This is a genomic window from Streptomyces sp. NPDC058678 (assembly GCF_042714835.1).
Classification (GTDB): domain Bacteria; phylum Actinomycetota; class Actinomycetes; order Streptomycetales; family Streptomycetaceae; genus Streptomyces.
This window is the reverse complement of record NZ_JBHXSG010000050.1, coordinates 1-41,189: the sequence shown is the minus strand read 5'-3', so window position 1 is coordinate 41,189 and position 41,189 is coordinate 1. Positions and strand designations below refer to the sequence as shown.

The 41,189-nt window shown below is 71.6% G+C and carries 33 protein-coding genes, 3 pseudogenes and 1 riboswitch; of the genes and pseudogenes, 21 read left to right on the top strand and 15 right to left on the bottom strand.

The window, feature by feature from the left end; translation table 11 throughout:
• The first annotated feature begins 164 nt into the window (after window positions 1-164).
• Both ACFWWR_RS34820 and ACFWWR_RS34815 read left to right on the top strand, forming a co-directional pair.
• Entirely contained in the window at window positions 165-1,109 is a 945-nt protein-coding gene (locus ACFWWR_RS34820; RefSeq protein WP_384307522.1) for a dioxygenase, read from the top strand.
• 149 nt (window positions 1,110-1,258) lie between these two features.
• On the top strand, window positions 1,259-2,611 hold the full coding sequence (locus tag ACFWWR_RS34815) for an MFS transporter (protein WP_383865586.1): 1,353 nt from the start codon (window positions 1,259-1,261) through the stop codon (window positions 2,609-2,611).
• A 60-nt stretch (window positions 2,612-2,671) separates the two neighbouring features.
• On the opposite strand, the gene ACFWWR_RS34810 is transcribed toward ACFWWR_RS34815, so the two are convergent.
• The 3 genes from ACFWWR_RS34810 to ACFWWR_RS34800 form a co-directional block, all read right to left on the bottom strand.
• Entirely contained in the window at window positions 2,672-5,881 is a 3,210-nt protein-coding gene (locus ACFWWR_RS34810; protein ID WP_383865588.1) for an FG-GAP repeat domain-containing protein, read from the bottom strand.
• Between the two features lie 115 nt (window positions 5,882-5,996).
• Window positions 5,997-6,266: a hypothetical protein gene (locus ACFWWR_RS34805; protein ID WP_383865590.1), complete on the bottom strand. Its 270-nt coding sequence runs from the start codon at window positions 6,264-6,266 to the stop codon at window positions 5,997-5,999.
• Between the two features lie 78 nt (window positions 6,267-6,344).
• A complete protein-coding gene (locus tag ACFWWR_RS34800) occupies window positions 6,345-7,166 on the bottom strand; it encodes a YsnF/AvaK domain-containing protein (RefSeq protein ID WP_384307520.1) in 822 nt (273 codons plus the stop codon).
• Window positions 7,167-7,397: 231 nt separating this feature from the next.
• Here ACFWWR_RS34800 and ACFWWR_RS34795 point away from each other — a divergent pair, with 231 nt between their 5' ends.
• The 4 genes and pseudogenes from ACFWWR_RS34795 (at window position 7,398) to ACFWWR_RS34780 (ending at window position 9,418) form a co-directional block, all read left to right on the top strand.
• Window positions 7,398-8,018 carry a DUF4956 domain-containing protein gene (locus ACFWWR_RS34795; protein ID WP_383865594.1) on the top strand — a complete coding sequence of 207 codons (621 nt, stop codon included), beginning with the start codon at window positions 7,398-7,400 and terminating at the stop codon, window positions 8,016-8,018.
• A pseudogene (locus ACFWWR_RS34790) lies at window positions 8,015-8,713 on the top strand (polyphosphate polymerase domain-containing protein); the annotation flags it as partial. The gene ACFWWR_RS34795 and the pseudogene ACFWWR_RS34790, both read left to right, overlap by 4 nt.
• A gap of 52 nt (window positions 8,714-8,765) precedes the next feature.
• Window positions 8,766-9,212 (top strand): annotated as a pseudogene (locus tag ACFWWR_RS34785) (DUF5753 domain-containing protein); the annotation flags it as partial.
• Window positions 9,209-9,418, top strand: coding sequence for a DUF397 domain-containing protein (locus ACFWWR_RS34780; RefSeq protein WP_383865596.1), 210 nt, complete (start codon window positions 9,209-9,211; stop codon window positions 9,416-9,418). The pseudogene ACFWWR_RS34785 and the gene ACFWWR_RS34780, both read left to right, overlap by 4 nt.
• A 51-nt stretch (window positions 9,419-9,469) precedes the next feature.
• Here ACFWWR_RS34780 and ACFWWR_RS34775 read toward each other — a convergent pair whose 3' ends face one another.
• Complete coding sequence (locus tag ACFWWR_RS34775) at window positions 9,470-9,835, bottom strand: PH domain-containing protein (protein ID WP_384307518.1); 366 nt, start codon at window positions 9,833-9,835, stop codon at window positions 9,470-9,472.
• A gap of 203 nt (window positions 9,836-10,038) precedes the next feature.
• Between ACFWWR_RS34775 and ACFWWR_RS34770 the strand changes: the two genes are divergently transcribed.
• Window positions 10,039-11,382, top strand: coding sequence for a polysaccharide lyase family 1 protein (locus ACFWWR_RS34770; protein WP_384307515.1), 1,344 nt, complete (start codon window positions 10,039-10,041; stop codon window positions 11,380-11,382).
• Between the two features lie 101 nt (window positions 11,383-11,483).
• Here ACFWWR_RS34770 and ACFWWR_RS34765 read toward each other — a convergent pair whose 3' ends face one another.
• From ACFWWR_RS34765 to ACFWWR_RS34755, 3 genes are all read right to left on the bottom strand, one after another.
• Entirely contained in the window at window positions 11,484-11,960 is a 477-nt protein-coding gene (locus tag ACFWWR_RS34765) for a hypothetical protein (RefSeq protein ID WP_383865742.1), read from the bottom strand.
• 114 nt (window positions 11,961-12,074) lie between these two features.
• On the bottom strand, window positions 12,075-13,691 hold the full coding sequence (gene metG / locus ACFWWR_RS34760) for a methionine--tRNA ligase (RefSeq protein ID WP_383865602.1): 1,617 nt from the start codon (window positions 13,689-13,691) through the stop codon (window positions 12,075-12,077).
• 106 nt (window positions 13,692-13,797) lie between these two features.
• On the bottom strand, window positions 13,798-15,480 hold the full coding sequence (locus ACFWWR_RS34755; protein ID WP_384307513.1) for a VWA domain-containing protein: 1,683 nt from the start codon (window positions 15,478-15,480) through the stop codon (window positions 13,798-13,800).
• A gap of 282 nt (window positions 15,481-15,762) precedes the next feature.
• Here ACFWWR_RS34755 and ACFWWR_RS34750 point away from each other — a divergent pair, with 282 nt between their 5' ends.
• Window positions 15,763-17,832 carry a PhoX family protein gene (locus ACFWWR_RS34750; RefSeq protein WP_384307511.1) on the top strand — a complete coding sequence of 690 codons (2,070 nt, stop codon included), beginning with the start codon at window positions 15,763-15,765 and terminating at the stop codon, window positions 17,830-17,832.
• A gap of 41 nt (window positions 17,833-17,873) precedes the next feature.
• On the opposite strand, the gene ACFWWR_RS34745 is transcribed toward ACFWWR_RS34750, so the two are convergent.
• On the bottom strand, window positions 17,874-18,839 hold the full coding sequence (locus tag ACFWWR_RS34745; protein ID WP_383865608.1) for an endonuclease/exonuclease/phosphatase family protein: 966 nt from the start codon (window positions 18,837-18,839) through the stop codon (window positions 17,874-17,876).
• 10 nt (window positions 18,840-18,849) lie between these two features.
• The gene (locus ACFWWR_RS34740) at window positions 18,850-19,644 is read right to left on the bottom strand and encodes an alpha/beta fold hydrolase (RefSeq protein ID WP_384307509.1); all 795 of its coding nucleotides are present in this window, start codon (window positions 19,642-19,644) and stop codon (window positions 18,850-18,852) included.
• Between the two features lie 76 nt (window positions 19,645-19,720).
• Between ACFWWR_RS34740 and ACFWWR_RS34735 the strand changes: the two genes are divergently transcribed.
• Complete coding sequence (locus ACFWWR_RS34735) at window positions 19,721-21,070, top strand: PLP-dependent aminotransferase family protein (RefSeq protein WP_384307535.1); 1,350 nt, start codon at window positions 19,721-19,723, stop codon at window positions 21,068-21,070.
• On the opposite strand, the gene ACFWWR_RS34730 is transcribed toward ACFWWR_RS34735, so the two are convergent.
• Entirely contained in the window at window positions 20,967-21,872 is a 906-nt protein-coding gene (locus ACFWWR_RS34730; RefSeq protein WP_383865612.1) for a hypothetical protein, read from the bottom strand. The genes ACFWWR_RS34735 and ACFWWR_RS34730 overlap by 104 nt on opposite strands.
• Before the next feature lie 190 nt (window positions 21,873-22,062).
• Complete coding sequence (locus ACFWWR_RS34725; protein ID WP_383865614.1) at window positions 22,063-22,545, bottom strand: hypothetical protein; 483 nt, start codon at window positions 22,543-22,545, stop codon at window positions 22,063-22,065.
• 449 nt (window positions 22,546-22,994) lie between these two features.
• Between ACFWWR_RS34725 and ACFWWR_RS34720 the strand changes: the two genes are divergently transcribed.
• From ACFWWR_RS34720 to ACFWWR_RS34705, 4 genes are all read left to right on the top strand, one after another.
• Window positions 22,995-24,356: a hypothetical protein gene (locus tag ACFWWR_RS34720; protein WP_384307506.1), complete on the top strand. Its 1,362-nt coding sequence runs from the start codon at window positions 22,995-22,997 to the stop codon at window positions 24,354-24,356.
• Window positions 24,357-24,414: 58 nt separating this feature from the next.
• Window positions 24,415-24,777 (top strand): hypothetical protein, encoded by a 363-nt coding sequence (locus tag ACFWWR_RS34715; protein ID WP_383865618.1) that lies wholly within the window; start codon window positions 24,415-24,417, stop codon window positions 24,775-24,777.
• A 4-nt stretch (window positions 24,778-24,781) separates the two neighbouring features.
• Complete coding sequence (locus ACFWWR_RS34710) at window positions 24,782-27,415, top strand: substrate-binding domain-containing protein (RefSeq protein ID WP_383865619.1); 2,634 nt, start codon at window positions 24,782-24,784, stop codon at window positions 27,413-27,415.
• Window positions 27,416-27,762: 347 nt separating this feature from the next.
• Window positions 27,763-29,163: an extracellular solute-binding protein gene (locus ACFWWR_RS34705; RefSeq protein WP_383865621.1), complete on the top strand. Its 1,401-nt coding sequence runs from the start codon at window positions 27,763-27,765 to the stop codon at window positions 29,161-29,163.
• A 210-nt stretch (window positions 29,164-29,373) separates the two neighbouring features.
• On the opposite strand, the gene ACFWWR_RS34700 is transcribed toward ACFWWR_RS34705, so the two are convergent.
• Window positions 29,374-29,556 carry a hypothetical protein gene (locus ACFWWR_RS34700; RefSeq protein WP_383865623.1) on the bottom strand — a complete coding sequence of 61 codons (183 nt, stop codon included), beginning with the start codon at window positions 29,554-29,556 and terminating at the stop codon, window positions 29,374-29,376.
• Window positions 29,557-29,747: 191 nt separating this feature from the next.
• Here ACFWWR_RS34700 and ACFWWR_RS34695 point away from each other — a divergent pair.
• The 4 genes and pseudogenes from ACFWWR_RS34695 to ACFWWR_RS34680 all read left to right on the top strand — a co-directional run.
• Window positions 29,748-29,974, top strand: a pseudogene (locus ACFWWR_RS34695) (transcriptional regulator); the annotation flags it as partial.
• 70 nt (window positions 29,975-30,044) lie between these two features.
• On the top strand, window positions 30,045-31,049 hold the full coding sequence (locus ACFWWR_RS34690) for a permease (protein ID WP_383865624.1): 1,005 nt from the start codon (window positions 30,045-30,047) through the stop codon (window positions 31,047-31,049).
• Window positions 31,046-31,861, top strand: a complete 816-nt coding sequence (locus ACFWWR_RS34685; RefSeq protein WP_383865626.1) for a TIGR03943 family putative permease subunit — start codon at window positions 31,046-31,048, stop codon at window positions 31,859-31,861. The genes ACFWWR_RS34690 and ACFWWR_RS34685 overlap by 4 nt, the downstream gene beginning before the upstream one ends.
• 94 nt (window positions 31,862-31,955) lie before the next feature.
• Window positions 31,956-32,783, top strand: a complete 828-nt coding sequence (locus ACFWWR_RS34680) for a GAF and ANTAR domain-containing protein (protein ID WP_383865628.1) — start codon at window positions 31,956-31,958, stop codon at window positions 32,781-32,783.
• A gap of 86 nt (window positions 32,784-32,869) precedes the next feature.
• On the opposite strand, the gene ACFWWR_RS34675 is transcribed toward ACFWWR_RS34680, so the two are convergent.
• Window positions 32,870-33,658 carry a hypothetical protein gene (locus ACFWWR_RS34675; RefSeq protein WP_384307504.1) on the bottom strand — a complete coding sequence of 263 codons (789 nt, stop codon included), beginning with the start codon at window positions 33,656-33,658 and terminating at the stop codon, window positions 32,870-32,872.
• Window positions 33,659-33,994: 336 nt separating this feature from the next.
• Between ACFWWR_RS34675 and thrS the strand changes: the two genes are divergently transcribed.
• Both thrS and ACFWWR_RS34665 read left to right on the top strand, forming a co-directional pair.
• Complete coding sequence (gene thrS / locus ACFWWR_RS34670) at window positions 33,995-35,224, top strand: threonine--tRNA ligase (protein WP_383865746.1); 1,230 nt, start codon at window positions 33,995-33,997, stop codon at window positions 35,222-35,224.
• Between the two features lie 45 nt (window positions 35,225-35,269).
• On the top strand, window positions 35,270-36,232 hold the full coding sequence (locus tag ACFWWR_RS34665) for a nucleoside hydrolase (RefSeq protein WP_383865632.1): 963 nt from the start codon (window positions 35,270-35,272) through the stop codon (window positions 36,230-36,232).
• On the opposite strand, the gene ACFWWR_RS34660 is transcribed toward ACFWWR_RS34665, so the two are convergent.
• Entirely contained in the window at window positions 36,229-37,326 is a 1,098-nt protein-coding gene (locus ACFWWR_RS34660) for a HoxN/HupN/NixA family nickel/cobalt transporter (protein WP_384307502.1), read from the bottom strand. The two genes, ACFWWR_RS34665 and ACFWWR_RS34660, sit on opposite strands and share 4 nt — an antisense overlap.
• A 27-nt stretch (window positions 37,327-37,353) precedes the next feature.
• Window positions 37,354-37,554, bottom strand: a riboswitch (cobalamin riboswitch).
• Between the two features lie 80 nt (window positions 37,555-37,634).
• Between ACFWWR_RS34660 and ACFWWR_RS34655 the strand changes: the two genes are divergently transcribed.
• On the top strand, window positions 37,635-38,021 hold the full coding sequence (locus tag ACFWWR_RS34655) for an ArsR/SmtB family transcription factor (protein WP_383865636.1): 387 nt from the start codon (window positions 37,635-37,637) through the stop codon (window positions 38,019-38,021).
• Between the two features lie 154 nt (window positions 38,022-38,175).
• Here the strand turns inward: ACFWWR_RS34655 and ACFWWR_RS34650 are convergent, their stop codons facing one another.
• Window positions 38,176-39,120, bottom strand: a complete 945-nt coding sequence (locus tag ACFWWR_RS34650; RefSeq protein ID WP_383865638.1) for an LAETG motif-containing sortase-dependent surface protein — start codon at window positions 39,118-39,120, stop codon at window positions 38,176-38,178.
• A 300-nt stretch (window positions 39,121-39,420) separates the two neighbouring features.
• Here ACFWWR_RS34650 and ACFWWR_RS34645 point away from each other — a divergent pair, with 300 nt between their 5' ends.
• On the top strand, window positions 39,421-41,100 hold the full coding sequence (locus tag ACFWWR_RS34645) for a glycoside hydrolase family 13 protein (RefSeq protein ID WP_383865639.1): 1,680 nt from the start codon (window positions 39,421-39,423) through the stop codon (window positions 41,098-41,100).
• The last annotated feature ends 89 nt before the right edge of the window (window positions 41,101-41,189 follow it).

Here is a 41,189-nt window from a genome sequence, read left to right as displayed (position 1 = left end):
GGTGCGCAAGCCGCTGCCGATGTCGTTAACTTCGTTGTTCGCTCCTTTGTTCTCTGCGCGCGGGGCGCTAAACCGACGTCGGTTTCGCGCCCCTTCGCATCGGCTGGGGAAATCACAGTCCCCTCCCACGCCTTTGACAGCCTTCTTACCTAGCTTCCCTGCTCATGACGGGAAACCAGACGGCCCAAGGGCCCAAACACAAGCAGGACCTGACGCGTCGCAAGGTCGTCGTGGCGGGCGGTGCGGCGGTGGCCGCGGTGGGCGTGGGCGGTGCCCTCGCCATGACGGCCTCCGCGGACGAGTCGACGGCGGGCGCGACCGCGACCTCGACCGTGTCGAGCACGTCGAGCACCGCGGAGGTCTGCTACAAGCTCACCTCGGAGACCACTGAGGGCCCCTACTACATCGACGCCGACAAGATCCGCCGGGACATCACCGAGGACAAGGAGGGCATCCCGCTCACCCTCACCCTCAAGGTGATCGACTCCGAGACCTGCAAGCCGATCGGCAACGCCGCCGTCGACATCTGGCACTGCGACGCGCTGGGCCTCTACTCCGGCTACGAGAGCCTGTCGACCGGCGGTGGCGGCACCGCCCCGACCGACGCCCCCTCGGGCGCACCCACCGGCACCCCGACCGGCGAGCCGCCGTCGGGCGCACCGTCCGGCGGCACCGGCGGCGGTGGCGGGGTTCACGAGGAGCCCACCGACGACGAGCGCTACCTGCGCGGCACCTGGAGGACGGACAAGCAGGGGCGGGTCACCTTCAAGACGATCTTCCCGGGCTGGTACCGCGGCCGCTGTGTCCACATCCACACCAAAGTGCATGTGGACGGTGAGTGGACGGACGCCGGTTACGAGGGCGGACACGCCTGCCACACCGGCCAGTTCTTCTTCGACGAGGAGTCGGTGCTCGCCTCCGCCGAGGTCGAGCCGTATTCCACCAGCACCACCGAGCGCACCACGCTCACCGAGGACACCATCTACGACCAGAGCGGCACCCAGGGTGGTCTCCTCAAGCTGAAGTACAACAAGAAGAACATCGCCAAGGGCGTCGTCGGCTCCATCACGATGGGCGTCGCGCCGGACGAGACGAACGACGGCACCTGACCGCTGCCGCGCCGGGTCGATGGGTTGCGGTGTTCGCGTACATGAACATTTGCTCAACCCATTGACCCGGAAGATCGGCCTCCGTAACGTCCCCCAGTGCCCGCGTACGTGATTGCAGTTCACGTATGTGTACCGCGAGGGAGACAACGATGTCAGAAGTCGTGTCAGAGGTCGTGACACCCGACGCCGAAAGCCGAGCAGTCGGCAAGTTCCTGCGTCGCATGCTGCCGATCCTGGTCCTGATGCTGCTGGTCAACCAGATGGACCGGACGAACGTCGGCTTCGTGCAGGACGAGTTGCGGGCCGATGTGGGGGTGAGTGCCACCGCGTACGGTCTCGGCGCCGGCCTGTTCTTCATCGGGTACGCGCTGTTCGAGGTGCCGAGCAACATGCTCCTGGAGCGGTTCGGCGCCCGGGTCTGGCTCACCCGCATCATGATCACCTGGGGCCTGGTGATCGTGGCGATGTGCTTCATCCACAACGTCGCGATGTTCTACGCCCTCCGATTCCTCCTCGGCGTCGCGGAGGCCGGCTTCTTCCCCGGCGTGCTCCTCTACTTCACCCAGTGGCTGCCCGACTCCAGCCGGGGCCGGGCCAGCGCGATCTTCCTCGGCGGATCCGCCACCGCGTACATCGTGACGGGACCGATCACCGGAGCCCTGCTGGAGCTGCACGGCGCGGGCGGATTCGCCGGCTGGCGCTGGATGTTCGCGCTGGAGGGCGTCTTCTCGATCCTCGTCGGAATCGTCGCCGGTTTCTTCCTCGTCTCCCGCATCGAGGACGCCCGCTGGCTCACACGCGAGGAGAAGGCGGCGCTGAGCGCTGCGGTCGACCGTGACAGGGAAGCCCGCAGCCGGGCCCCCAGGGTCTCGCGGCTCAAGCTCCTGTTCCACCCCCAGGTCGCCCTGCTGACCGGCGTCTTCTTCGCGATGGCACTCACCGGGTACGCGATCACCTTCTGGCTGCCCAGCCTGGTCGACGACATCGGCGGGCTGTCGTCCTTCCAGGTCGGGCTGCTCACCGCCGTACCGTGGATCTGCGCTGTGATCGCGATGTACACGGTGAGCCACTTCACCGACGGCGCCCCGGACCGCCGGCCCTACCTGGCGGTCGCCCTGGTCCTGTCGGCCGTGGGCACCTTCCTCGCCACCCTGGGCTCCCCCTGGTTCGGACTCGCCGCCCTCACGCTCGCCGCGGTCGGCGGGAAGTGCGCGGCCACCCTGTACTGGCCGATGGCCCAGTCCGGACTCGACCTCAAGGTCGCCGCGCCGGGCCTGGCCGTGGTCAACTCCATCGGCAACCTGGGCGGCTTCGTCTCCCCCACACTCTTCGGCTACCTCAAGGACACGACCGGCAGCACGAACGGAGGCCTGTACACGCTCTCCGCCGCGTCGCTGCTCGCGGTGATCGGGGTGGTCTTCATCAGGAACACCCGCGGGACGTCCGACGCCCTGCCGCGGACCGCGCCGGAGACGAGCGCGCACCGGCCTGTCGTGTCCTGAGAAGCGCGAAGGCGCCCGGGGTGACCGCACCCCGGGCGCCCTCGTTCACGAACTCACACTTCAGGAAAGCGACTTGTAGCCGCTCCAGCCGGTGGCGATGTTGGCCCGTGCTCCGAACGATCCCTTGCCGTCTCCGCTGTTGCGGTACAGGTTGCCGCTGGTGTCGCGGGAGACGATGTCGGCCTTGCCGTCGTCGGTGATGTCGCCGACGCCGACGATCACGTTGTACGAGCCGCCCCAGTTCGCGAACAGCTTGGTGCGGGCGCCGAAGGTGCCGTTGCCCTTGCCGTAGTAGCGGTACAGGGTGTTCGCCTTGTCCTGGGCGAGGAGGTCGCCGATGCCGTCGCCGTTGAGGTCGCCGACGCCCACGATCTTCTTGTACGTCTTCCAGTTGTCGTAGAGCTTCACGCGGGCGGACAGTTTGCCGGTGCTGGTGCCCTTGTAGAGGTAGACCGTGCCGGTGGACGTGTTGCGGGCGATCAGGTCCGGGCGGCCGTCGCCGCTGACGTCGCCGGGCGAGGTGAGGACGTCGTACTGGGTCCAGCCGCCGGTCGACAGCGTGGTGTACGACGTCGACGGCCTGACCGCGGCGTTGCAGCCCGGCTTGTACAGGCGCAGGGCGCCGCTGCTCAGGCGGACCAGGACGTCGTTGCAGCGGTCGCCGCTGAGGTCGCCGAAGGGCACGAACCTCGCGGTCGTCGGCCAGCCGGTGCCGGTGGTCTTCTCGCCGAATTTTCCGGTCCCGGTGCCGCTGTGGAAGGTCAGGCCGCCGGAGGCGTTGAGGGTGAGCAGGTCGCCCCTGCCGTCCGGGCCGTCGGGGCTGGTGAAGTCGCGGAGTGCGGGCGCGCCCCGGAGGACGAACTCCTCTCCGGACTTCACCGTGGCCGGGGTCGAGGTGCCCAGGCCGGTCGCCTTCAGCGTCCACGTGAACGCGCCGTTGGGGAAGTAACCCCCGCTCGCCGTCCTGCCGTTCCAGGTCGCCGACACCCAGGCCGAGGTCGCACCGCCGGTGATCGTGCGGGTCGCCCTGCCGCTCGCGCCGCTCTGCACCGAGGTGAGGGTGAGGGACCAGGAGGTGACGGGGCGGGAGAGCAGCCAGTGACCGCGCCACGGCTCCGCCGAGGGAGGCTCCATGATGCCCTCGGTCTCCGTGGAGAAGGCCGTCGGCGTGGACGGCGTGACGCCGGTGGTGGCCACGTGCGTCTGCTCGAACGAGTCGAACCAGGCGACCAGGCCCGTGTACTCGTCCACCGTCCAGCGGTAGCGGCGGTCCACCGCGAGGCCGCTGTCCGGCAGGCCGGAGGCGATCACGCGGGTGGTGCCGGTGGCCGCGTCGGTGAGGACCAGCCGGTCGGCGTCGTGGTCGTGGCGGACGGTGAAGCCGTCGCCGAGCAGCACGTCACCGGGCTGCACGGCGCGGGACGTACCGGCCTTGGTGTCGTAGACGCCCGCCGAGGCCGTCCCGCAGGACCAGTACACCCAGCGGCCCGCCGCCTGGAGCTCGCTCGGCGTACAGGCGAGCGAGGGGACCGTCACCGTGGCGAGGGTCTTGTCCTCGGTGAGGCTGTAGGAAGTGAGCTTGCCGGTGGCCGCGGCGCTCCAGAGCGTGGAGCCGTTCAGGGCGGCGGCGCGCACCGAGCGCTTCAGCTTCTGCGCGTAGCCGAACTCGCCGACGTACTGCGCCGGGGCCGAGCCGCCCGAGTTGTAGACGGCGTAGTCGTCGGAGACGTCGACGATCGAGCCGCCCGTGGTGCCGAAGAACGACAGGGGGTTGTAGCCGATGGAGACCAGCCGGTCCGCGTTCTCCAGGCCGCTGCCGCCCTCGTCGCCGTCGTAGAACGTGTCGAGGTAGACGTCCTCGGGATCGGTGCCGTCGAAGTTGCCCCACATCGCCGAGCAGGTGGTGTTCGGGTACGGGCACGTCGGGCTGACCGAACTGCTCTCCGTGGCGGCGGACGCGGTCAGCAGGGTGCTGCCGTTGGTGGTGAGCCTGCGGACGGACGTGGTGTCCGAGGTGCTGCTCGTGGTGTCCTCCGCGACGCGCAGGCTGCCACGGCTGAGCGCGAGCCCGGTCTTCTTGTTCTCGTACGGAGGGACCTTGGTCAGCTTCGCCACCTGCGGGGTGCCGTCGGCGCCGAGGCTCACGCGCTGCACCCACCAGTCGGTCGTGGTGGTGCCGCCGGTGACGAGGGCGCCGCCGTCCGGGGTGGCCAGCGGGGTGCCGTACGACCCGGGCAGCAGGGTCTTGGTGGTGCCGTCGGTCAGGGAGACGGCCTTGACGCCGGGGGCGCCGGTCAGGACCAGCCAGTCACCGACGAGGACGGGAACGGGGGAGACGGTGGTCTCCTCCCCGGCCACCGGGACCGTCTCCTCGGCGGCGAGGTCGGTGCGCGGCTTGAGGTGCAGACCGGCGGCCTGCGTGTACCAGCCGACGCGGTCGTCGGTCAGCACGACCTCCGGCACCGTCTCCTTGGACAGACCGGTGAAGACCGGGGTGAGCCGCGCGGTGGCGAAGTCGAGGTAGCCGACGGTGTACGACGTGAGGGCGCCGTTCTCGTCGCGGGCGGGGTGGGTCAGCAGGGCGCCGTTCTCGTCGCCGGTGCGCGCGAAGTTCCACTCCCAGAACACGTCGGCCGGATAGCCGGTGACCACGCGGTCGCGCTGCTTGCCGTCGACGAGGTCGACGAGGTGCAGCACGTGTCCGTCCAGTTGGGTGCCGTCGACGACGCCGTTGTACTCGACGGTGACGGTGGTCTCGCCGTACGTGCCCACGCGGTCGGCCGACTGGCTCAGGTCGAGGGTCCGCAGGGCGCCGCCGTCCGGGCTCCACAGCGACACCGGGTCGCCGCCGTCGGTCCTGTTCGGCAGCGCCACCGTGTCGGCCGCCTGCCCGAACACGCCCGAGGCACAGCGCTTCTCCGTGTCGTAGCAGCTGGTGGTGGTCGGCGAGTAGACCCCGGACGGTCCCTCGACGGTGACGGTGCTGCCGTCCTCGTAGTCCGTCCAGAACAGGCCGGCGGCCCCCGCCTGGCGGTGCAGGAAGCCGGTCTCGCCAGCCGCCAGCAGCCGCTCGGCGCGCCGCAGCTCGAGGCGCGGATCGTCCAGGACGATCTCGGCGCTGCCGGCCGCGGCGGCCGTCGTGGCGGCTTGAGCGGCGCCGCCGCCGTCCCCCGTACCGGAGAACAATGTGATGGTTCCGGCCGCCACGGCGACCGCGAGCGCGGAGACGAGAGCGGCACGACCGCCCCGTCTCGGGGCGTGTCTGCCCACGTGAAGTTCCCTCCCCCGCGAGGGCCCCCGCCCTCGCACAAGTGGCCGGATGCTATCAGGGGGCGGGGGCGTGTCCGCGCAGGTGGAGGGGTAGGACGGGTGCTGAACGCCTGGTCTAGGCGGCGACGCGGGTGACGCCGAAGATCAGGGTGCGGCGACCGACGTCGTAGTGGACGGTCCCGGTCGTCTTCAGCAGGTCGTCCAGGACATCGGCGTCGTCGACGTCGACGGTCAGCACTTCCTCCCAGGCGCCCTCGTCGAGAACGAGCTGCAGGGTGAACGTGCCGCGTGCGCCTGCGTCGCCGGCGACCCAGCTGAACTGGTAGTGACTGAGCTGGCGGACCTTGATGCTTTCGTCGGTGAGCGGCTGGCTGATGGTGCCCATGACGTCCTCCTCATGCGCTGATCAACGAGATCCCGCGGTGCGTGTCCGGGCGGGTCCGGCGGGCCCAGGAGGATCCCGTCATCGGTCACCCTGGCCGGTCTCGGTCTCGGTCTCGTCAGTGCGATCGGTCTCGATCCGCTCCTTGCGGACCTCGCCATGAACGGTTTCCTCCTCGGTACGCTCCTCGGTACTCAGCCGGACGCGTTCGACGGGGACGGCCTCCGTCTGCACGACGGGGCGCTCTTCGTGGAGGGTCACCTCGTGCTCGGCCTCGGAGATGTCGGCGCCGGACATGGCCGCGTCCCGGTTGGCGTCGGTGATCGGCTCGCGCTCGACGCGGACTTCTTCGTGGCGCACGGGAACGGTCCGCTGGACCTCCTCGGTGACCACGTACTTGCGCAGGCGTGCCCGGCCGGTCTCTCGGCGTTCGACACCGACGTGCATCTGCTCCTCGGAGCGCGTCATCGCGTCGTCGCCGCCAGGCCGCGTCCCGGTAGCGGTCCTGGCCTGCCCGGTGGTGTCGGTGCCGGTGCGTGCCCGGCCGCCTTCGTGGGGCTGCTGGGCCTGCTGCCAAGCGGTGTCCCAGTCGATGCCGTAGTGCTCGTAGAGGCGGTGCTCTTCCTGTTCGGAGAGATGCCCGCCGGCGTCGATGTCGACGTTCGGCGCGTCCTTGACCGTGTCCCTGGCGTAGGGCACCTCCAGGTGGTCCTCCACCACGGTCCCGTCGTGGATCGGCACGAACGACTCGCTGGTGCCGAAGAGGCCGGTCTTCACGCTCACCCATTCGGGCTCACCGGTCACATCGTCGAGGAAGACGTGCTTGGCTTCACCGATCTTGTTGCCCTCAACGTCGTGGACGGGATGATCCAGAACGGTGGATATCTGGTCGCGAGTGATCATTGGTGCTCTCCTTGTTCCTGTCGTCCCTTACGCGTAACCACTCGCTGCCATGGCAAAAGCGGAAAATCACGAAAAAGCGGAAATGTTCCAGCAAGCCGGGAGGCCACACACTCACCGCCGGTCGCCGGTCGCCGGTCGCCGGTCGCGATGAGCGTGTGCCGCTGGACATTAGGAACGCCCTTTTAAGGCAGCTCAAAGACGCTTCACAGAAGCCTCCCCGACTGTCGTCCCATGACCTCAACGGCCGTGAACCAACTGGTGTTGGTCGCCTGCGACCTCGTCGCAGTCTCCGTACTCACCTTCGGCGTCTTCTTCCCGCGTCACCACCGCCGGGACCTCGTCGCCGCGTTCCTCGGTGTCAACGTCGGCGTGCTCTCCGTGGCGATGACGCTCAGTTCCACGTCGGTCGGGATCGGCTTGGGGATGGGCCTGTTCGGGGTGCTGTCGATCATCCGGCTGCGGTCGTACGAGATCGCCCAGCACGAGATCGCGTACTACTTCTCCGCCCTGGCGATCGGACTGCTCGGCGGACTGCCGCAACACGCGACCGTGCTGACCACCGCGCTGACCCTGCTGATCGTCGGCACCATGTACGTCGGCGACCACCCCCGCCTGTTCTCCCGGCACCGCACGCGCAGCCTGCGTCTCGACTCCGCGTACACCGACGAGGACGCCCTGCGCCTACACCTCGGAATGCTGCTGGGCGGGCGGGTGGTGAACCTGTCGGTCAAGAGCATCGACCTCGTCAACGACACGACCCAGGTCGAGGTCCGGTACGTGGTGGGCGGTGGCGCGAGGGCACCGAAGGAATCGGACGCGGACGCGGTCCTCGAGCAGGGCGTACGGGCGTGACCGCCCTCGACTCCCTTGGTACGGCCGTCGGCGCGCTGCGGCCGATCGGGCTGGACGAACTCGTCGCCCGGGCCGGGCTGCTGACCCGGCTCGACCGCAAGTACATGCTGCCGGTCGTGGACCTGCCCTTCGTGTTCGGCGGGCTCGACGAGGACGTGCGGGTCCTGGAGATCGACGGTCGGCGGGAGTTCGGCTACCGGTCCGTGTACTTCGACACCCCCGGCCTGGACGGCTACCTCGGCGCCGCACGGCAGCGCCGGCGCCGCTTCAAGCTCCGGGTGCGGACGTATCTCGACTCCGGCGAGCACTTCTTCGAGGTCAAGACCCGCGGCCCGCGCGGCACCACGGTCAAGCACCGCATCCCCTACGCCGGGGACCCGCACCGCCTGGACGCGCAGGCGCGGGCGTACGCCGACGCCGTGCTCGCCGAGGCCCGCATCGACACCGCGGGCTGCCGGTGGCATCCGGCGCTGACCACCTCCTACCGGCGCACCACCCTCCTCCTCCCGGCCACCGAGAGCCGTCTCACCCTCGACACCGGCCTGACCTGGTCCCTCCCCGACGGCACCGCCACCCTGCGCACTCCGGAGCGGGCGATCGTCGAGACCAAGGCCGGGCGGGCCGGATCGGACGCCGACCGGCTGCTGTGGTCGCTGAAGCACCGCCCGTGCCCCGTGTCGAAGTACGGCACCGGCCTGGCCGCCCTGCGCCCCGACCTTCCTTCCCACCGCTGGCTGCCCGTACTGCGGCGCCACTTTCCCACCGCACTCGACGGGAGTCCGACAGCGCATGGTGAGCGCTCGTATGGCGCGGCAGACCATCTTCGAGCGCTCGCCTGCACCCGCGCTGAGCTTCGTCCAGGAAGAGGCGACACTCCGCCGTCCCGTCGGAGGCACAATGGTGTGGCGTCAGCAGCTCGAACATCTGCTGGAGGTGGGGCGGTTGCGTAACGTCACGCTTCAGGTGATGCCGACGAACGCGGAGGCTCACCCAGGGCTCGACGGGAAGATCGAAGTGCTGAAGTTCGCGGACGGCACAGCGGTGGGCCGCTCCGACGGTGCATACAGCGGCCGACCGACTTCCGATCCGAAGCAGTTGCGGATCCTGGAGCTGCGGTATGGCACCATCCGGGCTCAGGCTCTTACCCCACGGGAGTCGCTGGCCTTCATTGAGCAACTGCTGGGAGAGACATGATCCGCAAGGCTTCTGCCGGAGACAGCTCCGAGCTGGAGTGGTTCAAGAGCAGCTACAGCGACGGCCCTGACGGCAACTCCTGCGTCGAGATCGCCCTCGCCCCCAGCGCGGTGCACGTCCGCGACTCCAAGAACACGGGCGGGCCTCAGCTCGCGCTCGCGCCGGAAGCATGGGCGGGCTTTGTGGCGTACGCCTCGGTGAGCTGACCGCTCAACCAGCAGCGTCGACCTTCTGGTTCTCAGGCCCCCTCCGCAGCCCTACTTCGTCACGAACTGCGTGAGTATCGCCTGCACCTCGTAGATGTCGACGCCCTTGGTGAAGGTCTTCTGGATCGGGACGGAGTTGCCCGAGACCCAGATCTTCAGCTCGGCGTCGAGGTCGAAGGTGCCGGCGGTCTCCACCGCGAAGTGGGTGATGCTGCGGAAGGGGATGGAGTGGTACTCCACCTTTTTCCCGGTGATGCCCTGCTTGTCGACCAGGAGCAGGCGACGGTCGGTGAACAGGATGACGTCGCGCACCAGCTGGTACGCGGCCTGCACCTGCTCACCGGCGCCCAGCAGACGCGCGTAGTCCTGCTGTGCCTTGCTTGGGTCGACGGTGTGCGCGTTTCCGAACATGCCCATGGTGGATCCCCCCACTCGATCGGTTCATGTGCCCGGGTGCGTTCCGTTACGCCCCGGCTTCACGTGATCTTCGTATTGTGTACCGTCTGGTGGGTAACTGTGTACAGGGGTGTGTGAGATGTGATCGCGAGCGGCAACCCTTCCGGGGTCTGCGGCCACTGACGGGGTGACAGTAGTTCCACCACCCGTAAGGAACCCCCCTCGTGGCATCCCCCTCCCACCGCCGGTCCCTCCGCAAGCGGCGCACCCTCGTCGTCTCCGCCGCCGTCGCGGCCGCCGCCCTCGGCACCTCCTTATTCGTGATGAACGCGAACGCGGAAGCCGTCGACCTGTATCACCAGACGCTCGCGGCCAAGGACGGCTGGGCCTCCTCCGGCACCGGCACGACGGGCGGCGCCAAGGCCGACGCCGCGCACACCTTCACCGTCAGCACGCGTGCGGAGCTCGTGAAGGCGCTGGGTTCGGTCTCCGACACCACCCCGCGGATCATCAAGGTCAAGGGCACGATCGACGCCAACACCGACGACGCGGGCAAGAAGCTGACCTGCGCGAACTACGCGTCGGGCACGGGCTACTCGCTGTCCGCGTACCTGAAGGCGTTCGACCCGGCCACCTACGGCACCTCGAAGCTGCCGTCCGGCACTCAGGAGACGGCGCGGGCCGCCGCCCAGTCCAAGCAGGCGAAGAACATCGTCTTCAGGGTGCCCGCCAACACCAGCATCGTGGGTGTTCCCGGCACCAAGGCCGGCATCAGCGGCGGCATGCTCCAGATCCAGAACGTGGACAACGTCATCGTCCGCAACCTCACCTTCGCCGCCACCGAGGACTGCTTCCCGCAGTGGGACCCGACCGACGGCGACGACGGCAACTGGAACTCGAACTACGACTCCGTCACCCTGCGCGGGGCGACCCACGTCTGGGCCGACCACAACACGTTCACTGACGCGCCGCACTTCGACAGCGCCAACCCGAAGTACTACGGCCGTGAGTACCAGATCCACGACGGCGCCCTCGACATCACCAAGGGCTCGGACCTGGTGACCGTCTCGCGCAACCAGTTCACCAACCACGACAAGACGATGCTGATCGGCAGCAGCGACACCGACAGCGTCGGCAAGCTGCGCGTCTCGATCCACCACAACGTGTGGAAGGGCATCATGCAGCGGGCCCCGCTGGCCCGGATCGGCCAGATCCACATCTACAACAACGTCTACGACGTGACGCCCCTCAACGGCTACACGACGCAGTACAGCATCAACTCCCGCGCCAAGGCCCAGGTCGTCGCGCAGAACAACCACTGGACGGTCCCGTCCGGCGGGAAGGTCGCCAAGCTGCTGAGCGGCGACGGCACGGGTTCCGTGGCGGGCACCGGCAACCTGGTCAACGGGACGGCGACGGACCTGGTGGCCGCGTACAACGCCGCGTCGTCCAAGGACCTGAAGACAACGGTGAACTGGACGCCGACGCTGACGGCGGGCCTGGAGTCCTCGGCGAAGAACCTGCCGACTTCGCTGGCCACGACCACGGGGGCCGGGGCCGTGCAGTAGGGCAGCGCCCGGCGCAGCGGGGCTGGGAAGCGGTTGGCTTCCCGGCCCCTTTCTCCCTGCTGTGCCGCGACTCCTCTACCTACGCGGGCGGCAGCCGCGGGTCAGGTGACGTACCGGCCGTCCCAGGGTTCGCCGAATTCCAGGCGGTCCGGGTAGAGCTCGGCCCAGGACTCGTCCTCCTCCTCGCGGATCACCAGGCCGAAACGGACACCGTCGACGGTGAGCTGGAAGGGGCGGACGGCTATGTCCGTGTAGGAGCGGCGCGGCAGGCTGCGGAGGAGTTTCGCCAGGTGGATGCGGGCGCGGCCGAGGACCGAGTCGTTGCCGTGCGGGGCGCGCTGCTGGTCGGCCCAGGTGCCCGCGCACCAGATCTCCGAGTCGCGGTAGTGGCCGGCGGCGTCGAAGGTGTGGAGTGCCACGTAGAGACGTTTGTGCTCTTCCCAGCCCTCGTCGGGGCGGAAGCCCTCGGGGAAGGCGTACGTGATCGACGCCAGGAACTGGCCGTCCGCGTACCGGCCGATGGACTCGGTGTGACGCCTGGGCGCGTAGGCGATCGGAATGACCTCGGGTACTGCCATTGCCATGGCGGAAACCATACGGGTGATCGGGGACATCCCGGCAGGGGGTAGGGGTACAGGCGAGGGCCCGGCAAGCGGCGTGCTTGCCGGGCCCCGCACTGATCAGCGCGCGCGTTACGCCGTGGGCTTCTCCTCCAGGCGCGGGAAGAGGACCGCGCCCTTGGTGACCGTCGTGCCGGCCGGGAGCCTGCCCCACTCGCCCGCCTCCTGGACCTTCTGGTCCGCGAGGGCGCCGAGGGAGGACCCGGCACCGAGCGAGTCCCAGAGCTTCTGGGAGGTGTCCGGCATGACCGGGTTCAGGAGGACCGCGGCCGCGCGGAGGGACTCCGCGGCCGTGTAGAGGATCGTGGCCAGGCGGGCCTTGCCCTCGTCACTCGTGTCCTTCGCGACCTTCCACGGCTCCTGCTCCGTGATGTAGCCGTTGACCTGCTTGACGAAGTCGAACACGGCCAGGATGCCGCCCTGGAAGTCCAGCTCCTCGCCGATCTTCCGGTCGGCCTCCGCTACCGCCTTCGCCAGGCCGTCCTGGACCGCCTTCTCGGCGTCGCCGGAGGCCGTCGCCTCGGGCAGGGCGCCGTCGAAGTACTTGCCGACCATGGCCGCGACGCGGGAGGCGAGGTTGCCGTAGTCGTTCGCCAGCTCGCTGGTGTAGCGGGCCGAGAAGTCCTCCCAGGAGAAGGAGCCGTCCTGGCCGAAGGCGATCGCGCGCAGGAAGTACCAGCGGTACGCGTCCACGCCGAAGTGCGAGGTCAGGTCCTGGGGCTTGATACCCGTCAGGTTGGACTTGCTCATCTTCTCGCCGCCGACCATCAGCCAGCCGTTGGCGGCGATCTTGCCGGGCAGCGGGAGGCCCTGCGCCATCAGCATCGCGGGCCAGATCACCGCGTGGAAGCGGAGGATGTCCTTGCCGACCAGGTGGACGTCGGCCGGGAAGGTCTCCTCGAACTTCTGCTGGTTCTCGTTGTAACCGACCGCCGTGGCGTAGTTCAGCAGCGCGTCGACCCACACGTAGATCACGTGCTTCTGGTCCCACGGGATCGGGATGCCCCAGTCGAAGGTCGAGCGGGAGATCGACAGGTCCTGCAGGCCCTGGCGGACGAAGTTCACGACCTCGTTGCGCGCCGACTCCGGCTGGATGAAGCCGGGGTTCGCCTCGTAGTGGGCGAGGAGTTTGTCGCCGTACTCGCTCAGCTTGAAGAAGTAGTTCTCCTCGCTGAGGATCTCCACCGGCTTCTTGTGGATCGGGCACAGCTTCTGACCTGCGAAGTCACCCTCGCCGTCGAGCAGCTCGCCGGGGAGCTTGTACTCCTCGCAGCCGACGCAGTACGGGCCCTCGTAGCCGCCCTTGTAGATCTCGCCCTTGTCGTACAGGTCCTGGACGAACTCCTGGACGCGGTCGGTGTGCCGCTTCTGCGTGGTGCGGATGAAGTCGTCGTTCTCGATCTCCAGGTGCTCCCAGAGGGGCTTCCAGGCCTCCTCCACGAGCTTGTCGCACCACTCCTGCGGGGTCACCCCGTTCGCGTCGGCGGTGCGCATGATCTTCTGACCGTGCTCGTCCGTGCCGGTGAGGTACCACACCTTCTCGCCGCGCTGACGGTGCCAGCGCGTGAGCACGTCCCCTGCGACGGTCGTGTAGGCGTGGCCCAGGTGAGGAGCGTCGTTGACGTAGTAAATGGGGGTCGAGACGTAGTACGCCTTCGCCCCCTGCTTCTCGGTTCCAGTGGCCGCCATGCCCGAAATCCTACTGGGCTCGCGAAGATCGACTCACATGCGTTTCGGGGTGTGGACCAGAGATTCGGGGGGTGGACCGGAGATCGGTCCACCCCCCGAGGGGGCGCTACGGGCGCCAGGTGGCCAGTACGCCTTCGTAGAGCTCGGCGTCCGTGAGCTCACGCGGGGTCGGGCCCGCGTGGAAGAAGGACGTGTTGCCCGTCTTCAGCTTGCGGAGGTAGTCGAAGGCCTTGTTGTCCTGCTCGCCGAAGGCGACGAAGGAGAAGAAGACCGTGGGGTGGTTCTTCGCGGCGTCCGTGAGGGACTGGGTGGCGGGGGTCTTGGCGTCGGGGGCGCCGTCCGTCTGGAAGACGACCAGGGCGGGAGTGCCGGGGGCTTCCTTCGCGTGGTGGGTGACGACTGCTTCGACCGCGGCGTGGTAGCTGGTACGGCCCATGCGGCCGAGGCCGGCGTGCAGCTCGTCGATCTTGTTGTCGTGGTCGGTGAGGGTCAGCTCGCCGGTGCCGTCGAGTTCCGTGGAGAAGAAGACGACGTGGACCTTGGCCTCGGGGTCGAGGTGGGCGGCGAGGGCGAGGGTCTGCTCGCCGAGGGCCTGGGCGGAGCCGTCCTTGTAGTACGGGCGCATGGACGCGGAGCGGTCGAGGACGAGGTAGACCTTGGCACGGGTGCCGGTGAGGTTGCTGTCCTTGAGGGTGGTGTCGGCGGCCTCGTAGGCGGTTCGGAGGGTGGCGGGCACGGTGACCTCGGCCTCGGCTTCGCCTTCGGCCTTGGTGTTCCCACCCGCACCACCCGTGCTGGTTTCGTCGTCGGCTGCGGGTGGCCCCTGTGGGGCGTCCTCGCCGTCGGCGGCCGGCGGTTCGGGGGTGGAGACCGGCTCGGGGTCCGGGGTCTGCTCTGCGACCGGCTCCGGTTCCGGCTGGGGCTCCGGCTCCGGCTCCGGCTCCGGGGACGCCTTCGTCTTGGGCTCTGAGGTGACCTCCGCGACTGCCTCGGGTTCCGGCTCGGGTTCGGGGGTGACCTCGGCGGTCGTCGGTTCCGGCTTCGGTTCGACGACGGGCTCGGGCTCCGGCTCGGGAGTGACCTCCGCCACCGGCTCGGGCTCGGGAGTGACCTCCGCCACCGGCTCGGGCTCGGGAGCGACCTCCGCCACCGGCTCGGGAGCGACCTCCGCCACCGGCTCGGGCTCCGTAACCTCGACGACCGGCTCCGGCTCGGGAGTGACCTCCGCGACCGGCTCCGGCTCCTCGACGGCCACCGGCTCGGCGGCGGGCTCCGGCTCCGGGGCGGCCTCCACAACCGGCTCCGGCTCGGGCGTCACCTCGGCGACCGGCTCCGCGACCGGCTCGACGACCGGCTCCGGGTCCGGCTCGACGACCGGCTCGGGCTCCGGAGTGACCTCCGCGACCGGCTCCGGCTCGGCGGTGACCTCCGCGACCGGCTCCGGCGTCTCCACCACCGGCTCCGGCGTCGGCTCCTCCGCAACCGGCGGTTCCACCGGCTCCGCCGGCTTCGGTACGGCCACCTTGTCGAAGGCCGCCGCGACGAGGTCGTGCTCGTCCTTCGTGGACAAAGTGGACTCGGTGGACGGTGTGGACGGTGTGGACGGCGTCGACGTGCGCGGTTCCGGGACCGTCGCCGTCGGCTGCGGGTCGGGGGTCGGCTCTGTTGCCGGGGCCGGTACCGTCGGTGCGGCCTCCTGTGAGGCAACCTCGGTTTCCTGCGAAGGGGCGGTGGTGTGCCCCTTGCGTGACCGGCCGAACGCGTTCCGCAGGAGAGTGAGAATGCCCATGTGCGCAACCCTTCGCATGAGTTGTAGCCCGTCAATCCCTGGCCAGGACGGACACGTAAGGTTAGCGGCCCTGGATGGCGATCTTGGGCAGGGGCGGGTCACGCGAAGCAGGAGACGTCAAGAGGGCATAACAAGCCTTGACCCGCGCGCCCGCCCGTCGACACCAACTGGCTTACAGCCACCTCGGGTTCACCCTCGGTTCACCGGCAGGCCCCGCTCCCGCACAAACGTGCGCCTAGCGTCCGTCACACCGGACCCAAGGGGAAGCAAGGGGAGAGCAAAGTGCGTATGCAGTTGCCGTTGATCAGGACTTCGAACGAGCACCCCGGGGGGCGCTCCGCCCTCACCTGCCGGTTCCGGTGTGGTGACGCCTGTTTCCACGAGGCGCCGAACACCTCCGCCAACCCGTACGTCGGTGACGTCATCGCCGGTGCGCTCAGCCGCCGGTCGATCATGCGGGCCGCGGCCGTCGTCACCGTGGCCGGTGCCGCGGGGGCGGGGCTCGCCTCGCCGGTCGCCGCGGCCGAAAGTAGTGCAAAGAGCCACAGCCCGCACAAACCCGGTGGCTCCAAGGGTGCGCGCGGCCTGCGGTTCACCGCCGTCGCGCCCAACACCGCCGACGTCGTGACCGTCCCGGACGGGTACCGGCAGAACCTCGTCATCCGCTGGGGCGAGCCCATCCTGCGCGGTGCGCCGGCCTTCGACCCGGAGAAGCAGACCGCCGCCGCCCAGGCCGGCCAGTTCGGGTACAACAACGACTTCCTCTCCCTTCTCCCGCTGCCGGGCGAGCGGAACAGGCAGATCCTCGTCGCCAATCACGAGTACACCGACGAGGTGCTCATGTTCCGCGGCTACGACGCCGCCAACCCGACCCGCGAGCAGGTCGAGATCGCGTGGGCGGCCCACGGGCTGTCCGCCGTCGTCGTCGAGGGGGACCGCAGGAGCGGGAAGCTCTCCGCCGTCTCCCGGCATCCCCTCAACCGGCGGGTCACCGCCACCACCGAGTTCCGGCTTACCGGGCCCGCCGCCGGGTCCGACCTGGTGAAGACCTCCGCCGACCCGACCGGAACCAAGGTCCTGGGTACCCTCAACAACTGCTCGGGCGGGACGACCCCCTGGGGCACCACGCTCCACGGCGAGGAGAACTTCAACCAGTACTTCGCCAACGCGAGCCGGGCGACGGACAAGCGGTACGGCATCGGTACCGCGGCCTCCGAGCGCAAGTGGGAGCGGTTCGACAAGCGGTTCGACGTGGCCCAGGAGCCGAACGAGGCGCACCGCTTCGGGTACGTCGTCGAGCTCGACCCGTACGACCCCTCCTCCACGCCCCGCAAGCACACCGCCCTCGGCCGCTTCAAGCACGAGGGCGCGACCGTGCGGCTCACGGACGACGGCCGGCCGGTCGTCTACACCGGTGACGACGAGCGGTTCGACTACTTCTACAAGTTCGTCGGCAGCAAGCGGATGAAGAAGGGGGCCTCCCGTGCCGTGCGGGAGCACAATCTCTCGCTGCTCGACGAAGGCACGCTGTACGTCGCCAGGCTCACCGGCGACTCCCCCGCCATCGAGATCGACGGGACGGGGAAGCTGCCCGCCGACGGCGAGTTCGACGGCAGCGGTGAGTGGATTCCGCTGGCCACCGCCGCCGCCGACGGTGCCGTCTCGCACGTGGACGGGATGACCGCCGACGAGGTGTTCGTCTTCACCCGTCTCGCCGGTGACAAGGTCGGCGCGACGAAGATGGACCGGCCCGAGGACATCGAGCCGAACCCGCACTCCGGCAAGGTGTACGTCGCCCTGACCAACAACACCAACCGCGGTGTCGGCGCGAACGCCCCGGCCGACGAGGCCAACCCCCGCAACGCCAACAAGCACGGGCACGTCCTGGAGCTCACCGAGCGCCGGAACCGGGCCGACAGCACCAGGTTCGCCTGGTCGCTCTTCCTCGTCGCCGGTGACCCGGAGGACCCCGCCACCTACTTCGCGGGTTTCCCCAAGGACGAGGTCAGCCCGATCTCCTGCCCGGACAACGTGGCCTTCGACCCGTACGGCAACCTGTGGATCTCCACCGACGGCGCTCAGCTCGGCTTCCACGACGGCCTCTTCGGCGTCGCCACGAAGGGCGAGCGGCGCGGTGAGCTCAAGCAGTTCCTGACCATGCCGATCGGCGCCGAGACCTGCGGCCCGGTCATCCAGGACCGGCGTGTGCTCGTCGCCGTACAGCACCCCGGCGAGATCAACGGGGCGTCCGTGGAGAAGCCGGCCAGCACCTGGCCGGACGGGCCGGGCAAGATCGTCCGCCCGTCGGTCGTGGCCGTGTGGCGCGCCGACGGCGACGACATCGGCGTCTGAGCAAGCTCTTCTCCGCGCGAATCCCGAGATTTTCTCCGCCGTCATCTCCGCTCGTGCAGCGTGACGTCGACGAGCAGTGCGCGGTGGTCGGTGTCGGCGAGGTCGAGGAAGCGGGCCTCGCGGGCGGCGAAGTCGGCGGAGATCAACACGTGGTCGATCTGGGCGCCCAGCGCCGGAGTGCTTCCGGCCGTGCGGGCGGGCCAGGTGGGCGTCCGGTCGGAGCCGGCGAGGCGGGCCGCGTCGCGCAGGCCGGTGTCGAGGATGCGGCGGAAGGCGGCGTGGTCCTGGGAGGCGTTGAAGTCGCCGGCCAGGATGGTCGGGGTCGTCGCCCGGTCGGCGGCGAAGTCGCGCAGGGCGCCCAGCTCGCGCCGCCAGACGTCGACCTGGCCGGGCAGCGGGGGCATCGGGTGGGCGAGCTGGAGCCGTACGGCCCGCCCGCGCACGTCGGCGACGGCACCCGGCATGCCCATCGTGCCGGGGATGCTTTCGGCGCTCTTGAGGGGGAAGCGGCTGAGGAGGACCGAGCCCGCCGACCCGCCGCCCTCGACGGCCTGTCGGTGCGGGTAGTCGGCGCCGAGGGCCTGCTCCAGCGCCGCGTCACACCCGTACTCGCACTCCTGTACGAAGATGAGGTCCGGCCGCTCCCTGCGGACGGTGCCGACGAGGGAGTCGGTGGCCTGCCCGAACTCGACGTTCGAGCTCAGCACCCGCAAGGAGGCGACGGCCGCGCCGACTGGCTCACTGATCTTCCCGTACGGCTCCATGAACCACGCCAGCAGTCCGAGAACGACGACCGCCCACACCACCCCGGTCCACCACCGGGCGAGCAGGGCGATACCCAGCCCCAGCGCGGCGGGCGCGAGCAGCCACGGCAGGAAGGCGAGGAGCTGGGGGACGGGGGTGATCCCGTCGGTGTCGGCGACCCGGCACCCCACGACGACGCTCACCCCGGCGAACAGCGGCGCGGCGCACCAGATGCCGGGCCGGCGAAAGCGCTGTCGGGTCACCGTCCCGAGACTACGAGCGCCGGTCCACCCGCGCCAGGAAGTCCCCGAGGGCCCCGTTGAACTCCTCCGGCCGCTCCAGGTTCGGCATGTGGGCCGCCCGCTCGATCACCCGCAGCGTCGAGTCGGGCAGGGCCGCGTGCATGGCCTCGGCGTCCGAGACCGGCGTGTACGCGTCGTCGGAGCCCACCACCACCAGCGCGGGGACGGTGACGCGGGTCAGCAGCTCGCGATAGTCGGGGCGTCCGGCGCGGGCGCGGAGGGCGGCGGCGGCACCCTGCGGGGGCGCGGACGTCATCATGCGGTGGACGTGGGCCTTCACCTCGGGTGAGGCGTACGGCGCCACCATCTTCTCCAGCACCTCCTCGGCGTACCCCCGCATCCCCTCCCGCAGCAGCCGGTCCGCCATGGCGTTGCGGGTGCGCACGCCCTCCGGGGTCTCGGCCGCCGGGAAGGTGTCCGCGAGGACCAGGCCGCGGACGCGCTCCCCGAACCGCCGACAGCCGTCCATGGCGATCTGGCCGCCCATGGACAGGCCGGCCAGGACGAAGGTCTCCACCTTCAGGTCGTCGAGGAGCGCCTCGATGTCCTCGGCGAACTGCTCGAACCGGGTGACGCCGGGGACCTGCGGGGACTCGCCGTAGCCGCGCAGGTCGGGGGCGATCACCCGACGGGTGGCGGAGAACGCCGCGAGCTGCGGGGCCCACATGGTGCGGTCGAAGGGGTGGCCGTGGACCAGGACAAGGGGGACCGCAGGGGTATCGGCGCCTTTGTCCTCGTATGCGAGGACCTCCGGGAAAGGGGTCATGTGACCGACCCTAGATCGCCCCAACTCGTCGGTGCAATAAGATCTTTGCTCTCGGTGCAATCTGATGGGGGACCCCTTGGACGACTACCGGCGCCTCGCCGACCGCCTGGCCGACGACATCGCCGCCGGACGCCTCAAGCCCGGTGAACGGCTGCCCCCGCAGCGGGCGTTCGCGCGGCGGCGCGGGATCGCCGGGTCGACCGCGGGGCGGGTGTACGGCGAACTCGTGCGGCGCGGGTTGGTGGTGGGCGAGGTGGGGCGCGGGACGTTCGTGCGGGCTGCCCAGGTCGCGGCGACGGGCCGGGCGCTCACCGAGCCGGCCGAAGCCGCCGCACCCGTCAACATGGAGCTCAACTACCCGTCAGCGCCGGGCCAGTCCGAGCTCCTCGCCCCCGCCCTCGCGCCCCTCCTGCGCCCCGACGTCCTGGCCGAGGCCCTCCGCCCCGCCGCCGCCACCGGCACCGGCGCGGCCCGGGAGGCGGCCGCCGGTCTGCTCGCCGCCCCCGGCTGGCGTCCGTCCCCCGGGCAGGTTCTCTTCGCCGGCAACGCCCGGCAGGCGATCGCCGCCGTCCTCGCCTCCCTGGTGCGGCCCGGTGGCCGGGTCGGCGTCGAGGCGCTGACCTACCCCGTGGTCAAGGAGATCGCGGCCCGGCTGGGCATCACGCTGGTGCCGCTCGCCACGGACGAGGACGGCCCGCGCCCGGAGTCCGTGGCCGCCGCGCACCGCACGGCCCCCCTGTCCGCCCTCTACGTCCAGCCGACCCTGCACAACCCGACGTCCGTGACGACGAGCGAGCGGCGCAAGCTCCAACTGGCCGCTACAGCGACCGACTTGGGCATCCCGGTCGTCGAGGACCGCATCTGGTCCTTCCTGGCCGACGACCTGATCACACCGCTGGCCGTCCACGCGCCCGCCCTCACCCACGTCGTCGACGGCCTGTCCAAGCGCGTGGCGCCCGGACTCACCGTCGGCTTTCTCGTCGTACCGCCGCATCGGGTCGACGCCGTGGCCGCCGCCGTGCGGTCCGGGGGGTGGAGTGCGGGGCGGTTCGCGCTGGAGGCGGGGGTGCGGTGGATCGGGGACGGGACGGTGGCGCGGCTGGTCGCGGCGAAGCGGGCGGACGCGGGGCGCAGGCAGCAAATCCTGGAGGAGGAACTGAGCGGGTTCGCCGTACGGTCGGATCCGCGTGCCTACTACGCCTGGTGGGAGCTGCCCGCCCCGTGGCGCGCGGACACCTTCACGGCCGCGGCCGCCGCCCGCGGTGTCGCCGTGACGCCCGGGCCCGCCTTCGCCGTCGACCCGAGCCGTACGCCGGACGCGGTCAGGCTCGGGCTCGCGTCGGCTGCTCTGCCGGATCTGCGGCGGGCGCTGCGGACGCTTGCCGAGGTGGCCGACGACGTACGAGATGGCCGTACCGGGCGGTGAGCAGGCAGGTCAGGGCGACCGTCAGGCCGACGGCGACCAGCAGCCAGGAGACCGTGCGCAGGGTGGCCGTGAGGGCGTCGTAGATCGCGCCGGCGGCCGGCCGGTGGGCGGGATCGGGCAGGCCGGCGAGGGTGAGGCGGCGGCCGACGGCGACCGCGAGGCCGAGCAGGGCGCCGCCCAGGGCGGTGCCGAGGGCGGTCGCGGTGACCGCGCGGCGGCGGCAGGCCGCCACGGCGATCCCGGCGGTGGCGAGCACCGCCGCCGTCACGGGCAGCCAGACACCGGCGACGTCGAGCATGTGGAACCCCTTCCGGAGCCGGGGCAGGTCCGCGGCTGGGAGGACGGAGACCTCGGTGTGCCGGACCGGGATGCGGTGCGCCAACGGCACGTGGTCCTCGGTCAGTCGCTTCTTGACCTCGGCGGCGACCGGTGCGAGGTCCACCGTCACCTCACCCTCGCCACCGCCCCGCAGCGCGCTCAACACCGCCTCGTGCACGGCCCGGTTGCCCGCGTCCCACACCGTGCGGAAGGCCTCGGTCCGGGTGAACGAGCGCACCGCGTCCCGCACGAAGGGGCGCATCGGCCCGCCGACGTTCGCCGAGTTCACGATCTCGGCCCCGACGGTGTCCGCGATCGCGTCGCGCACGTCCGGATCGGCGGCGAGCGGCGCCATCGTGGTGACGTACCGGCCGGTGTCGGCGAGCCCGTACGCCACCCAGGCCGCCGACGCGCCGAACGGCACGAGCAGACAGGCCAGGGCGATCAGTACGGCCGACAGGGCGTTCCGGAGTCGTGAGGGCACCTTTCCAGGCAAGACGGCCCGAACCCGGGCCGCGAGCGGCGTGACTGCATTTGGGCGCACGGTGCACGCCGAACGGGCGCCGAGCCGCCCGGTGAGCGGCGGAGGGACAAGCGACATGCAGGGGCCCCGGCGATCAGCCGGGGCCCCTGTCGTCTGCTCTCCGCCGAGCCGCCCGGTGGCCGACGCGCGGTCAGCGGATGCGGTTTCCCTCCGCGTCCTCACGCGTGTAGTAGCGGTAGAAGAACACGCCGAAGATGCCCGCCGCGACCACCAGTCCCAGGGCCGTGCACCTGAGCACGCTCTCGCCGGTCTGGCTGTACAGGAAGCCGATGGCCGCGCCCGCGAAGGCGGACTTCGTCATCGAGTGCAGCTCCCGCTTCAGCCGCGGGGCGAACGTCGCCACGGCGAGGCACAGCACGATGAACGCGATCGCGGTGGCGAAGCCGAACAGGAGGTTCCAGCCGGTGACGGGCCCGCCGTGGCGGCGGTTGGCCGCGGCCCAGTAGCCGTAGACGAGCCCGAGCACGACGGGCACCGCGTACCTCGCGACCGTGTGGACGCGCTCGCTGAACAGGTCGGGCGTGCGGGTCGGTCTGGCCATGCCCCGCCGGGCCGGACGGGCCGGACGGCGCGTGCCGCGCATTCTGCCGGGCGTGGGTGCCGCGTGAGCCATGAGAGCACTCCTCTCTCCTCGCCCCCCGCCTTCCAGAGCACACCTGGGGACAGGCCCTGGCAAGTCGACGGAGGGGACTTCCCGGTGCGGATCGCCACCGCGGCACCGCTCGGCTTCCCGGCCCGGTGCGCACCTCGCCTTCGGCCACGAACCGGCGCCAGGGGCCGAACCCGCGGGGGTACGGCTGTGCCGCCCGGCAACGGCCGAGGCCCGCCGAAGACCGCAGTCGCCGGGCGCCGGGCGACAGGGGCCGTACCCCTGCGGGGCACGCGGTGGCGCCGGTCTGCTCCGCCCGCTCGCCGAAACGGCCGTCGGCACGACGTGTTCGCGTGCGGTGGGTCACGGTGCGGGCGTTCGGGAAGGGGCGTTCGCAGGCCTGAGACCCACCTTTGCAGCCGCAGCGGTTACGGTGCTGCCGTACGTGATCGACGGGGGACGGGGAGGGACCGATGCCGGGAACCGTGCTGCTGCTGGCCGCATCGCCGGTGGGCAAGGGCTGTCTGGTGGACGCGGCGTCCGTGCTCCCCGTGCTCGCGGCCGTGCCGCCCGCCGTGCTGTCCGGCACCGAGACCGCCAACGTCGTCGAGCTCGCCGACCCGCTGGAACCCCAGGCCGTCCTCACCCGGCTGCGGGCCGCCGCGACCGCCCCCGGCCCGCTCACCGTCTTCGTCACCGGCCAGCTCCTGCTGGACCGCCGCCAGCACCTGCCCCACCTCGCACTGGCCCGCACCACCACCGCCACCGTCCGGTACACCGGCCTCCCCTGGCACTGGATCCGCGAGGAACTGCGCCTGCGCACGCCCGGGACGACGACCCTGCTGCTCGACCTGCACGCCGACGCGGAGACCTGGCAGTGGCTGCGCGCCCACCCGCTCGACTGCGGGCGCAGCGCGGCGGTGTACGGACGGGTCGCGCCGCCGCCGTCGTCCCGGCGGACGGTGGCCGCCCCGGCGTACATGAAGGCCGTCGCGACCATCCTGCGGAGCGGGTGGCGTCCGCCGATGGAGCAGTTGCACGAGCAGGCGCTGGCCCGGCTCGGGAGCGAGGCGTACGGGGACCTGGTCCTCGGCGTGGGCGGCTCGGGCGTACCCGGCTCGGGTGTGCCTGGCTTGGGCGTGCCCGATGTTGGCGTGCCCGGCGTGGGCGGGCAGGGAGTGGGCGTGCCCGATGTTGGCGTGCCCGGCGTGGGCGGGCAGGGAGTGGGCGTGCCTGGCTTGGGCGTGCCCGGCGTGGGCGTGCCCGCTCCGGCCGGATCCGGTCCCAGGCCCGGGCATCGGCCCGAACCCTCCCGCCCCCAGGCGCCGGACGGGCCGGCCGGCGCGGACCGGCGTGGAGGGATCGCCCGGCCGCGCACGGAGAGCGACGCCGTCCGGCACGGCGTCGACGACGATCCGCACGCCGCCATCACCACGGCCGTCCAGGACGGCCGTCATGACGCCGCCGACGCCCTCGCCGCCGAGCACGAGCAGGCCGCCGTACGCTCACACGGCCGTGCCTCCGAGCAGGCCCTGCACTGGGCGGAGGTCCGGGCCGATCTGGCGATGTTCGCGGGCGATCCGGCGCGCAGCTGCCGTACCTGGCTGGCGGTGGCGTCCGCCCGGCTGGACGCCGGGCAGGCGGTGGACGCGCCTGCCGTGGAGTCGGCCGTGGACCGGGCGCACCATCAGTGGGGGCAGATCGGCGATCCCGCGGCGGCCCGTGAACTCGGGGCCACGCTGGCCGACCTGCGGGCCCGGGTGCCGGGGCGCCGGGAGGGCGCCCTGGACCACATCCGGCGGCAGCTGCGGCAGTTGCAGACGCTCGGCTCGTGAAGATGAAGGGTTGCGTACCCCTCCCCTGACTCCGACCTCGGTGCCATGATGGTGAGTTATGGCTGAGGGGGATGGAGTGGCCAACCAAGGCATACGGGTTCGGCTGGACGGGACCGCGAGCGAGAGCGACGTCGGCGCGCTGCGCAAGTGGCTGGAGCGGGAGAAACCACTCGACGAACTGGTGCGGGCCGGCCGGCTGCAGATCCACGAACAGCGCCGCACGGACGAGCCGGGCGCCCCGATGGGCGTCGGTATGGACATCGTCGTCGCCGTCATCGGGGCGGGCGCGGCCACCGTCTTCAAGGAGCTGCTGACACAGGTCAAGCAGGCGGTGGAGGCATGGCGGGCCAACCGTAGAGAGGTCGAGGACGGCGATCCGCCCGAGGGTCGTGTCGACACCGTGGGCCTCGACGACAGGTAGGCCGGTGACCCGCTTCGACCCGCGTGGACGGGTGAACCGGGCGCTGCTGGTCGGGGTCTCCGAATACGACCTCACGGAGCCGCCGCACGGCGTGCCCGGCGACCTCCCCGCCGTCAAGCACAACCTGAACCGGCTCCGGGACACGCTGTTACAGGGCCGGGTCTTCGGCGAGCACGAGATCACGGTGGCCCGCTCGCCGTCCCGGGACGACTTCGACCACGCCCTGCGCCGGACCGCCGCGGAGGCGGAGGGGCTGCTGTTCCTGTACTTCACGGGGCACGGGGCCATCCCCAGCGCGGGCGACGAGCTGTTCCTGCAGATGCGCAACGCGAGCGTGGTGGCGGGCGGGCACGCGGTCTTCCCCGGCTCGGAGACGTTCAGCACCGCACTGACCGTGCTGGCCGCCGGTCCGGCCGAGCGGATCGTGGTGGTCCTCGACTGCTGCTTCGCGGGCAACGCCGCGTGGATCTGGGAGACCTTCCGCGACAAGCGGCGCGTACTGCTGCTGATGAGCGTGCAGGCCAACCACCGCATCGACGCGGGGGACACCTCGACACCGACGCCGTTCACCGAGGAGCTCGTACAACTCCTTCGGGAGAACGGGGAGTTGGGCTTCCAAGAGGTCGCCGACCGGCTGCGGGACCGGATGGCGGCGGTCGGGTACAAGACGGTGCGCGGCGAGCCGTGGGAGCCGCAGAGCAGGACGGAGCCGGGTGAGGACGTCCTGCTGTCCGCACGGCCGGCTCCGCCGGTCAGGCGGCCGGTGGGCGCATCGGGGCCGTGGCCGCCGGGGGAGCGGCGGAGTCCGCCCGAGCGGCCCGGGGAAGAACGGAAACCGGGCCCTTCCCGTCTCCGTACCGCCGCGTCCGTCCTTCTCGCCCGCCTCCACAGCGGCGTCACGGCCCTCGCCCGCGCCTGGCGGCGTCTGCCCTCCCCCGGCCGTCCCGCCACCCGCGTCACCCTCGTCCTCACTCTCGTCCTCGCCGCCCTGGGGCTCGGCTCGTACGGCATCGTCAAACTCACGGCCGGCCACCCCTCCTGCGCGCCGCCGCTCGAACTGCGCGTCCTCACCGACCCCGACCTCGAACCGACGGTGAGCGCGGCGGCGGAGGCCTATCTCACGTCGGACGAGAACACCACCGGCGACGGCTGTCGGCGCAGCGGCATCACGGTCTACAGCGCGGGCTCCGCCGACGCGGTCACCGCGCTCGCCGGTCAGTCGGACGCCTGGCAGGAGCCCCGGGACGAGGACACCAACCCGCAGCGGGACGTCGGCCCGCAACCGGACATCTGGATCCCCGCCACCGCCGCCGACGCCGCCCGGGTCGCGGCCGCCCAGGACACCGACGCCGTGGCCCGCCTCGACCCCGACGAGGAGCCGCTGGCGTACTCCCCGGTCGTGCTCGCCGTCCCGCGGCACATCGCCGCCGACCTGAACGACCGTGTCGAACCCTCGCTGGCCCTGATGATCACCGCCCTGGGGGAACGCGACGCGGATGCCGAAGTGCGCCGCTCCGACCCGGAGTTCGCGTCCTCCGCGCTGCTCGCCACCATCGGCCTGTACGCGGGCGGAGCCGACCCGGCCGGGGCGGAACTGAAGGTCGCCCAGCCGGGGCCGCCCTCTCCTACGGCCGCCGACCTGCTGTGCACGCTGCCCGACGACGACGAGGTGGACAACCGCACCGCCGCCCTCGTCCCCGAGTTCCTGCTGCGCAGCGGCGTCGGCTGCGACCGGGCGACCCGGACGCCCCGGGTCGCCCATTACCCCGGTGACGTACCCGGGCTGGAGCCCACGTTCGTGCGGGTCCGCTGGCAGGACGCCGACCGGGACGAGGCGGCGCGTGACGCGGCGGCCGAGGGCTTCCGCGCATGGCTCACCGGTGAGGACGGGCGGGCCGTGTTCGCGCGGGACGGCTTCCGTTCCACGAGCGGCGGGAATCCCCTGCTGGACGCCGACGGCCCGGTCCCGGCCGGGATGTTGTGGGAGCCCTCGCCGCTCAAGGAGAGCGCCGGACGGGAGGAGATGGAGACGGCGCTCACCGACTACCGCGCCGCGCACGGCCCCGGCCGGGTCCTGTTCCTGCTGGACAGCTCCGGTTCGATGGCTTCCCTGTGGGAGGGGCCCAGCGGCGGGCCCGGCCTGCTCAAGCAGTCCCTGGGCGGGCTCGGCGGCGAGGACGAGTACGGCGTGTGGGCGGTCTCCGGGACGTCCGGTGCCGAGCGCCCGTACGAGACCGTGCTGCCCTTCGGCCGCCACACCCGCAGGGACGCCGAACGTGCCGTCGACGCGGCCCGCGTGCGGGACGCCCAGGCCGACCCGCACGGCGCCCTGCTCGCGGCCCTCGACGACCTGGGCGGCTTCGGCCCGGACGAACGCCCCCGCCTCCTCGTCCACATCACCGACGGCGAGGACGACAGCCGGCTCACCGGCGCGAACCTCGACGAGGTACTGACCCGGGCGCGGGCGGCGAAGGTGCCGGTGGCCATGGTGTCCCTGGAGACCGGCGGCTGCGACCCGAACCGGCCGGCCGCCCGCATCTCCGCCGCGAGCGGCGGCCGCTGCCTGGACACCGACGAGGACCTCGGCGCGGGCCTGACCGACGAGGTCGCCCGCACCGGAACGGGGGCGGACCGATGACGGGGCGCAACACGGGCCAGGGGACGCACCCCGCCGACTCCGACGGGCGGGTGGCGGGGTGGAGTGCGGGGCAGGGGATGGATCACGCCGACTCTGCTGGGCGGGTGACGGGGTGGAGTGCCGGACTGCGGAGGGTCCGCGCCACGTCAACACGGCTGAAGACCGGGCGCGGCTCAGGACAGCGGACGGGCCGTCGCAGCCCCGCGCGGCTGGAGGACAGCCGTGGCGCCGCTCGTCCGGAGGACCGTCGCAGCCCTGCACGACTGGAGGGCCGTCGCGACTCCGCGCGGTCGGGGGACAGTCGTGGCGCCGCGCGGCTGAAGGGCCGACCTGGGTCCGCACTGCTCATGCGCCGTCGTGGCACCGGACGTGGAACGGCTCTGCGTCGCACCGGTCGGCGGCTCGCGGTCCTGCTGGTTCTGCTGCTGGTCGCGGCGTGCACCGGTGGTGGTGCGGGGGATTCCGCGACGCCCGTCGCCGACCGGCCGGGGGACATCGTCGTCGCCAGTGGTCGGGACGTCACCGGCAAGAACGGCATCCGGCAGCAGCTCATCGACGCCTGGAACCGGCAGCAGGAGAAAGCAGGCACCGGCTACCGCGCCCGCCTGGTCGAACTGCCGGGCAGCGCCGACGAACAGCGCAGTCAGCTCCTCGGCGCCCTCCAGTCCGGCAGCGCCGCCTACGACGTCGTCAACCTCGACGTCACCTGGGTACCGGAGTTCGCCGACGCCGGCCTCGTGCGCCGGTTGCCGGACGGCGTGCTGGACGGTGATGTCATCAAGTCGGTCGCGGACACGGCCCGTTGGGACGGCAAGGTGTACTCGGTGCCGTTCAACAGTGACGTCGGCCTCCTCTACTACCGGCGCGACCACCTGCGCGCGGTGGGCGTCCCGCAGACCGACCTGAGCGCGGGCGTGGACCGGGCCTGGCTCCAGGAGACCATCCAGTCGCTGGAGAACCAACCGCCCAAGGGCTACGAGCAGGGCTGGACCACCCAGCTCGCCCCCTACGAGGGCCGTACGGTCAACGCCGTGGAGGCGTTCGCGTCCGCGACGCCGGATCTCGCCCTGATCGACGCCGACGGCCGGTACGTCGCCTCCGCCGCGCAGTTGACCGAGGGCATCGCCGAACTGCGGCAGCGCACGGGTCCGCCGTACACCCTCCAGGACGCCGTCCACTCCGACGAGGCCGCCTCCCTCGCGGACTTCGCCGCGGGCCGCACCGCGTTCCTGCGCCACTGGCCCTACGCCTACCGCACGCTGCACCAGTCCTTCACCCCCGAGCAGCTCGGCGTGGCCCCGCTGCCCGGCCGGGCGGTTCTCGGCGGCCAGAACCTCGCGGTGACCGCGGCCTCCCAGCGGGCGCCCAAGGCGGCCGAGCTGATCGGCTTCCTCACCGGCAAGGAGAGCGAACGCTGTCTGCTCGACGCGGGGTTCGCGGCGACGCGGACATCGGCGTACGACGACGATGCGGTGAAGTGCACCCTGGCCGCCTCGACCCCCTCCGCCTCCCCCACCGGGGAGCGCGCCGACCGCATGCCCCGCGACAAGGGCCGCCCCGCGTACGCCCGCCGCATCCTCCTCCCGGCGCTCCAAGCCGCCGTACAGCGGCCGCGCACCCCGCTCTACGGCGCGTTCACACAGACCTTCACCGCCCAGCTGGGCGCCCTGTTCGGCGACCGCCCACCGAGCGACGCGCAGCTCGCGGAGCGGCTGCACGAGGCCCTGCGGAAGGCGCTGCCGGACTAGGGCCCCCAGGCCGCTTCGCGGCATGACGGAAGGCGGCCGCCGAGGCAGGTGGGGAGTGCCGTCGGCGCCCTGGCCCTGAGCCCGGACGGTCACACCCTGGCGGTCGGCGGCGACGCGGGCACGATCCAGCTCTGGGACACGCGGACCCAGCAACCGTTCCTGGAGACAACGCCCCCGCCACGCTCGGAGGGTGTGCGGCGAACCCGCGGATCAGTCGCTGCCGGATGTCCGGGCGAGGAAGGCGTCCGAGACGGGGGCGGCGTGCCGGGCCGACCCCGGCTCGGTGGCTCTCGCCGGGCCCGCGTTCGCCGCCAGTACCAGGGCGGCGACCGCGACGACGGCGGCGACGATGCTCCTGGCGTAACGCTCGGTGGCTCGGGTGCGTTCCAGCACGACAACCTCGCAGCGGCGACGACAACGGCAAGAACACGAACAGCGACAACGACGACGGGACGACCATGAGCAACGTCGTGTTGAGCACGCTTGATACGCCGTTCAACCCGTTCAACCTAGGGGCTGTCGGAGTCGAACGGCAAGAGGCACCAGGGGGGTCGGGCATGTCGGAGCGCGACGCCCCCGTGGGCAGGTCCGACGAGGCCGCCGAGGAACACCACGTGCGGGCCGCTGAGCCTGCCGGAGCGGGCGGGCGCGGCCGGTGACCTGGCCGACCTGTGCCGGATGCTGGGGGATCTGCCACGGCGCTCGGGACGCGTGGAGGCGGCCCCGGACGCCTACCGGACGGGGCTCGGACACCGTACGGCCCCGACACGACCACACTCGGCTCGCCCCCCCCGCACAGCCTCCTCTGTGAGAAACCCGGGCCGGCGCACAGTGGTCCCGGTTACCGTGCGCGGAGACACACGGACTACCGGGACAGGCACGTGGAGAACCAACGGACGGTGGGCGACAGCCTGCGCCTCGGCGTGCGCGCGCTCGTGTACGCCGTCCTCGGCGGGGCGGCGCTGCTCGCCGTCGTCACGGTCGTCTCCGTCCTCGGGCCGATGCTCGCCCTCGACCTGTACACGCCGGCCGTCGCCGCCTGGTGGACCGTCTTCACGGCGGTCGCCGTCCAAGGGGTGCCGTTCCTCCTCCTCGGTACGGTCGTCTCGGCGGCGATCGGCGCCTTCGTGCCGGAGAAGGTGTTCCGCCGGCTCCTCCCGCGCAACCAGGCCCTCGCCGTGCCGGTCGCGGGGGCCGCGGGCGTCGTGCTGCCCGGATGCGAGTGCGCGTCCGTGCCGGTGGCCGGGAGCCTGATGAGCCGGGGGGTGGCCCCGGCGGCCGCCCTCGCCTTCCTGCTCTCCGCGCCCGCGATCAACCCGGTGGTGCTGGTGGCGACCTCCATCGCCTTCCCCCGGCAGCCCGAGATGGTCCTCGGCCGGCTGGTCGCCTCGCTGGGGACGGCGGTCGTGATGGGCTGGCTGTGGGCCCGGTTCGGACGGGAGGAATGGATACGACTGCCCAAGCGGCGCGCCCCGGCCGGCGGGGGCGGTCTGCGGGCCTTCGGTGCCGGCCTCCAGCACGACTTCCTGCACGCCGGCGGCTTCCTCGTCCTCGGCGCGGGGGCCGCGGCGACCTTCAACATCGCCGTCCCGCGGTCCGTCCTCGACCTCTTCACCGGCTCGGTCTGGCTGTCGGTACTGCTGCTGGCCGTCCTGGCCGTCGTCCTGTGCGTGTGCAGCGAGGCCGACGCCTTCGTGGCCGCCTCGCTCAGCGGGTTCTCGCCCACCGCCCGGCTGGCGTTCATGGTCGTCGGGCCGATGGTCGACCTGAAACTGATCGCCCTGCAGACGGGGACCTTCGGGCGCGCCTTCGCCGTACGGTTCTCGGCCGTGACCTGGGTGGTGGCCGTGGCGAGCAGTGTGCTGGTCGGGTGGTGGCTGCTGTGACTCCAGGGCAGTACGGCTCTCCCCTCCTCCTCGTGCTCACGGGCGCGGCGATCCTGCGGATCTCCCTGTTCAGCGAGCTGTACCTGCGGTATGTGCAGGCGGGGCTGCGGCCCTACCTGGTCGTGTCCGGGGTGGTGCTGGTGCTGCTGGGCGCGGTGATGGCGGTCGTACGGCGGTCCGCGCACGCGGGTCACGAATCCACGCCGGACGGTCACGAATCCGCGCCCGACGGTCAGGAATCCACGCCCGACGGTCAGGAATCCGCGCCCGACGGCCACGAAGAGGACGATCACGTCGGGCACGGTCATCACCACGGTCACGGCCCTCGGATCGCCTGGCTCCTCACCCTCCCCGCGCTCGCCCTGCTGCTCTTCCCGCCGCCCGCCCTCGGGTCGTACAGCGCCGGGCGCGAGTCCGCTCAGCGGGCCGCGCAGGGGGTCGGGGCCTTCCCTGCGCTCGCCGCCGGGGACCCGGTGGAGCTGACCCTCGGCGAGTTCAGCTCCCGGGCGATCTACGACAGCGGGCGGTCGCTGAAGGGCCGCACGGTCCGGATGACCGGCTTCGTCACCCACGGCGACGACGGCACCTGGTACGTCACCCGGCTCCTCGTCAGCTGCTGCGCCGCCGACGCGACGGCCGGCAAGGTCGAGGTACGCGGGGACGAGGCGCCGCCGGTCGACACCTGGGTCACCGTCACCGGCACCTGGCACCCCGAGGGCGCGCTGGGCACCGACGCGGCCTGGCCTGCGGTGCTCGACGTCACTTCGGTGAAGCGGGTGAAGCAGCCGGCGGATCCGTACGAGCAGCGGTAGCGGGCCGGGTTTCGCCCGTGGGCCGGGGGGTAGTCGGGCGTCGCCCCCCAGCGGGGTCTGTACGACGGTGGGCGCGCTGTGATCGAAGGAGGCGGTGGCCGTGCGTCCCAGGGACGGCCCAGAAGGCGCCCACGGTGACGAGCCCGGCCGCTACGAGCATCCGGAGCAGTCCTGGGCGTCGGATCTCGACGCCGAGCGCGAACTCGCCCAGGACAACATGCGGGACGTCGACGTGATCGCGGAGGGCGTGCGGGACGCCGAGCCCAGGGAGATTCCCGGGCGGCTGTGCGGGGTGGCGGTCGAACTGCTGCCGGTGGCTGCCGCTAGCGTGGCGCTGCACACCGACGGGATGCCGGTACGGCTGAGCGCGAGCAGTGAGCGGGCCGCCCGCCTGGCGGAGATCCAGGCCACCCTGGGCGACGGGCCCTGCCAGCACGCCGCCCGCGCCGGCGTCCCCGTGCTCGCCTGCGACCTCACGACCGGGCGGGACGTCGGACGCTGGCCGGTCTTCGCCCAGCAGGCCACGGCCGCCGGGGTGCGGGCGATGTACTCGATCCCCCTGGGCAACGAAGCCGTGTGCGTGGGCACCCTCGACCTCTACCGCGACACCCCCGGCGAACTCACGCCCCGCGAGCTGCGCACCGCGCTGATGGTGGCGAACGTGATGACGGTGGCCCTGATGGCGCTGCCCCGCGGAGAGGAGCACGGGGGCCGGGAGACGGAACCCTGGCTGAGCGGGCTGGCCAAGGACCAGGACGAGGTCCACCAGGCCGTCGGCATGATCATGGCCCAGCTCGGCATCGGCTCCGACGAGGCGCTGGCCCGCCTGCGCGGCCACGCCTTCGCCCAGAGCCGTACGGCGCTGGAGCTGGCACATGACGTGGTCGAGCACCGGACCCGCTTCGACCGTGACGGCGACTGAGCCACCCGAAGCGACAGAAGTCCTGCCTGGACATCGTGCTGGGCTCCCTGCCCGGACGCCCCCGGAGGCCCGGGCGGGCGCCGCGGTCAGACCTCCACCCGCCCCTTCGTCCGGACCTCCGTCAGGCGTTGCGCCCCGAGCTGTACGACCGCCCGCGCGATGTCGGGCGACACCTCGCCGAAGCCGCCGTGGGTGAGGCCGATCGCGTCGTCGCCGACGCGGACGGCGGCGACGTCCAGGGTGAACGCGGCGGGCTCGCCGTCGGCCGTCTCGCCCCAGACGAGGATCCGCAGGCCCTGCCGGGCGTCCCCGGCCTCGGGCAGCGCGGCCTCGGTGACCTCGACGGCGTGCGCCTCGCCCCGGGTGGTCTTCGCCGTGAACCGCGCGCACTTCTTCGGCAGCGCCTTCAGCCAGGCCAGCGTGCGGTCCACGTCCGCCGCCGGGTGGGCGACGACCTGCTGGCGCAACTGGGTCTCGTTCCAGTCGTCGTCGAGCCCGACCACCGCACGAGGACGGGCGTCCGCGCCGAACAGTTCCTCGGAGTAGGCGGTGTCCATCAGCCGCTGGCAGTCCGGGAGGTTCGTGGTCGCCTTGAGCACGGCGTCGTGCCAGGTCGCGCTGCCCTGCGTCGGCGTCCAGGGCTCCCCCAGATCGGTCTCCGTGAGCAGCACGGCCTGCGCCTGCGCCGCGGTGAGGGCGGGGGTGGCGGCCGGGGACGCGTGTTTCCCGGACGGGGCGGGCGACGCGGTCGTGGCGGAGAGGTCGGGCTTCTCGGCGGTGGGCGGCGTGGTGAGGGCGGAGCAGGCGGTCGCGGTCAGGAGGGCGCCGAGCGACAGCGCGGAGGCGGTGCGGACACGGGCCGTGGGTCGGGTCATCGAGGTCTCTCCTGAGGGCTGCCAAGATCGAGTGCGCCCTCTTACGGCACCACCGGGACCGACCGGCCACCAGCGAGCCGGGCCGTACGGGTGAGCGGGGCCGGGGCGGGGGTGGGCGCGGGTCCCGAAAACCGATCGCCCGGCCCTCCGCCTCCTTGCTACCGTCGCCCCATGCAGCGCGCCCACGTAGTACTCGTGTCTCTCACGACGACGCCGGAGAGTGTCCCGGCGCGCTGACAGCTGACCCAGTCGAAAGCCCCGGGGCGAGTGCCCCGGGGCTTCGTCGTGCGGGGGCTCGTCGCCGGTCACCGTGAGGAGAGAACCGCCATGACCGCCATGACCGGCCCGCACGACCACCGCCGACTCGGCCGCGAACTCGGCCTGTTCGACACCGATCCGCTGATGGGCGCGGGCCTGCCGTACTGGCTCCCCGACGGGGCCGTCGTACGGCACACCCTGGAGGAGTACGTCCGGGAGGCCGAACGCGCCGCCGGATACCGGCACGTGTACTCGCCGGTCCTCGGCAAACGCGAGCTGTACGAGATCTCGGGGCACTGGTCCCACTACAGCGAGGACATGTTCCCGCCGATGGAACTGGGCGCGGAGGAGGTCGTACTGAGGCCGAGTCTGTGTCCGCATCACGCGTTGATCTATCGTTCCCGCTCCCACAGCTACCGTGAACTGCCCCTCAGAATCGCCGAGTTGGGCGGCATGTACCGCTCCGAGCCGTCCGGGGTGCTCGGCGGTCTGACCCGGGTCCGGGCCATCCAGCTCAACGACGCGCACATCTTCTGCACCCTGGAGCAGGCCGTGGACGAGGCACGGGACGCCCTGGAGCTCATCGGCCGCGCGTACGCCGATCTCGGCATCCGGGCCGCCCGTCACCGGCTCTCCCTGCCCGGCGAGGGCGGCAAGTACGTCGCCGACCCGGACCTGTGGCGGCGGGCCACCGCGCTGCTGCGGGAGGTGCTCGACGACTCGGGGATCCCCTACGAGGCCGCCGAGGGCGAAGCCGCCTTCTACGGCCCCAAGATCGACGTCCAGATCGCCGACCCTGCCGGCCGCGAGACCACCCTCTCCACCGTCCAGATCGACTTCCACCAGCCCGAACGCTTCGACCTGCACTACATCGGCGCCGACGGCGCCAGACACCGGCCGGTCATGGTGCACCGCAGCATCATCGGCAGCGTGGAACGGGCCGTCGCGCATCTCCTCGAGCAGCACGGCGGCGCGTTCCCGGCGTGGCTCGCGCCCGTGCAACTGGTGGTGCTGCCGGTCGCGGACGCGCAGGAGGAGCGGGCCCACGAGGTCGTACGGCAGGCCCGGGCGCGGGGACTGCGGGCGGAACCGCACGGCCCCGGCGACGGCACCCTCGGCGCCCGGATCCGGGCGGCGCGGCTCGTGCCGTACCAGGCGGTGATCGGGGAGCGGGAGGCAGACGGCGACCTGGTGGCCGTACGGCTGCGGGACGGGAGCCGTCCGGGGGCGGTGCCGGCCGGGGAGTTGCTGGACCGGATCGCCGCCCGGGTCGGTGCTCGCGGGACCGGACTGTGGGCGGCTGCGTAAGGTCGCTTGCGTAACCCGTCGTATCCCGAGGAGAGGAACCCCGCCGTGACCGGTCAGCCCATCCCGGTGATCATCGACTGCGACACGGGTGTCGACGACGCCCTGGCCCTGCTGTTCGCCGTACGGCACCCCGCGCTCGACGTGCGGGCGGTGACCTGCGTGGCCGGGAACACCGACGTGGACGGCGTCGTGCGCAACACCCTGACCGTGCTGGAGCAGGCCGGGGCCGGTGACATCCCGGTCGCGCGGGGTGCCGAGCGCCCGCTGATCGAGCCGGTGCGGACGGCGCGGCACGTGCACGGCGAGGACGGGATGGGCGACCTGGGGCTGCCCGCGCCGACCCGTCGGCCGGTCGACGTGGACGCGGTGACGCTGCTGCGGCGGGAGATCCTCGCCTCGCCGACGCCGGTCACCCTCATCCCCACCGCGCCCCTGACGAACATCGCGCTGCTGCTGCGCACCCACCCCGAGGTGGTCCGCAACATCGAGCGGATCGTGTTCATGGGCGGCGCGGTGGCGACCGGTAACGCCACGGCGGTCGCGGAGTTCAACGTGTGGCACGACCCGGAGGCCGCCGCGATCCTCCTCACCGCCGGGGTGCCGATCACGATGTACGGCCTGGACGTGTTCAAGCAGGTCCTCGTCCCGGCCGGGGACGTGCAGCGGCTGCGCGCGAGCTCCGAACCCCGCCTGCGCCTGGCCGGCGAACTCCTCGCCCACCGGGATCCCGCCACCTCCGGCGACCCCACACCCACGGGCGGCCTCGGCGACGCGGGCGCCGTCTGCGCGGTCGTCGACCCGGACGGCATCACCACCGAACCCCTCCCGGTCGAGGTGAGCCTGGCCCCGGGCGCCACCCGGGGCCAGACGATCGTCGACCGGCGCCCGCGCCCCGGCGAGTCCGAGATCCACGAGGGCACCCGTGAACAGCGGCTGGTGGACGTGGCGTTGGGCGTGGACGTGGAGCGGTACGTGAAGCTGTGGCTGACGACGGTGGAGGGCGTCTAGCGCGTCTCCGCCGCGGGCCGGACCGCCCACCGCTGCTCCACCCTGGCGAGTCGCCAGTAGGCGATGGCGGCCGCCCACACCACCACGAACAGGCCGACGATGACGTAGCCGACGCTGTCGAGGTTGATGTCGGCGATCCAGGTGGTGACCGTGTCGGTCAGGTCGAGCTTCTCGTGCAGGACGCCGACGAGTTCGATGGTGCCGATGAAGAAGGCGACGGCGACGGACAGGCCGGTGATGGTGAGGTTGTAGAAGACCTTGCGGACCGGGTTGGAGAACGCCCACTGGTAGGCGAAGTTCATGAACGTGCCGTCGAGGGTGTCGAACAGGCTCATGCCGGCGGCGAAGAGGAGGGGCAGGGAGAGGATCGCGTACCAGGGCAGACCGGCCGCCGCGCCCGAGCCCGCCATCACCATCAGGGTGACCTCGGTGGCGGTGTCGAAGCCGAGTCCGAAGAGGAAGCCGAGCGGGTACATCTGGCCGGGGCGGGTGATGGACTTGGTGAGGCGGCCGAGGATCCGGTTCATGAACCCCCTCGAGTCCAGGTGCTGTTCGAGCTCCTTCTCGTCGTAGGCGCCCGCCCGCATCGCCTTGAACACCTTCAGGATGCCGAGCAGGGCGGCCAGGTTGAGGGCGGCGATGAGGTAGAGGAACGTGCCGGAGATCGTCGTACCGAGGACGCCGAGCACCTGGTGGGTGCCGGAGTCCTCGTTCATGACCCTTCCGGCGAGCTGGGTGCCGCCCGCGATCAGCAGGGCGAGCAGCACCACCACGCTGGAGTGGCCGAGCGCGAACCAGAAGCCCACCGACACCGGGCGCTTGCCGTCGGCCATCAGCTTGCGGGTGGTGTTGTCGATCGCGGCGATGTGGTCGGCGTCGAAGGCGTGCCGCATGCCGAGGGTGTAGGCGGTGATGCCGAGGCCGATGCCGAAGGCCTTGTTGCCGACCTCGTAGTGCCCGGGGACGACGAGGAGGAACAGGATTCCGAAGGCGACGACGTGCAGTGCGGCGACGACCGCCATCAGGCCGGCGGTCTTGAGGGTGTCCTCCCGGCGCCACTTGAAGGACGTCGGGGCAGGGTTGGGCAGGGTCATCCGGTCACGCTCCAGCACCTCGTGGATCAACTCGTGAGATGCCGTGGCCGGTCTCCTGGCTTACGGGTCGTGCGTGTCCGTTCCTGCCTTCCCGGTCTTGTGACCAGTGGCCCGGCTGGCGCCGGACGGGACGGAAACTCCCCGATCACAGTGGCGAGGGCCGCTCCGGCATGGACCCCCTGAGGGGTCGTCACCGGCTTCCCGAGCACCACGGCCCGCCCACCGTAGGGTGGCAAGCGGTCTCCTGCATAGCTGCGTACCTGCGCAGGTATGGAAGATCACATGGGGGCGCCTGCGAGGATGGCGGCATGCATCTCGTTCCGGCCGACCGAGTGGATCGCCGAACCATCGACGGGCACCGGGTGTGCGACGCGATCGCCGCGATCGGCGAACCGGGCCATGTCCGTACCTGGGCCGACCGCTTCTCGCTGCTCGCCGATCCCAAGCGGCTCGCGCTGCTGCTCGCCCTGCACCGGACCGGCCCGCTGGCCGTCTCCGACCTGGCGATCGCCACCGGCATGAACGACCCCGCCGTGTCGCAGGCGCTCAGGCTGCTGCGGGCGGCGGGGGTCGTGGAGGGCGAGAAGGAGGGAAGGATCGTGCGCTACCGGGTGGTGGACAGTGACATCGCCTCGCTCCTCGAACACTGCGCCGCTTCCAGCCCGTCTGGGGGCACCCCCTTTGGGGGAGTTTGAGGACGAGGCCGTTCAGGCCGAAGCGGGGGTCTGGGGGCGGCAGCCCCCAGGGACGGGACGGGAAGGGGCGGCGGGGGCGATCCCCGGTCCTCAGCCCGAACGCCGGCCGGGCTGAAACCGCCCGACCGGCGCCGACTACACCAACTGCGCTTGATTACGAGCGAGCAGCCTTGCGGCGACGCGTCGCCAGCACGATGCCCGCGCCGCCCGCGAGGAGCACCGCCGCACCGATCGCGATCGGGCCGGTCGCGCTGCTGCCGCCGGTCTCCGCGAGGTTGTCGCCGCCGCCGTTCGGGGTGGCGGCGGGGGCGGTGGTGGACTCGGAGGCCGACGGGCTCGGGGCCTCGGTGGACGGGGAGGGGGACTCGGCGGGGGTCTCCGTCGCCGGGGGCGTGGTCTCCTCCGAGGGCGTCGAGGGCTCGGTGGACTCCGGGGTGGAGGGGGTCGGCGTGGGGGTGGCCGGCGGCTCGGACGGGGCCGTCGTGCAGTCCTTCGTGCCGCCGTTCCAGGCCGCGATCAGCTTGTCCTTGATGACCGGGCGGTCCGGACCCTTGGGCAGGTCGCCGTGGACGAAGCCGTCGTTCGCGTCGAGCTTGCCGTCGAACTTGACCGCTCCTCGGTACAGGTCTATCTGCGCGAAGCAGCCCGCGTCCGGCACCGCGATGTCGAGGGAGTCGGTCTGGCCCGGCTTGACGGTGACGGTGTCGAAGTCGACGAAGACCTGCTCGCCGGAGGTGCCGAAGGTGGCGCCGTGGGCGAGGTAGGAGGCCAGGGAGGCCGTGCAGGTGGTGGCGTCGCCCGCGGTGCGGACCTTGATGTGCACCTTGCCGTCGTCGGTCGGCTTGAGGTTCTGGTCGTCGACCTTGACCGAGTCGTAGAAGCTCGTGCCGTCCAGCGAGAACTGGCAGCGGTCGGTCCCGGTCTCCGTGCCCGCGCCGGTGCCGGGCTTGTAGGTGCCGCCGGACTTCCAGCCGTCGCCACCGGGCGTGCCGGTGGCCCAGGCGCCGGAAGCGGCGGCGACGGAGGCGGAACAAAGGACGAGCGCCGCGGCGCCCGTCCCCAGCAGGCGGCGCGCGGTGACACGTCTGGCTGTCGACATGCGGATCCCATCGGATGTGTGTGAGGGGTGGTGAAGTGCTGTGAATGAAGTGCTGTGAAGCACCTCTGAGAAACACTGGGCTCATTGGTCACATGCGCCACAGTGTCCGCACATCGTGGATCTCCCAGCGGAACCCTGTCAACCTGCGGATATGCAGGTTGAGTTCAGAACTCCATCACAATTCCGACACACAGGGAATGAACCGCTCCGGACGGCGTTCGAGTTCGCTTTCCCGACAATGTGGACAGGTACCTGAGTGCCGTTGCCCATCGTCACGACCGCCATGAGGGAGAACGCCGCGTGACCGACCCGAACCCCGACCACCGACTCCACCTTCCCGACCTCTCCTCCAAGGACCCCGACTGGTGGCGGCAGGCCGTCGTCTACCAGGTCTACCCCCGCAGCTTCGCCGACGCCGACGGCGACGGGCTCGGCGACCTGCGCGGGATCACCCGGCGCCTGAACCACCTCGCCGCACTGGGCGTCGACGCCCTGTGGCTCAGCCCCTTCTACCCCTCCGAACTCGCCGACGGCGGCTACGACGTCGCCGACCACCGCGACGTCGACCCCCGCCTGGGCACCCTCGACGACTTCGACGCGCTGGCCGCCGAGGCTCACCGCCTCGGACTCAAGGTGATCGTCGACCTCGTCCCCAACCACACCTCCCACCAGCACGCCTGGTTCCGGGAGGCGCTCGCCGCCGCGCCCGGCTCGCCCGCCCGCGACCGCTACGTCTTCCGCGACGGCCGCGGCACCCACGGCGAACTCCCACCCACCGACTGGCAGTCCGTCTTCGGCGGCAGCGCCTGGAAACGGGTGCCGGACGGACAGTGGTACCTGCACCTGTTCGCCCCCGAACAGCCCGACCTGAACTGGGACAACGAGGAGGTCCGCGCCGACTTCCGCACCACCCTGCGCTTCTGGTCCGACCGCGGGGTCGACGGCTTCCGCGTCGACGTCGCCCACGCCCTCGCCAAGGACCTGGAGGAACCGCTGCGCGACCTCGGCGCCCCCGAGCTCAGCAGTGAGGAGTCGCTGCCCCGGTTCCCGCCCGGCACGCACCCCTTCTTCGACCGCGACGAGGTCCACGAGATCTACCGCGACTGGCGCAAGATCCTGGACGCCTACCGCCCGCCCCGCATGGCCGTCGCCGAGGCCTGGGTCCAGGGGGCGCGGCGCGTGCGGTACGCCCGCCCCGACGAACTCGGCCAGGCCTTCAACTTCGAGTACCTGCAGGCCGGCTGGGACGCCGGCGAGCTGCGCCAGGTCATCACCGACTCGCTGGCCACCGCGTCGGAGGCCGGCGCCTCCGCCACCTGGGTGCTGTCCAACCACGACGTCGTGCGGCACGCCTCCCGCCTGATGCTCCCGCCCGGCACCGACGACAACGCCTGGCTGCTGTCCGGCGGCCACGCCCCCGCCGTCGACCCGGCCGAGGGTCTGCGGCGAGCCCGCGCCGCCACGCTCCTGATGCTGGCGCTGCCGGGATCCTCGTACGTCTACCAGGGCGAGGAACTCGGCCTGCCTGAAGTCGCCGACCTGCCCTTCGAGGTCCTCCAGGACCCGATCTGGGAACAGACGGGACGCGTCCGCAAGGGCAGGGACGGGTGCCGGGTGCCGCTGCCGTGGACGAGCACGGGGCCGTCCTACGGCTTCGGCGCGGGCGGTGCCTGGCTGCCGCAGCCGGAGAGCTTCGCGTCCTACGCCGTCGAGGCGCAGGACGGGGTCGAGGGCTCGACCCTGGAGCTCTACCGCAAGGCTCTCAGGCTGCGCCGCAAGCTGCTGGAGGGCGAAACGCTCACCTGGACGGCCGACACCCCGGACGGCGTGCTGGACTTCACCCGGAACGACGGCTGGCGGTGTGTCACCAACCTGTCGGGCACGGCCGTACCACTGCCGCCGGGCGAAGTGCTGCTCGCGAGCCGCCCGTTCGAGGACGGGCGGCTCGGGCCGGACACGACCGTCTGGCTCGCTCCCTAGGTGTATTGACCCGCAGCGTTGTTCACACGGCTGATGGGTGGCTTGCCTCCGAGTGCGGTGTGGCAGCGGTGGTGGTTGTAGGTGTGCAG

Coding starts and splice junctions, on each gene's coding strand:
- ACFWWR_RS34820 (WP_384307522.1), top strand. CDS start 165: ATGACGGGAAACCAGACGGCCCAAGGGCCCAAACACAAGCAGGACCTG.
- ACFWWR_RS34815 (WP_383865586.1), top strand. CDS start 1,259: ATGTCAGAAGTCGTGTCAGAGGTCGTGACACCCGACGCCGAAAGCCGA.
- ACFWWR_RS34805 (WP_383865590.1), bottom strand. CDS start 6,266: ATGGGCACCATCAGCCAGCCGCTCACCGACGAAAGCATCAAGGTCCGC.
- ACFWWR_RS34800 (WP_384307520.1), bottom strand. CDS start 7,166: ATGATCACTCGCGACCAGATATCCACCGTTCTGGATCATCCCGTCCAC.
- ACFWWR_RS34795 (WP_383865594.1), top strand. CDS start 7,398: ATGACCTCAACGGCCGTGAACCAACTGGTGTTGGTCGCCTGCGACCTC.
- ACFWWR_RS34780 (WP_383865596.1), top strand. CDS start 9,209: ATGATCCGCAAGGCTTCTGCCGGAGACAGCTCCGAGCTGGAGTGGTTC.
- ACFWWR_RS34775 (WP_384307518.1), bottom strand. CDS start 9,835: ATGGGCATGTTCGGAAACGCGCACACCGTCGACCCAAGCAAGGCACAG.
- ACFWWR_RS34765 (WP_383865742.1), bottom strand. CDS start 11,960: ATGGCAGTACCCGAGGTCATTCCGATCGCCTACGCGCCCAGGCGTCAC.
- metG (WP_383865602.1), bottom strand. CDS start 13,691: ATGGCGGCCACTGGAACCGAGAAGCAGGGGGCGAAGGCGTACTACGTC.
- ACFWWR_RS34755 (WP_384307513.1), bottom strand. CDS start 15,480: ATGGGCATTCTCACTCTCCTGCGGAACGCGTTCGGCCGGTCACGCAAG.
- ACFWWR_RS34740 (WP_384307509.1), bottom strand. CDS start 19,644: ATGACCCCTTTCCCGGAGGTCCTCGCATACGAGGACAAAGGCGCCGAT.
- ACFWWR_RS34725 (WP_383865614.1), bottom strand. CDS start 22,545: ATGGCTCACGCGGCACCCACGCCCGGCAGAATGCGCGGCACGCGCCGT.
- ACFWWR_RS34720 (WP_384307506.1), top strand. CDS start 22,995: ATGCCGGGAACCGTGCTGCTGCTGGCCGCATCGCCGGTGGGCAAGGGC.
- ACFWWR_RS34715 (WP_383865618.1), top strand. CDS start 24,415: ATGGCTGAGGGGGATGGAGTGGCCAACCAAGGCATACGGGTTCGGCTG.
- ACFWWR_RS34705 (WP_383865621.1), top strand. CDS start 27,763: ATGCGCCGTCGTGGCACCGGACGTGGAACGGCTCTGCGTCGCACCGGT.
- ACFWWR_RS34675 (WP_384307504.1), bottom strand. CDS start 33,658: ATGACCCGACCCACGGCCCGTGTCCGCACCGCCTCCGCGCTGTCGCTC.
- thrS (WP_383865746.1), top strand. CDS start 33,995: ATGACCGGCCCGCACGACCACCGCCGACTCGGCCGCGAACTCGGCCTG.
- ACFWWR_RS34660 (WP_384307502.1), bottom strand. CDS start 37,326: ATGACCCTGCCCAACCCTGCCCCGACGTCCTTCAAGTGGCGCCGGGAG.
- ACFWWR_RS34655 (WP_383865636.1), top strand. CDS start 37,635: ATGCATCTCGTTCCGGCCGACCGAGTGGATCGCCGAACCATCGACGGG.
- ACFWWR_RS34650 (WP_383865638.1), bottom strand. CDS start 39,120: ATGTCGACAGCCAGACGTGTCACCGCGCGCCGCCTGCTGGGGACGGGC.